Source organism: Paenibacillus lautus, from assembly GCF_050482385.1.
GTDB lineage: Bacteria > Bacillota > Bacilli > Paenibacillales > Paenibacillaceae > Paenibacillus_AQ > Paenibacillus_AQ lautus_B.
Genome location: NZ_JBCNHV010000013.1, coordinates 1 through 57,671, shown reverse-complemented (window position 1 = coordinate 57,671; position 57,671 = coordinate 1). Strand labels below are relative to the sequence as shown.

General features: G+C 47.8%; 48 protein-coding genes and 2 pseudogenes (1 of these 50 running past the window's edge). 15 read left to right on the top strand and 35 right to left on the bottom strand.

Annotated elements, in window-relative coordinates; genetic code table 11:
- The 5 genes in view from ABEW73_RS16885 to ABEW73_RS16865 are tightly spaced (at most 27 nt apart) and all read left to right on the top strand, a layout consistent with a single transcriptional unit that may run on beyond the window.
- A protein-coding gene (locus tag ABEW73_RS16885) for an energy-coupling factor transporter transmembrane component T (RefSeq protein WP_430166402.1) crosses the window boundary here: on the top strand, window positions 1–470 show its 3' portion. The gene continues 280 nt to the left of window position 1, outside the view; 470 of the gene's 750 nt are visible here — the last part of the coding sequence; its start codon lies off the left edge, out of view; it ends in the stop codon at window positions 468–470.
- Window positions 467–1,327 carry an energy-coupling factor ABC transporter ATP-binding protein gene (locus ABEW73_RS16880; RefSeq protein WP_430166401.1) on the top strand — a complete coding sequence of 287 codons (861 nt, stop codon included), beginning with the start codon at window positions 467–469 and terminating at the stop codon, window positions 1,325–1,327. Before ABEW73_RS16885 ends, ABEW73_RS16880 begins: the two co-directional genes overlap by 4 nt.
- Complete coding sequence (locus ABEW73_RS16875; RefSeq protein ID WP_430166399.1) at window positions 1,324–2,130, top strand: energy-coupling factor ABC transporter ATP-binding protein; 807 nt, start codon at window positions 1,324–1,326, stop codon at window positions 2,128–2,130. The genes ABEW73_RS16880 and ABEW73_RS16875 overlap by 4 nt, the downstream gene beginning before the upstream one ends.
- Window positions 2,131–2,153: 23 nt before the next feature.
- Window positions 2,154–3,107 carry a nucleoside hydrolase gene (locus ABEW73_RS16870; RefSeq protein ID WP_430166398.1) on the top strand — a complete coding sequence of 318 codons (954 nt, stop codon included), beginning with the start codon at window positions 2,154–2,156 and terminating at the stop codon, window positions 3,105–3,107.
- Window positions 3,108–3,134: 27 nt separating this feature from the next.
- Entirely contained in the window at window positions 3,135–4,070 is a 936-nt protein-coding gene (locus tag ABEW73_RS16865; protein WP_430166396.1) for a nucleoside hydrolase, read from the top strand.
- A gap of 38 nt (window positions 4,071–4,108) precedes the next feature.
- Here the strand turns inward: ABEW73_RS16865 and ABEW73_RS16860 are convergent, their stop codons facing one another.
- Together ABEW73_RS16860 and ABEW73_RS16855 are read right to left on the bottom strand one after the other, a co-directional pair.
- Window positions 4,109–4,711 carry a uracil-DNA glycosylase gene (locus tag ABEW73_RS16860; protein ID WP_430166394.1) on the bottom strand — a complete coding sequence of 201 codons (603 nt, stop codon included), beginning with the start codon at window positions 4,709–4,711 and terminating at the stop codon, window positions 4,109–4,111.
- A 120-nt stretch (window positions 4,712–4,831) separates the two neighbouring features.
- Window positions 4,832–5,605, bottom strand: a complete 774-nt coding sequence (locus ABEW73_RS16855; protein ID WP_430166392.1) for an AAC(3) family N-acetyltransferase — start codon at window positions 5,603–5,605, stop codon at window positions 4,832–4,834.
- Window positions 5,606–5,804: 199 nt separating this feature from the next.
- Here ABEW73_RS16855 and ABEW73_RS16850 point away from each other — a divergent pair, with 199 nt between their 5' ends.
- Window positions 5,805–6,806, top strand: a complete 1,002-nt coding sequence (locus ABEW73_RS16850; RefSeq protein ID WP_430166390.1) for a phosphotransferase — start codon at window positions 5,805–5,807, stop codon at window positions 6,804–6,806.
- A gap of 7 nt (window positions 6,807–6,813) precedes the next feature.
- Here ABEW73_RS16850 and ABEW73_RS16845 read toward each other — a convergent pair whose 3' ends face one another.
- From ABEW73_RS16845 to ABEW73_RS16815, 7 genes are all read right to left on the bottom strand, one after another.
- Window positions 6,814–8,115, bottom strand: a complete 1,302-nt coding sequence (locus ABEW73_RS16845) for a glycosyltransferase family 2 protein (protein ID WP_430166388.1) — start codon at window positions 8,113–8,115, stop codon at window positions 6,814–6,816.
- Window positions 8,108–8,251, bottom strand: coding sequence for a hypothetical protein (locus ABEW73_RS16840; RefSeq protein WP_430166386.1), 144 nt, complete (start codon window positions 8,249–8,251; stop codon window positions 8,108–8,110). Before ABEW73_RS16840 ends, ABEW73_RS16845 begins: the two co-directional genes overlap by 8 nt.
- 41 nt (window positions 8,252–8,292) lie before the next feature.
- Entirely contained in the window at window positions 8,293–9,168 is an 876-nt protein-coding gene (locus tag ABEW73_RS16835) for a GGDEF domain-containing protein (RefSeq protein WP_430166892.1), read from the bottom strand.
- Window positions 9,158–10,261, bottom strand: coding sequence for a glycosyl hydrolase (locus ABEW73_RS16830; protein WP_430166385.1), 1,104 nt, complete (start codon window positions 10,259–10,261; stop codon window positions 9,158–9,160). Before ABEW73_RS16830 ends, ABEW73_RS16835 begins: the two co-directional genes overlap by 11 nt.
- Window positions 10,262–10,551: 290 nt before the next feature.
- Entirely contained in the window at window positions 10,552–10,893 is a 342-nt protein-coding gene (locus ABEW73_RS16825) for a helix-turn-helix domain-containing protein (RefSeq protein ID WP_430166383.1), read from the bottom strand.
- Window positions 10,894–11,400: 507 nt separating this feature from the next.
- A complete protein-coding gene (locus ABEW73_RS16820; RefSeq protein ID WP_430166381.1) occupies window positions 11,401–11,979 on the bottom strand; it encodes a TMEM175 family protein in 579 nt (192 codons plus the stop codon).
- A 142-nt stretch (window positions 11,980–12,121) separates the two neighbouring features.
- The gene (locus ABEW73_RS16815) at window positions 12,122–12,484 is read right to left on the bottom strand and encodes a winged helix-turn-helix transcriptional regulator (protein ID WP_430166379.1); all 363 of its coding nucleotides are present in this window, start codon (window positions 12,482–12,484) and stop codon (window positions 12,122–12,124) included.
- Between the two features lie 144 nt (window positions 12,485–12,628).
- Between ABEW73_RS16815 and ABEW73_RS16810 the strand changes: the two genes are divergently transcribed.
- The gene (locus ABEW73_RS16810) at window positions 12,629–12,982 is read left to right on the top strand and encodes a DoxX family protein (RefSeq protein ID WP_430166377.1); all 354 of its coding nucleotides are present in this window, start codon (window positions 12,629–12,631) and stop codon (window positions 12,980–12,982) included.
- Here ABEW73_RS16810 and ABEW73_RS16805 read toward each other — a convergent pair.
- The 5 genes from ABEW73_RS16805 to ABEW73_RS16785 all read right to left on the bottom strand — a co-directional run bounded on the left by ABEW73_RS16805 (window position 12,950) and on the right by ABEW73_RS16785 (window position 16,008).
- Window positions 12,950–13,078: a response regulator gene (locus ABEW73_RS16805; RefSeq protein ID WP_430166891.1), complete on the bottom strand. Its 129-nt coding sequence runs from the start codon at window positions 13,076–13,078 to the stop codon at window positions 12,950–12,952. The two genes, ABEW73_RS16810 and ABEW73_RS16805, sit on opposite strands and share 33 nt — an antisense overlap.
- A 140-nt stretch (window positions 13,079–13,218) precedes the next feature.
- Complete coding sequence (locus ABEW73_RS16800; protein WP_430166375.1) at window positions 13,219–13,659, bottom strand: SRPBCC family protein; 441 nt, start codon at window positions 13,657–13,659, stop codon at window positions 13,219–13,221.
- Window positions 13,656–14,105 carry an SRPBCC family protein gene (locus ABEW73_RS16795; protein ID WP_430166373.1) on the bottom strand — a complete coding sequence of 150 codons (450 nt, stop codon included), beginning with the start codon at window positions 14,103–14,105 and terminating at the stop codon, window positions 13,656–13,658. The genes ABEW73_RS16800 and ABEW73_RS16795 overlap by 4 nt, the downstream gene beginning before the upstream one ends.
- On the bottom strand, window positions 14,102–14,608 hold the full coding sequence (locus tag ABEW73_RS16790) for a MerR family transcriptional regulator (RefSeq protein WP_430166371.1): 507 nt from the start codon (window positions 14,606–14,608) through the stop codon (window positions 14,102–14,104). The genes ABEW73_RS16795 and ABEW73_RS16790 overlap by 4 nt, the downstream gene beginning before the upstream one ends.
- Before the next feature lie 479 nt (window positions 14,609–15,087).
- Window positions 15,088–16,008 carry an alpha/beta hydrolase family protein gene (locus ABEW73_RS16785; RefSeq protein ID WP_430166369.1) on the bottom strand — a complete coding sequence of 307 codons (921 nt, stop codon included), beginning with the start codon at window positions 16,006–16,008 and terminating at the stop codon, window positions 15,088–15,090.
- Window positions 16,009–16,297: 289 nt separating this feature from the next.
- Here ABEW73_RS16785 and ABEW73_RS16780 point away from each other — a divergent pair, with 289 nt between their 5' ends.
- The gene (locus ABEW73_RS16780) at window positions 16,298–16,795 is read left to right on the top strand and encodes a MarR family winged helix-turn-helix transcriptional regulator (protein WP_430166889.1); all 498 of its coding nucleotides are present in this window, start codon (window positions 16,298–16,300) and stop codon (window positions 16,793–16,795) included.
- Window positions 16,796–17,089: 294 nt separating this feature from the next.
- On the opposite strand, the gene ABEW73_RS16775 is transcribed toward ABEW73_RS16780, so the two are convergent.
- Window positions 17,090–18,661 (bottom strand): class I adenylate-forming enzyme family protein, encoded by a 1,572-nt coding sequence (locus ABEW73_RS16775; protein ID WP_430166367.1) that lies wholly within the window; start codon window positions 18,659–18,661, stop codon window positions 17,090–17,092.
- Window positions 18,662–19,449: 788 nt separating this feature from the next.
- Here ABEW73_RS16775 and ABEW73_RS16770 point away from each other — a divergent pair.
- Together ABEW73_RS16770 and nspC are read left to right on the top strand one after the other, a co-directional pair.
- Window positions 19,450–20,688, top strand: a complete 1,239-nt coding sequence (locus tag ABEW73_RS16770) for a saccharopine dehydrogenase family protein (protein WP_430166365.1) — start codon at window positions 19,450–19,452, stop codon at window positions 20,686–20,688.
- 1 nt (window position 20,689) lies between these two features.
- Window positions 20,690–21,817, top strand: coding sequence for a carboxynorspermidine decarboxylase (gene nspC / locus ABEW73_RS16765; protein ID WP_430166363.1), 1,128 nt, complete (start codon window positions 20,690–20,692; stop codon window positions 21,815–21,817).
- Between the two features lie 149 nt (window positions 21,818–21,966).
- On the opposite strand, the gene ABEW73_RS16760 is transcribed toward nspC, so the two are convergent.
- From ABEW73_RS16760 to ABEW73_RS16725, 8 genes are all read right to left on the bottom strand, one after another.
- Complete coding sequence (locus ABEW73_RS16760) at window positions 21,967–23,640, bottom strand: DUF6138 family protein (protein ID WP_430166361.1); 1,674 nt, start codon at window positions 23,638–23,640, stop codon at window positions 21,967–21,969.
- Window positions 23,641–23,925: 285 nt separating this feature from the next.
- On the bottom strand, window positions 23,926–30,009 hold the full coding sequence (locus ABEW73_RS16755) for a CehA/McbA family metallohydrolase (RefSeq protein ID WP_430166359.1): 6,084 nt from the start codon (window positions 30,007–30,009) through the stop codon (window positions 23,926–23,928).
- A gap of 116 nt (window positions 30,010–30,125) precedes the next feature.
- Window positions 30,126–31,232: an SGNH/GDSL hydrolase family protein gene (locus ABEW73_RS16750; RefSeq protein WP_430166357.1), complete on the bottom strand. Its 1,107-nt coding sequence runs from the start codon at window positions 31,230–31,232 to the stop codon at window positions 30,126–30,128.
- Between the two features lie 46 nt (window positions 31,233–31,278).
- On the bottom strand, window positions 31,279–32,043 hold the full coding sequence (locus ABEW73_RS16745) for a Cof-type HAD-IIB family hydrolase (RefSeq protein ID WP_430166355.1): 765 nt from the start codon (window positions 32,041–32,043) through the stop codon (window positions 31,279–31,281).
- Window positions 32,040–32,876, bottom strand: a complete 837-nt coding sequence (locus ABEW73_RS16740; protein WP_430166353.1) for a carbohydrate ABC transporter permease — start codon at window positions 32,874–32,876, stop codon at window positions 32,040–32,042. Before ABEW73_RS16740 ends, ABEW73_RS16745 begins: the two co-directional genes overlap by 4 nt.
- A gap of 29 nt (window positions 32,877–32,905) precedes the next feature.
- A complete protein-coding gene (locus ABEW73_RS16735) occupies window positions 32,906–33,856 on the bottom strand; it encodes a carbohydrate ABC transporter permease (protein ID WP_430166351.1) in 951 nt (316 codons plus the stop codon).
- Between the two features lie 115 nt (window positions 33,857–33,971).
- On the bottom strand, window positions 33,972–35,444 hold the full coding sequence (locus tag ABEW73_RS16730; protein WP_430166349.1) for an ABC transporter substrate-binding protein: 1,473 nt from the start codon (window positions 35,442–35,444) through the stop codon (window positions 33,972–33,974).
- A gap of 310 nt (window positions 35,445–35,754) precedes the next feature.
- The gene (locus ABEW73_RS16725; protein WP_430166347.1) at window positions 35,755–36,222 is read right to left on the bottom strand and encodes a YdcF family protein; all 468 of its coding nucleotides are present in this window, start codon (window positions 36,220–36,222) and stop codon (window positions 35,755–35,757) included.
- A gap of 329 nt (window positions 36,223–36,551) precedes the next feature.
- Between ABEW73_RS16725 and ABEW73_RS16720 the strand changes: the two genes are divergently transcribed.
- Complete coding sequence (locus ABEW73_RS16720) at window positions 36,552–37,727, top strand: ROK family transcriptional regulator (RefSeq protein ID WP_430166346.1); 1,176 nt, start codon at window positions 36,552–36,554, stop codon at window positions 37,725–37,727.
- A gap of 202 nt (window positions 37,728–37,929) precedes the next feature.
- Here ABEW73_RS16720 and ABEW73_RS16715 read toward each other — a convergent pair whose 3' ends face one another.
- Window positions 37,930–40,227: an accessory Sec system translocase SecA2 gene (locus ABEW73_RS16715; RefSeq protein WP_430166344.1), complete on the bottom strand. Its 2,298-nt coding sequence runs from the start codon at window positions 40,225–40,227 to the stop codon at window positions 37,930–37,932.
- 492 nt (window positions 40,228–40,719) lie between these two features.
- Between ABEW73_RS16715 and ABEW73_RS16710 the strand changes: the two genes are divergently transcribed.
- Window positions 40,720–41,883 carry an alpha-hydroxy-acid oxidizing protein gene (locus ABEW73_RS16710; RefSeq protein ID WP_430166342.1) on the top strand — a complete coding sequence of 388 codons (1,164 nt, stop codon included), beginning with the start codon at window positions 40,720–40,722 and terminating at the stop codon, window positions 41,881–41,883.
- Between the two features lie 297 nt (window positions 41,884–42,180).
- On the opposite strand, the gene ABEW73_RS16705 is transcribed toward ABEW73_RS16710, so the two are convergent.
- On the bottom strand, window positions 42,181–43,383 hold the full coding sequence (locus ABEW73_RS16705) for a pectin acetylesterase-family hydrolase (protein WP_430166341.1): 1,203 nt from the start codon (window positions 43,381–43,383) through the stop codon (window positions 42,181–42,183).
- A 451-nt stretch (window positions 43,384–43,834) separates the two neighbouring features.
- Between ABEW73_RS16705 and ABEW73_RS16700 the strand changes: the two genes are divergently transcribed.
- Window positions 43,835–44,710, top strand: a complete 876-nt coding sequence (locus ABEW73_RS16700) for a hypothetical protein (protein ID WP_430166339.1) — start codon at window positions 43,835–43,837, stop codon at window positions 44,708–44,710.
- A 991-nt stretch (window positions 44,711–45,701) separates the two neighbouring features.
- Here ABEW73_RS16700 and ABEW73_RS16695 read toward each other — a convergent pair.
- The 3 genes from ABEW73_RS16695 to ABEW73_RS16685 all read right to left on the bottom strand — a co-directional run bounded on the left by ABEW73_RS16695 (window position 45,702) and on the right by ABEW73_RS16685 (window position 48,504).
- Window positions 45,702–46,877 (bottom strand): MFS transporter, encoded by a 1,176-nt coding sequence (locus tag ABEW73_RS16695; RefSeq protein ID WP_430166337.1) that lies wholly within the window; start codon window positions 46,875–46,877, stop codon window positions 45,702–45,704.
- A 142-nt stretch (window positions 46,878–47,019) separates the two neighbouring features.
- A complete protein-coding gene (locus ABEW73_RS16690) occupies window positions 47,020–48,072 on the bottom strand; it encodes an LLM class flavin-dependent oxidoreductase (protein WP_430166336.1) in 1,053 nt (350 codons plus the stop codon).
- 150 nt (window positions 48,073–48,222) lie between these two features.
- A complete protein-coding gene (locus ABEW73_RS16685; RefSeq protein ID WP_113057782.1) occupies window positions 48,223–48,504 on the bottom strand; it encodes an ArsR/SmtB family transcription factor in 282 nt (93 codons plus the stop codon).
- Between the two features lie 132 nt (window positions 48,505–48,636).
- Here ABEW73_RS16685 and ABEW73_RS16680 point away from each other — a divergent pair, with 132 nt between their 5' ends.
- Complete coding sequence (locus ABEW73_RS16680) at window positions 48,637–48,840, top strand: helicase C-terminal domain-containing protein (protein ID WP_430166334.1); 204 nt, start codon at window positions 48,637–48,639, stop codon at window positions 48,838–48,840.
- 227 nt (window positions 48,841–49,067) lie between these two features.
- Entirely contained in the window at window positions 49,068–50,507 is a 1,440-nt protein-coding gene (locus ABEW73_RS16675; RefSeq protein ID WP_430166332.1) for a lytic polysaccharide monooxygenase, read from the top strand.
- 898 nt (window positions 50,508–51,405) lie between these two features.
- Here the strand turns inward: ABEW73_RS16675 and ABEW73_RS16670 are convergent.
- The 7 genes and pseudogenes from ABEW73_RS16670 to ABEW73_RS16640 form a co-directional block, all read right to left on the bottom strand.
- Window positions 51,406–52,578: an MFS transporter gene (locus ABEW73_RS16670; protein ID WP_430166330.1), complete on the bottom strand. Its 1,173-nt coding sequence runs from the start codon at window positions 52,576–52,578 to the stop codon at window positions 51,406–51,408.
- Between the two features lie 53 nt (window positions 52,579–52,631).
- Window positions 52,632–53,426, bottom strand: a complete 795-nt coding sequence (locus ABEW73_RS16665; RefSeq protein ID WP_430166328.1) for a dienelactone hydrolase family protein — start codon at window positions 53,424–53,426, stop codon at window positions 52,632–52,634.
- Between the two features lie 31 nt (window positions 53,427–53,457).
- Window positions 53,458–54,324: an aldo/keto reductase gene (locus tag ABEW73_RS16660; protein ID WP_430166326.1), complete on the bottom strand. Its 867-nt coding sequence runs from the start codon at window positions 54,322–54,324 to the stop codon at window positions 53,458–53,460.
- A 257-nt stretch (window positions 54,325–54,581) separates the two neighbouring features.
- Window positions 54,582–54,890, bottom strand: a complete 309-nt coding sequence (locus ABEW73_RS16655) for a winged helix-turn-helix domain-containing protein (protein ID WP_076176473.1) — start codon at window positions 54,888–54,890, stop codon at window positions 54,582–54,584.
- A gap of 526 nt (window positions 54,891–55,416) precedes the next feature.
- Window positions 55,417–55,944: pseudogene (locus tag ABEW73_RS16650) on the bottom strand (DDE-type integrase/transposase/recombinase); the annotation flags it as partial.
- 575 nt (window positions 55,945–56,519) lie between these two features.
- Window positions 56,520–57,299, bottom strand: coding sequence for a class B sortase (locus ABEW73_RS16645; RefSeq protein ID WP_430166324.1), 780 nt, complete (start codon window positions 57,297–57,299; stop codon window positions 56,520–56,522).
- 18 nt (window positions 57,300–57,317) lie between these two features.
- Window positions 57,318–57,671 (bottom strand): annotated as a pseudogene (locus tag ABEW73_RS16640) (hypothetical protein); the annotation flags it as partial.

Here is a 57,671-nt window from a genome sequence, read left to right as displayed (position 1 = left end):
AGCGGGAAGGACTTGAGTTCGCCCTGTTCCTGACATCCAAAATCGTGGCGGTGGCATCGGCCTTCATTCTGTTCTTCCGCATCACCAAGGTCAAGGATTTGGTCCATTCCCTGGAACAGATCGGCCTGCCATCCAAAGTAACCTATGTCATCTTGTCTACCTTGCAGCTCATTCCGGAGATGAAAAAACTGACTCACGTCATCATGGATGCCCAAAAAACAAGAGGCGTTGAAACCGAAGGCAAGCTGCTTGTCCGCATGAAGGCCTTCCTGCCGACCCTTAGTCCGCTCATTCTCGGATCCGTGGCGAGCACGGAGGAACGGGTACTGACACTGGAGTCGAGGGCCTTCTCGGCCAATGTCAAAAAAAGCAGCATCTACAAACTGGAGAAAACAAAGCATGACCGGCTGGTTCGAATTCTGCTGGTCGTACTGCTTGCTATCTTAATCGTCTGGAGAGTTGCGCTATGAGTATCATTACGATCAAGAATCTATCCTACCAATATCCGATCAGCGAGTCCGATGCACTCAAGAACGTGAACGTCACGATCGAAAGAGGCAAGCTGTATGCGCTGACCGGGGCCAACGGAGGCGGAAAAACGACCCTGTGCAACGTCATTCGCGGCTTTATCCCCCACTTCTATAAGGGAGATCTGCGCGGCGAGGTGCTGATCGAAGGCAAGGATATCCGCGAATGGGAAATGGGCGAGCTCTCCCAAAAAATCGGCTATGTGTTCCAGAATCCTTTTACACAGATCAGCGGCGTGAAGGATAACGTGTTTGAAGAGATTGCATTTGGCCTTGAAAATCTGGGCATGGAGCCCGCACTTATCCGGGAGAAGGTGGATCAGGTCATCAACATGCTGGAGATCGATTATTTGCGGGACAAAAACCCATTCGAGCTCTCCGGCGGCCAGAAGCAGCGGGTTGCACTTGCCTCCATCATCGTCATGGAGCCGGATGTGCTGGTCATTGACGAGCCGACCTCGCAGCTTGATCCGAAGGGAACGGAAGAAGTGTTCAAGATTATCGAGCTGATGAAGAAAAAGGGGAAAACCATCATACTCGTCGAACATAAAATTGAGCTGATTGCCGAATATGCCGACGATGTCATCCTGCTGAGCGAGGGTGAAGTAGTTATGCAAGGCAGCTCGCAGGAGATTCTTACCGATGAGCGTGCCCTGGCGTTCGGAGCCGCGCTCCCCCAATATTCGCTGTTCGGCCTGGACATGCGCAAACGGGGGATGGATCTCGGGAGCATACCCTTAACGGAAAAAGAAGCCCTCGAGGCCGTGCAGACATGGATGAAGAAGGGGGTAAACGCATGAGCTTTCTGACTTTGACGAATGTTTCCTTTGCCTATCCGAACGGCTACAAAGCGGTGGACGGCGTTAACATGTCCTTCCGAAAGGGGGAATCCGTTGCCATTGTCGGCCAGAACGGGGCAGGTAAAACGACCACCGTCAAGATGATGAACGGGCTGCTCAAGCCTTCCGAGGGGGATGTCGTCATCGACGGCTGGAATACGCGGGACTATACCACCGCGCAAATATCGCGGAAGGTAGGCTATGTGTTCCAGAACCCCGACGACCAGATCTTTCATAACGATGTGTACAGCGAGATTGAATTCGGCCCCCGCAAGCTCGGCCTTCCGGAGGAACAGGTCAAAGCGAATGTCATGAAAGCGGCGGAACTGGCAGGCGTCGTTCCGTTTCTTAAGGACAATCCGTACAATTTGCCCTATTCCATGCGTAAATTCGTAACGATTGCCTCCGTCATTGCGATGGATTCCAGCGTCATCATTCTGGATGAGCCGACGGCAGGCCAGGATCTTCCGGCCATGGCGCGGCTCGCCCATCTGATCGAGGCTTTAAACCAGGAAGGAAAAACCATCATCACCATCACACATGATATGGAATTTGTCGTGAACAACTTCGAGCGGGTTATCGTCATGGCGAACCGTCAGGTTATTGCGGATGACGACAAGCGGGCCATCTTCTGGAATCTGGATGTGCTGGAGCAGGCGATGCTGAAGCAGCCGCATATCAGCAGGCTCAGCCACTCCCTGGATATCGGTTGTAACATTCTGGCGATACCGGAGCTTGCGGACGAGCTTGCCAAGCATAAGTGAAGGAATAAGGGAGTGACAACGATATGGAGCAGGAGCAGTTAAAGCACATCCTGTTGGATGTGGATACCGGCGTGGATGATGCCTTGGCGCTCATCTTTGCCGTGAAGTCCAATAAGCTGCATATAGAAGGCATTACAACGGTATTCGGCAATGTGGACGTGAAGCAGGCGACGAAGAATACGCTCCGGGTGCTGGAATTGGCGCAGCCCCGCTACGAAATTCCCGTTGCCATGGGAGCGGATGCCCCTTTATTTCGCCCTCGGCGGGAGAACGTAACCGCCATTCATGGAGCAAACGGCCTGGCCGGATATGAACTGCCGGAGGCGCGCCAATCGCCGGCGAACGAGAGGGCATCCGATTTCATCGTGCGGAAGGTGCGGGAACAGGCGCATGACATTACGCTGGTCTTCACCGGCAGGCTGACCAATTTGGCGGTGGCGCTCGCCAAGGACCCGTCAATCGTGCAGAAAGCCAAGCTGGTGCTGATGGGAGGCGCCATCAACGTGCCGGGCAATATAACGCCAGTAGCCGAAGCCAACATCCACGGCGATCCCGAAGCGGCGCACCGGGTGTTCGAGTCAGGGATTCCGATTACGATGGTGGGCCTGGACGTGACCGGAAAGGCCAAGTTCGGCGAGGCTCATTATCAACAGCTCATGAGCAGCTTCACGGATGAACAGGCAGAGTTAAAAGCTTTCATGCAGCATATATTCACCTTCAGCTTTGAGGCAAGCGACCGTTTGAACGAGGGCAGATACCGGCTGATGCATGATCCGCTGGCGCTGGCTGTCGTCGAGGATGCTTCCCTTGTAGAGTCGGAGGATTATTACGTCTATATCGAAACAAAAGGACAGCTATCTTCCGGCGCAACGCTGGTCGACTTCAGACGCCCGCAGTCACGGACCAATGCCTCTGTCTGCATGCAGGTCCGTGAAGAAGCATTCCTGCAGCATTATATACAAACGGTGCTATCATAACCGTCAGTGAAAGGAGGAGCATGATTGATGCATCGAATCGTATTGGATGTGGATACGGGCGTTGACGACGCGTTGGCGATTGCCTACGCTGTCCGGGCTTCGGCTCTCGATATCCTAGGAATAACGACCTGCTTCGGAAACGTTCCGGTGGAGTACGCCACTCGCAATACGCTCCATGTGCTGGAGCGACTTGGCGCAGCCGGGATTCCTGTCGCCATGGGGGAAGCCGCCCCCTTGTTCCATCCCTCGCTGAAGTCGTATCCCGTCCAGTTTCATGGCGAGAACGGACTCGGCAACTTGACATTCCCCGATCCGGCAGGCAAGCCGGTCTCAACGTCTGCGGCTGCATTTATGGTGGATCAGATCCGGCGATATCCGAAGCAGGTCACGCTGATCTGTGTCGGCCCGTTGACCAATCTGGCTGCAGCCATTCTGCAGGCGCCGGAGATATCATCGTTGGTCCGTCAGATTATCGTAATGGGTGGAGCCGTGGGCGTGGCGGGCAACCGCCGGATGCATGCGGAAGCGAATGTATACTCCGACCCCGAAGCGGCCCAGCTCGTCTTCCAATCCGGAGCTCCGATTACGCTGGTCGGACTGGATGTAACCATGCAGACCGAGCTCAGTCTGGAGGATATTCAGCGCTGGAGAGACCTGGATTCGGACCTGACCCGCTTCTTGGCCGACATGACTTCCTACTATATCGGAGGCTACCGGGAAGCCTACGGCAACCGGACAGGCTGTGCCCTGCATGATCCGCTGGCGGTAGCCGTCGCGATCGACCCGACCTTGATCGAGGTTCAGCCGATGGTGCTCCAGGTAGATCTGGAGGGCATCCACTCCTATGGCAGAACCATTGCCGATCTGCGTCCGCGTTGTACCGACCGGCCAAACGTCAACGTCTGTATCGGCGTCGACGCTAAGCGGTTCCAAGAGCATTTTATGGAGACCTTGATGAAATAAGCCGCAGCATAAAGAGCGAACGCCAGGTGCGTTCGCTCCTATTTATGTGCCCTCGCTGCTCTTTCCTCCCACTTCACCCTTAAACCTTTCAAATCTTCGACAAAGAACCTTAGCAAATGGGGTCTTCTTCTTACCGCCAGCGGATGATAGGCAAAGCCAATCGGGATTCCATCAAATTCATGCCAGTTCCCCCGCAGCTCCTTGACGGTGGCATTCTCCTTCTGCGGGAATAATCCTTCGACTACGACATTGCCAAAGCCAAATAATACGAGCGGCTGCTTCTGAAGGAGCTGCGACTGCAAATGCGGAAGGCATGCCGCTCGGGTTGCAGGCTTATCGTAAGCACGGGTTGGCCGGCGTTTCAGCAAATAGGTGACGTAAACCGAGTGGATATCTATGCCCGCTTCCCTCATGCCGAGTTGGAGGGTTTCTCGGGTCCCGCACAAGAACGGGTTACCCTCCCGGTCCTCCCGGGCTCCCGGATTATCCAGGATCATCATCAGCGAGCCTTGCGGATTGCCTTCCCCCCAGATGATGCGATTCCGCTGTTTGCACAATTCGCAGTGTTCACAATGCTGCATATCTTCGGGCGCTTGCTCTTCCGGCAAGATGATGCAGGGATGATTCGTTTCCGTAGACATGCCATTTCTTCCTTTCTGTCGCATGCAATGGTTCCATTATGCCCACTTCAAGTAAAATCTTGCCCTCGCCTATATACGGGCGACCGTTGGTACTGGTGCCATACTACCATCACATCGAACTTATTCACACATTGCATGGGCCAAGGGATGATTATCCGAGAACAAATCCGGATTGACCTTGAGCATTTCCGTTATGACATCCGCCACCGCGGCCGCATCGCATACCCGGACAACGGCATCGCCAAGATGCCCCTTATGCATCGCGCCCCGACTTTCCAGGACCTCATCGACCTTCCAAAAATGCTCCGACCACGACAACCCGCAATGTCTGCGGGAAGGCACCGGGATTTCCGTTCCATCCGGCAAAACCGTGTACAGCTTCTCATGACCATCCGTTAACCTGCCCGGAATGTCCACCCACTCCTCGACTCCATGAATAAAGGTATTGCGCTTTAAATCGACACCCACTAACAAAATCGTCGCCTTGCGGTCAAACAGCTTGCCCCAAGCGGATCCTCTAGCGCATGGCGTGTCGAAACGATGATCGTCGTTTGTGAACGTGATGGCGTCCCGACCTAATGCCGCTACGGAATGCGTGGGATGCAGTGAACGCACCACATCAGGCCGTTTGCGAAAAAGCTCGGGCAGGATTCCGACACAGGATGGGGATTGGTCCACATAGAATCTCGGATTGTCCGCATTGATGTAAGACCACGTATGAGTGGGTAACACCAGCAGCCCAGCTTTCATATATGCTGTCAACGCATCCAGGACTGTGTCTGCGCCACCCTCGACCGGTCCCATACTCTTCATCGAAGAATGGACCAACAACGTCCCTTTGCTGTCAATACCCAGCTGCTCTAATTGGTTCATTAAGCTTTCCATCGTGTGCATGTTCCTTCCCCTCCTCCGGCCCATTATATCAAAAATTTGCTTTACTTACGGTAAGGTTCACCGCGCTGTCTATATCGGCAAGTTTTTAATTGCTTTCATGGCGTTAGACCATACACACTTCCCCCTCAATGAATAACCTAGCAAATAGATCTACTCTCGATATTCTTCTTTCTCCCATCTTGAATGAATCGAGGTTGCCATGGTACATCCCTATACTAAAACCCAAATCTGCAAAATTACCCGCCGCTTTGGCCTGATCCCGTTGAGTTCGAACTCGATTGGGTCCCTTTACCGAAAAAACGCTGTCATCCAGGTACAAACGGAAAGTGGAACCTATGCTCTAAAGCCCTTTTTTCGAAGTTTGCTCCTCCGTTCGAATACAATTCAGCAAATAAAAACAACTGCAGACTATATGCAACTCTTGATAAATAGCGGCTTTAGCTATATGCCTAAATGGCTGACGAGCAATTCCGGAACGTTATGGACTTTAAACCAAGGAAGGCCCTTTTATATGTCCCCATGGATAAAAGGAAGGAAATTAGAAAAACAAGAAGATTTTGAAGAACTTGGCCGGGCCCTTGCCACCCTGCATCAAATATCCAGTCATTTCCCTCACGCTAAAGGGCCTTTCACTTTTAAACAAATCCAACTATGGCAAAGCCAAGACCGCCTCTTTCGTAGGCGAATGGCAAAAGCAATACAAACGAATGAACCGAACCGCAAATGGTACAAAAAATACGGAAAATCCTGTAACCGACTTTCGGAGCGGGCCTGGACCGACTTAAGGAGTCCGGAGATTGTAGACCTCTTGGAGAAGGAACGGGCCCGTACCGCGTTGATACACAACGATATTACTTCGCCTAATGTCATTATTTCTGATGAGGGCCAGCTTTTCATCATCGATTGGGACCACATGAAGGTTGGCTCCCTCTATGTTGATGTAGCAAAGTCCCTCATGAATACGACTCAATATAATCCCGATTTCAATCTATCGTTGTTAAAAGGGTATGAAGAAATCTATCCTTTAGACAGGATCGAGCGCAAATTGATTTCTTCCTTGTATGGATTGCCTCAGGAAGCTTGGCACGCCACTCGATTCCCTAATCGCCCGAGAAGCCGTAAAATGTTAGACATTATGGAACAAACATGGCTTCTCCGATTGAAAGCAATGGATTTATTAGCTGAATGGACAAATCAATAAAGGGAAGTTATCCAAATCGCTGCGTTTTGTACCACTTGGCTTGTCTCCCCGTCACTTTGTCTATGACGAAAGAATAGACCGCGCGCAGAGAAATCAGCAGAAATAGCTGAGCATACGTGAAATACGATAGGCAGGACAGAATAAAGTTTTGGGTCGTGCTTTGCCCGACATCGGTTGCCAGCGCCAGATTGATCTGCAGCACAAATAGGTAATACATCAATCCCCAGGCAACCATCAGATAGACGTATACATCATCGGCAAACTGGAACGGTGACACCACATCCGGATTGAACAGGGCAATCACCCAGTAGACCAAGTTGACAACGATGATGATATCCGACACGATAATGGATAGTAAAAACCAAAAATAACTCGCCGCGTAGTACAACACTTGCAGCTTAATCCGCCAGCTTGACCGATTAAACAAATGATGGATGTTCTCAATCACGACCGAAAAATTCCCCTTGGCCCATCGTTCTCGCTGCTTCAAGTACACGCTAAGCTGCTCCGGTTCCTGCTGATAAGCTTCTGCCTGCGGAGCCAGGGCAATCAGCTGTCCCCTTGTCATAATCTCGAACGAGATGGCCGTATCTTCTGTAATGGCCTCCGTATCCCAGCCACCGATCTCGCGCATCAGATCCGTTTTTACAATAAAATTCGTTCCCGGAATCGTCCCCAGCTTGAAAAGCTCCCACAACCCGGTATGATAGATTCGCTGCGCGGTAACCAGCTCGAGATTAATGCATTTGGAGAGGAAATTCTGCCCGCGGTTTCTAGCCTTATTCCGTCCAAATACCGCTCCATAGGTTTCAGGATCTTCCATTGCTTTTTCAATCAAAAAGTACAATGCATTCCGCTCCGGTGCCGCATCCGCGTCAAAGATACAAATCCATTCGTTCTTGGCATACTCCAGCGCATCATTAAGCGCACCCGATTTGCCACCCGTTCCTGTACGTTCAAAAATCATAAAATCCCGGTCGCGATACGCTTCCTTGCTCTTCAAAGCCTTCAATTTTCCAGCCGTATCATCACTGCAGTTATCGGCAATGACAATGAGCTGCACCTTATCCTTCGGGTAATTCAGCCGCAAAATATGGTCCGCCGTTGCCGCGATAACCAATTCTTCATTGTGCGCGGGCACCATAACGGTTACCTTGGGGAAATGCTCCATCCCATCCACCCGGGGAACGTTCCATTCCCTGCGGCTCTGCCTGAAAATAAACCGAATCGCTCCCCCCATAATGAGGATCGACTCCAACACGGCGGCCCAAATGCTAATCATACAAAATATTAATAATAAGTCAGCCACGGATCTTCCTCCGGTCGTATTTTCGCTGTACTCGAACTCGAAGGGCCACCGTAGCAATGAACAGCCCCAGCACCGCAAGGGTAAACATCAGGCTGACGATTTTGCATAGCGGAACAAACCATTCCGTATAAGACATCTCTTCCTCCTCCTGCCGCTAACTAATAAAATGGCAATGATTTATATATATTCTCCGATCAAATCCGTCTCCGTATTGCGTTCGAGTGCGGCAATGACGGCATCCGCATCTTCATATTTACTGAACTGCTCCTTAGCAAACACCAGCGCTCCTGCACGGATCACCAGCTTCAGCTCCCCGCCCTTGCAGTCCTGAAACGGCATGTCCATCAGCACGTGCTTAATCCGGTCTGTCAATGCTTTTAAATACTCCTGGTTCGTCATGGGGAGCAGCACGATAAAACGCCCCTCGTCAAGGCCGAACTTGTAATCCTCGTACCGAATGTGATTCCGTATCGCTTCCGATAAGGAAGCGAGCAGCTTGGCGTAGCCTTGGGAACCAAGGGATTCCCGCACCATCGGCAGAAATTCAATTTTAAACATGGCCAGACAAAAGGTATATGCATCCGAATAACGATTGGCCAGATTCGACTGCTTGACCAGCGTTGCCTTAAAAGCTTCCTTATTGCCTAGCGAGGTAACCAAATCCACTTCCGGATTCTTTCGCTGCAGCTCGTCCAGCCGCTCCATCAGCCGCTTATTGCGAATCAGCCCGGATTTGATAAATGTAGCCGCGGCCACATTAGCTGGCAGCAGCCAAAGCCAGGAGATGGACAGCACATCGACCTCGGCATACGTCGTAAGCCATACAAAATAAGCAACAATATAAACAAAAATACAAACGACCGAAACCCCGGGAGGAACTAAGAAACCTAGCAACAGAGCCGCAAGGCATCCAATACTGAATCCCAGCTCAAGCAGCGTAAATGATGAGTCTCTAACGACATTAATATAAACCAACAGCTCCTGCAGGATCGCTAAACCGATCAGCAGTACATATCCCCAGACCATGCGCTGGATCAATTTTTTATTTTCCATGTCCACCTCGATCAAAAGCCTGTTCCCCTAGTAAAGGAAGCAAGTTATCAAAAATATGCGTGTTTTTTCCGAATACATATCCTCCGGGGTAACGGGCATCTTTTCCTTTGAAGGTCTGCATGCGTTTGTACAGCTTTGCTGCAAATGGCCTGTCATCCCTTTGAAGAGCAAACATCATCGCGAGCCCGTACACCGAAGAAGACTCGTAATTCACCACGGCCGTTCGATCAGCGCGTCGATACTGTCCGGCTACCTTCCCCGTCCGCTTAAACTCTTGCTTCAGGAATGTAAGCAGCGGCTCTTGGCCCCTTTCCGTTTCCCCGGCATGTAAAGCGACTAACAGTTGATCAATTAAATTCGCATTTGCGTCATATGTATATTCCCCGGTCACCACATTGAAGGACTTGGGGTAGAACACACCATCATCCGGCATTTCCTGTAGAAGGGCATAATATCGATTGTACGTTTCCATATCCAGTAGTCCTTCTTGCAGGAGCCCTTTTAGTGCCGGGAGATCCACATAGGCAAGACTCAGCGTGTCAGGCAATTCCTGACTGGAGTAATCGTAGAAATCCACCAGGTATCCGTTTTTCTGTGACCGGCTTAACAAGGTTTCCGCAAGATCCCTGGCCGTCGTCTTCCATTCGGAGTGGCCCTTCCATATCCGGGCACCCTCGAGCAGAGCCCCGATAATCCGCAAATCATCGCCAAGCGCGTTCGTGCTGACGTTGGCCCCTCCTTCGGGACTTAGTTTCCACACAATATACTGACCATCTACTATAAAATAGCGAGTTAATATGTCATAACTCTTCTCAAATGCGACCAGGTCACGACTTTCCAGCGCCGCCTGCATCCAAAACCCGAGGGACTCGGAGAGTGCCTCTCGCCCTGCTGCCAATTCGGGATTGACCGACTCTGCTCCCTGTAAATAGGTAGCCAGTGTGCCATTCGGGTTGGTCATATTCATCGTAATAAAACGTTTCGTTGCATTGTCCCCCTTGGCTTGGATCAAACATCCCCCGATCCCCAAAGCAGCACTTAGCAATATACCAAGCACTATCCACAAGACTTTACGTCCGCTTCGCCATTCCAAACCCTCCAACCTCCATTCACTCAGGAGTAAACCTTTATGCCAACAAGCATTTTCACCCGAGGGCCTCTTCCCCCTCGCGAATTGTATCATTCTATTCTGTACAAAAACTGTACAGGTCAGGGCTTGTTAGATGAAACGGTTTGATCGAAAAAAAAGAAAGGAGCATGCCGCGGCAGCTCCTTTCCCACTCATAACGTTTTATTTTCAACTTGATCCTTAGTTTGATTAATAATAAAAACTCATCCCTCAACGCCGTAAGTCAAATATAAAGGCGATCTAATGATCTCCACTCAATTCAACGGATTGTCCAACATTGCGTCGATGACTTTCAATATCCTCTTTTGCTCATTTTCACTTCTACTTCGAAGCCTGTTCACAATTTCTGCGAGTGTTGACTCGCTCGCGTCTTCGCTAACAGGCTGGATATAATTAAAAAATTCCACCATCGAAAGATTGAGCGCATTCGTAATTTTATCCAGTACCACAACGGAACATACTTTTTCGGAACGCTCCAGCTTACCAATATAAGTTTCGTGTACCTCAGCCTTACTTGCAAGTTCCTCTTGGCTTAGTCCACGTAGTTTTCGGAAGTGCCGGATGCCTTCCCCTACCATCTTCATCAAATCACTCACAGCGATCACCCTAAGCAAACCTTAGACCAGACATATCATTACTCCAAGATACTATAGGATTTAATTTAATTAAATATACCCTAAAGGGATTTATGTTTGATATAATAAGATTGCCCTATTTTCCCAAAAATAAAACTCAATGGCTCGACAAGGGGGCCTCATGGAGCTTTAAGAAAGGAATGAGTCCCCTTAGAGTGCTATGCATATTCCCTGACAACTCTACGACAGATATTTACGTATCCGAAGTTGGAGAATTTCTTCGTCTCACAAAATTAGTAAACGGAATAACCATGGAAGGTACCAATTACAGTGTGGCCCATACAGAACTTATTGTTGAAAAAGAAACTTTCTATATTTCAATGTTATTGAAGCATAGGCCTTGGAAATAAACCGTGATTCAGAGAACCTATGCTAAGCAGCAAAAAGGAGAAAGCCATAGTGGCCCGCTCTATATACCAAAAAAAGCTCTTCGAAGCTCGCCTGCATGCGAGAATCGAAGAGCTTTTCTTAGTGGCTTCTCAAGGCGTGCTCGATTCGCTTATCCGGCATGAACCAGATTACGGCAACAAGTACGAAAAAGAGGCCGGATATCCAGACACTCACATAAGCGGTCAAGGCCGCAGTCAAGTAGAGTAAAGGAGACAGTTTTCCCTTCCAATCTTTACCTATCGCTCCGACGAATGAGGAATCGCCGGAATGCTGGTTCATAATCATGCGCTGAAGCAGCCAGTACGAGAACGCCGCTAGCAATAAAATTATCCCGTACAGCGCCGTTGGAGTGGGTGCAAAATGGCTTTCCCCCATCCAAGCTGTCGTGAACGGCACAAGGGATAGCCAAAATAAGAGCAGCAAGTTGAGCCACATCAACCGCCCGTTCATCGTTCGAACCATATGCAGCAGGTGATGATGATTGTTCCAATAGATGCCGACATATACGAAACTGAAAATATAACTAATAATTTTTGGACCAAGTTCAACTAGCGCATGCCAGTCATGGCCTTCCGGCACTTTGAATTCCAGCACCATGATCGTAATAATAATGGCCAGCACGCCATCGCTGAATGCTTCCATCCGGTTTGCTTTCAAAGCGTCTCACCTTTTTCTAAATGATATTCAAATTTCTCAAATCGATTTCTGAGATCTTGGGCGAATGGACGACTCATCTCTTATTTTCATTATAGAGATGGTTTGTCCTGAGTCTACCTACTTTTCACCTGAATTTTGGAATTCACCTGGTTCCCCCTGATTCATTCCCTGAACGATCTACTCCGTATAGCGTATTCATGTGCTCAATATGGGCCGCACCCCAATCGTTCAATGCCTGTAACACCGTACTTAAACCTTTGCCGTAATCCGAAATCGAGTATTCTACTTTCGGAGGAACTTGGTTATAAACCTCGCGATGTACGATATCGTTATACTCAAGTTCTCTTAATTGTTGTGTGAGCATCTTTTTGTTTATATCCGGTATAGCTTTTTGAAGCTCGCTGAATCTCATGGTGCCGTTTGAAATAAGCTGAAGCAGAATGACAGACTTCCATTTCCCCACTAGAATATCCAACGCTGATTCAAATTTGCAATACTCTTTCATTGAACTCCCCCTTTTCCCTTGCCTTGTTAGGTAACTTTTTATTTACTATGTTTAAATAAAGTGCCTACTTCCTTAAATCGAATACCAGAGTCTATTATACCTTTAGAGGATGTCGAAAAAGTAGTCAGGAGGTTGGCACCATTCATGAATATCACAATATGGATCATTCAAGGGCTTGCAGCACTAGGTTTTGTCTACTCGGGGTGGTCGAAGGCATTTCAGTATGAACAAGCCAAAAAGTCTTGGGGTTGGGTAAAAGACGTTTCAAAAGAGTTCGTTGTCTTTATCGGGTTAGCAGAATTGTTCGGGGCACTTGGAATCATTCTGCCCCAAGCGTTGAATATTGCACCTGTATTGACGCCAATTGCCGCAACCGGACTTGCCGCAGTCGTTCTTTTCGGCGCCCTATACCATGTTTCACGTAAAGAATATAAAGAAATCGGCGTGAACATTGTCTTCTTCGCATTAACTGTATTTGTTGCGATCAGTCATTTTTAAGCTGAAATAAAAGTCTCTGATTTTCCTGCATAATTCAAGACCATCTGGCTCAGGCATATTGATATCCAGCAAAACAAGGTCCGGTTGATCTTCAATTCAGATCTCCACCACCGTCCTTCCGTTACTAAAACAAAAATCGCCGTCCGATTCCCGGCTGGGATCGTGAACGGCGACATTTTAGAGATATCACATAAGCAGCAATCTTTTCGGATAAATGCAGATATCACTTGGTAACGCTAGTCGGCCAATTCCGCCAGCACCTTGCCAAGTCGGTCAAGCTGCTGTTCATTAGCTTCGATACAGATGGGCTTGGCTTGTTCAAACTCCTCTTTTTTCTTGAAAAGTTGACGGAAGGTGACCCTGGTGCGGCCATCGAAGCCCTCGAAGGTAGCCGTTACCCGAAATTCATGAACGTTTATATGATCAATCACGACCCGCTCCGTCGGCACAATCTCAACAAAGACGTTATGGTTAGGATAATCCACGCCATCCGGTCCGTGCATGGTGAACTTCCACGTACCTCCCGGCCTCATATCGCATTCGTGAAACGTATTCGTGAAACCTTGCGGTCCCCACCACTTTGCTAATAAACCAGGGGTTGTCCATGCCCGAAACACAAGCTCCTGCGGGACATCGTACTCGCGCGAAGCCATAAGTTCATTTTCGCCTATGGTCATGTTCCTACCTCCCCTTCCACTACCTTGCCCAGTGTGTCCAACATGATGTTTGTCCCGTGTTCCCGTATTTCTGGCGTATCATGACCATCAAAGAATGCACCTTGCTCTGTGAAAATCAACTTCGTACCGCCTTCCACCTTGATAAGCTCGACCGTTGTGATCGAGACGGAGATGCGTACGCCGCCCGAATCCAGTGTGTACGTATAGACAATACGCTGCTCTGGAACAAGCTCCTGGTAGCTGGCATCGAAGGTAAAGACCGGCCCTTCCGGCGGCCCGCCGCTGCTGTACTCCCGCCCCCCAACCTGGAAATCGAAGATCTCTGGCTTCGAAAACCACTTGGCTTTAGCAATCGGGTCGGCCCATGCGTGATAAACCCGCTCCGGTGGAGCGGCATAAGTCCGTTCTACGACGAAGGTTCCATGCTTGACGAATCGTTCATTCATTCATTTTCCTCCTTATGTTTCGAAATTCCGTTCTCTTCAGCAAGAAAATCTCCCAACAGGTCCAAATGTCGCTCCCAACCCGTTTGCCGCTCAATGACCGGTTTCTCAAATCTCATCTTCATCGCCTGCAGAAGGCTCGCGAAATCTTCAACCGTTAATTCCGCCTTGCCCTGCATAAGCTTGGATACATATCTTAGCTGCTCCAATAGTTTCTGCTGCAGTTTAATCTGTTCTTTGATTTGGTCTATCTGCAGTTCCACGATCTCAAGCGGACTGATCTGCCCGCCATTTAAGGCCGATTTAATCTCCTCCAGAGATAATCCCAGCTCCTTAAGCGATAATATCTGGTGCAAACGTGACAAGTCCAATTCATTGTACAGCCTGTGGCCGGATTCCGTTTGTCCCGACGGAGAGAACAACCCGATTTGATCATAGAACCGCAAGGTTCGGACGGTAAGCCCCGTCAGCTTAGCGAGATCTCCGACCTTCCAATGTCTCTTCATGAACCATCTCCACTCTTTGGCGCTAGCTATGTACCGGTAGCTCTATTGTAAAACATTACGTTACGTAAGGTTCAAGTGAAATCGTGACGCTCTGCAAGAATTTTTTTACGCTCTAATTTTGAACACAAGCTGTTGGTCCAAGCTTATGACAGCGACATGAAACGCTACTACCAAGCTCGCAGCGAGAACACCCGCGAGGGGCGGCTGTCGCGCAAGTACATCGACTTGCTAAAGATGAAATCCCCTCTCGGTGGCATGATGCTTAAGTACATGTCCAGCAAGGGCTTGAATGTAACCTGAGGAGACCGAGGCATGGGCATTTCAGGGAACCATTTCGCCCTACTTATGATACGGCTCAGCTTAACGTCTCTATCGGCGAAAAATGCGAAAGGAGCTGCCGCGGCAGCTCCTTCATTATTTTCATTGAAAGGGCGAGTAGGCACTGTCGTGGCTCTCGGGTCGATACGCCTGTCAGTTCCTTACTTAGACTCAATACGACCCAGCGGGATGGCGCTCTCTTCCAGAGCCGCGCGAGCTGCCGGCCAGCTGGAATCGTCGAGGTCTAGCGCGTTGCGAAGGTAGGCCAACGTGAGCCGCTGGATCAGGGCGACTCGTTCGGGGCTCTCGTCCGTCGTCTCCGCGACGCTGTAGCCGGAGATTCCGCCGAGCGAGTGTTCTGCCCCGAAGAGAGTGAGCAGGCTCTTGCTGCCCGGGCTCAGGAAGTACGGGTCCGTGAACCAGTCCGGCCCCCGAGTGGACAGATGAGACTGGTCATGGTCCCCCGCTACCACGAGGGTCGGCGTGCTCATGTCCGCGAAGCTCGGGTTCATGAAGGGGAAGTGTTCGGCTGCGAACGGAGACAAGTCAGCTCCGCCCCTGCCAGTCGTGGCCAGCAACACGCCCGCCTTGATCCGCGAGTCGGACATGTCCTCTCCCGGCTCGCCGTGGTTATCGAGGACTCGCGCGCCGAGCAGCATGCTCACCGTTTGGCCTCCCCAGGAGTGTCCAGCTGCGGCGATGTGGCTTCGATCGAGGCGCCCGTTGAGGCCGGGAACGGAAGCCTCAATAAGATCAAGCTGGTCGAGGATGCGCTTCATGTCTTCGACTCGGAAACGCCAGATCCGTGGTGTACGGGGATCATCAGGAGGAAGGTTCAGTGTCCTCGAGTCGAGATGGGTGGGTTGAATGACGACGAAGCCGTGAGCAGCCCAGAAGTCGGCCAACGGGCCGTAGCCGTCCAACGACCAGCCGTAGCCGTGCGAGAAAACAATAATAGGTAATTCACTCCCAATCGCGGGCGCAGACACTCGAACTTGCAGATCCTCACCACGGTCCGGGGCTGGTAGCACTACTGGCTTCATCGAGACAACTGGAGTAGGCGAACTAACGTTGATTTTCATAATAAATGTTCCTTTCTTGGAAAAAGATTAGCAACCGTTTCCGGGAGGAAGCGGTCAAGCAGGTTCCTGAACTACGGGTACTCCTCGATAACACGTTCGAGATAAATCACCAGGGGAGCAAGCCGTCCTCTTTCGAGAACTTGCCCATCGGACCGTTCGCTTCGAGGAGCTCGAGGCGAACGGGCGGCCCGCATAGTAACACTCTCCCTTTTTACTTCGATGTGCGGTCTTTGCAATATAGCCACAGGTTGATGTGTCAACCTGTATCGACGATAACACATTGTGGTTGATGCGTCAACCATGCTATTATGTTCCTATGGAGAAGAACGAACTAAACAAAGAGGAAATGCGAATATGGCATATGTGGAAAGGCTCCTTTCAGAGCATCTTCGGTCGCGTAATAAAAGAGATGTCGGAGCACACAGGACTATCAGAGGGTGATTATGGGGTATTAGATCGGTTAGACCTTTTGGGGAACGGTAGCCTTCGCCAACAGGAATTGGCCGACTCGATGGACTGGGATAAGAGTCGATTATCACATCATCTGACGCGGATGGAAAAACGCAGACTTGTGATGAGGAAACCATTAGACACGGATCGGGGTGTTCAAGTCGTCATCACTTCCGCTGGTAAATCAGCATTGGATGATGCCCGTCCCGTAGTCTCCAAGGCAATACGCAAACATTTCCTTGATCAATTAACGGATCAAGACATTGAGTCGATTACTAGGCTGGCGGAAAGGACAAAAACAGGGTCTTCAGCGTCTTGTGAAGCCCCGCCAACGTGACTGCGTTTTTGATGTTATTCATGAAGTGGATAAGTGGACCGGTACTCCATGAAAAGAACTCTCCAGATTCGGAGGGTTCTTTCATTTTTATCCATATACTTCGCCCTTATTGACAGTTACTTTTTTAATTATTTTTATGTTTATTTTATTTACATTAAATGTAATCTCATGTTTACTTTTTACCGTCACTTGTGACACGATTCTCTGCACTGTTGTAACGCCATGTCTTAAGGCCATCCTTTGCGGGATGGCCCTTTCTTTTAGTCACGTATACTTATTAACTATTCCTTTAGCTTAGCCCTTCGGAATCAGATTGGATAATTGCTTGCGTAGCTGCTTTTTGTCCACCTTATCCACGACCGTTCGAGGCAACGAATCTAGGATGAACAGATGAGTTGGCCATTTATGCCTTGCGAGACTCGGTTCGCAAAACGCCTGCAGCTGTGCCAGGTCCAAGCTACCGCCGTCCCGCAGAACAACGCAAGCCACGAGCTTCTCACCTTCGCAAGGAAGTGAGAGGCCGATCACCGCCGAATCATTAACCATCTCATGGTTTGAGATGACCTGCTCCACTTCAGCACAGTACACGTTGGAACCACCTACGATCACCATGTCCTTCAGTCGATCCAATACATAAAGGTAGCCATCGGCATCCAGACAGCCGACGTCACCGGTCCGAACCCATCCGTCGAGCATCGCCTCGTTAGACGTCTCCGGTTGGCGCCAATACCCAATCATAGTCTGCGCACCACAAACAACGATTTCGCCCGGCTCGTTTATTTCAGCCTCCCTACCGTCACCATCGATAATCCGAGCCTGAAAGGCCTGTTCCCCCTGGGCGGCGAGATCCGCTGGACGACCTACGGATCGAAGACGAATCGGATCGTTTAGATGATGAATGGGAAATGATCGGCTGATCGACATTCCGCACTCCGCTTGCGAATAGTTGTTGACAATCATCGCTCCAGGGAATTGAGCAACCGCTTCCCGCAGGGTTTCCGGTGCAATGATGGACCCTCCACAACCGATCCCTTTCAGGCTTCGCGTATCTATGCCGGTTGCGGACGCCTCGTGGGTAAGGTCACGCAGCAGTTGGCCGACCGTGCTGAGATGCGTAATCCGGTCGCGTTCCACGGCCTCCAGTATGCGGTGCACGTTTGCCGGATACTCGTCCAGAAACACCAAACAGCCTCCGGCAGCCATGGTCGCCCACAGCTGGAATTGCCCAACAAGATGCGATATGTTGAGTATCAGCACACGACGTCCAATATCATAACCGAAACCGGCGGAAGGAGTAAATTGACTCCAGGCTGCCATGCCACGATGCGAATGCATGACTCCCTTCGGTCTGCCCGTTGTTCCTCCTGTATAGATCAGAACGGCTGTATCATCTGCATTTCGGTTGCAAGCACCTGCTGAAGGTGGTGCAAGATGCTTATCCAGAAGAGAACTGAGTGATGCAGAAGTCGTCAAACCTTCTTCAATTGTGAACAGTTTCGGAGGATTCGAGAGAAGCTGTACCGTGGAGTTAGCGATATCAGCATAACGTTTGTCATGGATCAAGATGTGCGGTTCCGCATCTTCAAGTATGGCTGCGATCTCAGTTACAGTTAGCAAAGGGGACGGAACTAGCGGGATGACTCCGATTTCAACCGCGGCATAGAGCACTAAAACAAGTTGGGGATCAGGATCCCCGAGAAGAGCAAGTCGATCACCGGGCCGGAGACCCTCAGAATACAAGGCATGACTAAGCTGTTTAGCAAGGCGATAAAGTTCCCCATAATTCATAATCTGACCATGACGCAAAAGCGCTGGCGCCTCAGGATACAAACTTGCTGCCAATGGCAATCGTTCAGATAAAAGCATGTACTCGCCCCCAATATATAAATTTATATTATTCAGGTATTAAAACTTGGTTAATAAGAGAATACCACTTTTTATGAATGATTGGGCATTAATCTTTCCAATAAAATACATCAGTCCTACTGATACATTGTGCTTCTACCAGGAGATCAATCGCCACCTATGGTAAGCTACTCCAGCATTCCCGGCAGGCTCTATTTCGTGTTGAATGCCTTGAATACGATGCCTCATTTTGTTTTCAACGCCGCAAAAAATGCATTTGTTTTAAAATTTTTCTTGTTCAATAATCCTTATCCTGCTATTATGAAATAGCGTGATTTTGGAAAGCGAATAGTCAATATATTTAGGATCTTTCCAAGCAGATAATCTTTGACCACTTCCATTTAGGAAGTTAAGGCCATACGGACAGCCGGGTCAATTGCCGATTGGCAACTTTCGTTGCCTTATTGATTGAGTTCAAAGCTCAAATTTTATAAGTTGGTTACTTTACAACCAGTGCTAATGCACACAACTTGTGAAACGGTCAATAAGAGTGGTAAAAGTAATTATTTGCTATATAGACTCTGATCCTAACATGATATATTTGAATATTAAGCGCCTTTCCATAAAACGCTTAAGTTTTATGGCTGACTGACGAGCAAGCAAGAGGTTTGTCCGGTCATGTTTATTGGGACTATCTTATTATTTGACTATATCAAAGCAAGTGTGATGCGCATGGTGCGTGTTTCGCTTGCTTTTTTTGTTGCCGTTTTTACATTAAAAAAATTTTATTTGGGATAGGAGATCGAAAAATGGGAAAAGCACTAATCATTGGCGCCGGCGGCGTAGCATCTGTAGCCGTTCATAAATGCGTTCAAAACAGCGAGGTTTTCGAAGAAATCTGTATCGCCAGCCGTACGAAATCCAAATGCGATGAGCTGAAAGCAAAATTGGAGGGTGGCAAAACCAAAATTACGACCGCACAGGTCGATGCAAACAACGTAGATGAGCTGATCGCTCTGATTAACGAAGTCAAACCGGATATCGTCATGAACCTAGCTCTGCCTTACCAAGATTTGACGATCATGGATGCTTGCTTGGCCACCAAAACGCACTATATGGATACGGCAAACTATGAGCCGGAAGATACGGCGAAATTCGAATACAAATGGCAATGGGATTACCGCCAACGCTTTGAAAAAGCAGGAATCACAGCTCTTTTGGGCAGCGGATTCGATCCAGGCGTAACCGGCGTATTTTCCGCTTATGCGCTGAAACACTATTTTGACGAAATCGAATATATCGACATTCTGGATTGCAACGGCGGGGATCACGGCTATCCTTTCGCAACGAACTTCAACCCGGAAATCAACATCCGCGAAGTGTCCGCTAACGGCCGCTACTGGGAAAACGGGAAATGGATCGAAACGAAGCCGATGGAAATTAAGCGTGAATATAACTTTGCTGAAGTCGGCCAAAAGGATATGTATCTGCTCTACCATGAAGAGCTTGAATCCCTTGCGCAAAACATGCCTGGACTGAAACGCATCCGTTTCTTCATGACTTTCGGTCAAAGCTATCTCATGCACTTAAAGGCGCTTGAGAACGTAGGAATGACTTCCATCGAACCGATCGAATACGAAGGAAAACAAATCATTCCGCTTCAATTCCTGAAGGCGGTACTTCCGGACCCCGCTTCCCTGGGACCTCGCACGGTAGGCAAGACGAACATCGGTTGTATCTTCAAAGGGAAGAAAGACGGCCAAGACAAAACGTACTATGTCTACAATGTTTGCGACCATCAAGAGTGCTATAAAGAAGTCGGCTCCCAAGCTATCTCTTATACAACTGGAGTTCCTGCCATGATCGGCGCGGCGATGGTCATGACCGGCAAATGGAACAAGCCTGGCGTATACAATGTCGAGGAGTTCAATCCGGATCCATTCATGGAAGAGCTGAACAAATGGGGGCTTCCATGGGTAGAGGACTTCAATCCAGTGCTGGTTGACGCCCTGCCTGAAGAAGCGAAAGAGCCGGAGCTCGTTCGTTAAGATGCGTTTCGAGGAATTACCGACACCTTGTTTCGTCGTCGATGAAGCACTCATCGAAAAAAATCTAAAAATCCTGAACGGCGTCATGAAGCGTACGGGAGCCAAGATCGTGCTGGCGCAAAAAGCTTTTTCCATGACCGCCATGTATCCCCTTATCGGGCAATACTTAAGCGGTACGACCGCGAGCGGTTTATTTGAAGCGCGGCTGGGTCACGAAGAAATGGGCAAGGAAAATCACGTCTTTGCCCCTGCCTATCGTGAAGATGAGATTGACGAGATTGTTTCCATTTGCGATCATATCATCTTCAACTCCTTCTCCCAGTTGGAAAAGTATAAAACGAAAGCTCTTGCTGCGGGTAGAAAAGTTGGCCTTCGCATCAATCCGGAATGCTCGACGCAAGAGGGACATGAAATCTATGATCCCTGTTCGCCGGGCTCCAGATTTGGCGTGAAACGGGAGGATTTCCAGCCGGAATTGCTTGAAGGCGTTTCGGGGCTGCACTTCCATACCCTGTGTCAGCAGAACTCGGACGATTTGGAGACCACGCTGAATGCGGTCGAAGACAAGTTCGGGCCATGGCTGCAGCAGATGGAATGGATCAATTTCGGCGGCGGTCACCATATCACGAGAAACGACTATGATATCCCGAGACTCGAAGCCTGCATAAAGCGAATGCAGGATACATATGGCTTGGAGGTTTACCTGGAGCCTGGAGAAGCCATCGCGCTCAATGCGGGCTATATGGTCACCTCCGTACTGGATATCCATAAGAACGGCATCGAGATCGCGATCGTGGACACGTCGGCGACATGCCATATGCCGGATGTTCTGGAGATGCCGTATCGCCCGCCGCTTGTCGGTTCGGGTGAAGCCGGAGTTAAGCCGTACACCTATCGGCTTGGCGGTCCGACCTGCCTGACGGGTGATGTCATCGGAGACTATTCCTTCGATCAGCCCCTTAAAAACGGTGACAGATTAGTGTTTGAAGATATGGCAATCTACTCCATGGTCAAAACCAACACCTTCAACGGCATGCCGCTACCGGCCATCGCCGTGCAGGAGAAAGACGGCAACTGCCGCGTCGTGCGCGAGTTCGGCTATCAGGATTTTAAGATGAGACTCGCTTAATGAATAATTAAAGCCTTAGCCCTGCAGTCAGGGTTAAGGCTTTTTTGTCTAACGTCTAGTTCAGTTTAACGAGGCTATCGGGTCATAGGCCTTAACTACGTGTAATCCCCCAAAAGCACACTTATCAATACCACTTCACCGAGCCACCATCATTCTATGCCCGCTGCCTTTAGCAGGCGAAGCAGCAGCTCCTTGCGCGATTCCTGCGCCTTGCGAGCCAATGCAGCCAGCTTCTCCAACTTGCCCCAGATCGGGTACAGTACCCGCTCGGCCTCATCATCCGACAAAGTCTCTATTTGCTGTACTAATAGCGTCAGCTTGTCTTCGCTTTCCAGCTCCGGCTGAATCTTCAGCTTTAGCGAGTCGTGGGAGCGCAGCAGGCAGACGATCAAGGTAGGAATCGAGCGTTCCGTTATGCCATAGGTTTCGGCAAAAACGGCTGTGAACTTGTCATGCACCAGCTGGTGCTCATCATCCACAAGGTCCATGTAAGCTTCAACTAGCGGAAAATAACGCTCGGACGAAAGCCCCAGCCCGAACACAGCATAACTGCCCGGCATGACGCTTTTTTCGTCCTCCGTATCTTCATACCATTCAAATTCTACCATCGCCTCACGAGCATATTCCTCCAATAACGGATGCAGCTCGGAATAAGCCAGAGCATTCGCAAACAAACGGTGCGTGTCCGATTTGGCTAACCCCTTGATGGGCAAATACTCTCTCACGCTGGATTTCAGCTTGATTTTGTAGCTTTTCGGGAAGCCTTTTCGGAGCAGGGAGAGAATAAACAAAATCGCCCGCTCATACGCCCCGGCTTCTTCCTTGCGAATAACGATGGTGAAGAGGGAAAAAACATCGTTAGCCTTGCATTCAACCAACTCATGGTGCATATTCACTTCGTCGTGCGAGAAGCTGTCGCTGCCCTCCTTCAACATGCGTACGGCTTTGCCGCTGCCAAGCTGCTCCGCCAGCTCCAGAAAAGTCTGCCCCCTAAATTTGCTATAGTTCGGCTCATAACGAATAATCATTACAGCGCCGTATAACAGAAGGTCAATAGGGTGATTCGGCTCATCCTTATTCTCAAGAACAGCATCCGGCTTGATCACATATTCATTGGTCCTGTATTCGGAACGGGTGACGTCATAGTAACGTGGCAGGAACACATCCTCGGCCCAGCCGGTCAAAGCCCTAATAATATCTCTTCGATGCTCCGCGAGAGCCTCAACCCGTTCTTTATTCAACTCCTGAATCCGGTCAAATAAAGCGATCGTCTTTGCGGCTTCCGGTTCGGGGAACAAATACGGATCCAGCAGATGACGCGCCAAAAAGAAAGTTTCCAGCGGCTTTGTCGGGTAAGTGCCATTCTCCAGTTTTTTCTCGATATAGGACTGAATTCGCTCCAGAAGCTGACGCTTTTTCGCTTCATATACAGTTTCCAGCACTGTTAATTCCACAAGCCCGTCTGTCGTCGCGAAGGTTCCATGAAAGGTAAACTGGTAATTGATCAACGGCGACGTTTCCACCTTGTCTAGCCTCTCCCGTACGATTTCCACCAGCAGGGGCTGAACCTCATGCAATATCTGCTCCCGTGTAAAGGGCGAAACTTTCATCGACTTTTTGCCTGCAGCGCTCCCCATAGATTGCGAACTGTCAACCCTAGTCCTCCCCGGCCGATAATCCAGCATGACAAAGTTAAAGATGCCTACTTGCAGCGTGGTGCGTAAGACCACTTCCTCTACGTTCGTTCGATTCTCCTGTTCGTCAAACCATTTATGAATGGCCGTTTTCATCTCTTCCAACGCTTCTTTCTGCAATTCGTTCATTGTCTCTCACCTTTCCACATATTCCATCTTTTCTCAACATAATCATACTATGAAAATGGAAATCCTTGTTGAAACTATATACCTCTTCTGGAGACCAGCTAAGCTTAATAATAAAACGAACAAGCTCTCCAATAGATCGGAAGTATGCACATTGCTATAGAAATCGAAAAGCTTTATTGACCAAAATAAATCACTTGCGGACATAAATAAAAATGAGCCCGGTATAATTACCGGACTCATTTTATTAAACTGCCCAATACTTGAGATTCCTTTAACCGGGATCATTTAATTACCTTTGCCGGCATAATAAATGTCGTGCCGCTCTAGCAGTCTCATGGCTTGCTCCGCCATGAAGGCAGGAGGGTGCGGCATCTGGTTCGCAATCCACCACTCCCCCGTTCCGACAATGGCCGAAGAAGTGAACTGAAGCGTGATTTCAGAATCCATGCCTAGGTTGACTCTCTCCATATCGATTTGCTTCGGAGTCAAGGTTTTTAGCTCATAGGACGAAATCAAGCCATCATACTCTGCCGTGATGAGTACGGTTCCTTCCGAATTGGCCGTTACTACACCGCTAGCGCTGATCTCCGCTATACTTGGATCACTGCTTGTATAGATGACGTTTATCTCTACCTTTTCACGGCTTCCGTCACTGTAAACTGCAGTAGTCACCGTTTGATCACTCTCTCCAACGGCCAGCGTAAACAGCCCCTCGAGCTCAAGCCCAATCAGGCTAACTGGCTCTTCTTCGTTGCCTTCTGATACCGATTGTAAAACGGGCCGTTTACTAATACCGTCCCATCTCCAAATCGCGTTAAAGTCCCACCCTAACCTGTCTGTATAGGTGGATGGAGTCTCTATTTCAGTTTCAGATAGGCCTAATCCTTTAACTGTTGTTAAGGACCCTTCAGCAACACCTTCCCGATCCACCATCATGCCGTCAAATGCATAATTATTTTCAAGCGTTGCAGTGTGCCCCGCAAGAACTCGTCCCATCACCCGGTTTGCCATCGTTGGCGTCGTAACCGAAGGGCCCAGGGCAATGACATTTCTGACGACCGTATCATTGTATCCGTATCCAGTCACTCCTCCTGCATTGCTCGTCATCGCCCGAACGGTTCCAGATGCGTACACGTTTTCTGTTAGGCTGCCCGAGTTCGTAATTCCGATTAGGCCACCGGCCTGACTTACCTGAGCGGTTACATCCGCGGTAGAATAACTGTTTCTTACGATACCATTGGAATAGCCTACTAAACCGCCCACTGTGCTGGAGCCTGTAATGGAGCCTGTTGAAAGACTATTCTCTATCTCGCCATTGTTCGTGTTGACGAGTATGCCTATTCTGCTCCCGCCAGTGACGCTGGCATCTATCATGGCTATATTTTTAATCACTCCGTTATTGAGATGGAATAAGCCGCCGCTCGAAGAATTAAAGTTAACTATGCTCTTCCCGTCGCCATCCAAAACACCGGTGAACGAAACCACTTTAAAAAGTGACTCAGCCGGTTGTCCGGCGTAATCCAAATCATTGTCCAAAATATACTTTTCTGCCGGGAAGTTTTCCATAACGTTCAAATCAGCAATGGATTTGATTTTGTAATAACCTGCTTCATTTCTTTCCAAAGGCACGCCTGGCTCGCTTGCCTCTTCAGGATTACTGTTCAATACCGGACGCTTTAAAGCATCATTCCACATCCAAACCGACTCAAAATTCCATTTCAGTCTATCCATATACGTATTAGGGTCTTCAACCTGTTGCTGGGATAGCCCTAAACCTTTTCTGTTGTCAGCAGCGGCAATACTCTCGCCTTCTTTATCCACAATCATGCCGTCGAACGCATAATTATTCTCAAGCGTTGCGGTATGCCCGGCAAGGACTCGTCCCACCACGCGGTTCGCCATCGCCGGCGTCACGACTGAAGGGTTAAGAGCAATAACGTTTCTAACAACCGTATCATTATAACCGTAGCCAGTCACTCCGCCTGCGTTGCTTCTAAGCGCCTGGACAGCTCCGGATGCATACACGTATTCCGTTAAGCTGCCTGAGTTTGTAATTCCGATTAGACCTCCAGCTTGGTTCAGCTGGGCCGTTACATCTGCCGTAGAATAGCTGTTTCTCACGATGCCATTGGAATAGCCCGCTAGGCCGCCCACTGTGCTGGAGCCTTCGATTGTGCCCGTTACATAACTATTCTCTACCGTTCCGTTGTTCGTGTTAACGAGTATGCCTATATTACTCCCGCCAGTGACGCTTGCATCTACCATAGCTATGTTTTTAATCGTTCCGCCATTAAGATGGAATAAGCCGCCGTTTTCTGATTTAACATTGGTTAACGATTTATTATTTCCATCAAATGTGCCGAGGAACGGCGTCCCCTTAAATAGGGGTTCAAATAGCTGCCCTTCAAAATCAAGATCGTTTTCCAATATATAATTTTCATTTGGAAATTCTGATATGGTCTTTAATTCGCTAATCGAACGAATGATGTAGTACCCATCTTCGTTCTGATCAAGCTTCGGCTTCGGAATATGATCTTCGTTAATTTGCTCCAAATTACTTTGCAGTAATGGACGTTTGGCATCTTCATTCCAGATCCAGATCGAATCAAAATCCCAACCGAGGGTCTCCATGAAAAAAGATGGCTTCGTGAATGCTTCTGCACCCACCCCCTGTCCTTTTTCATTGTTTGGGTCAGCAACCGTAACGTTCTCACTGCTAACAAACATACTTTCATCGGCGTAATTATTGACTAAAGTTGCCGTCTCCCCAGCTAAAACTCTGCCGACAATTCGATTCGATGCAGTACCTGTAACAATAGATGGATTTAATGCCATACTATTTTGAATGACCGTATGGTTATATCCGTATCCGCTGATACCGCCAGCATTTGATTCTTCTGCTATAACGGCCCCCATTGCATAGACCTGTTCTGTTATACTCCCCCGATTCGTAATTCCGATCATGCCGCCGGCTTGCTTGCCTCGTGCATTGACCCGAGCGGTTGAATAACTGTTTCTAACGATACCGTTCGAGTAGCCCACAAGACCGCCAACTGTAGAATTGCCTCGAATAGATCCGGTACTGTAGGCATATTCCACGATCCCATCATTCTGATCAACCAGGATCCCAATATTACTTCGGCGTACATCAATGTCAGCATTGATGATTCCTACATTTCGAATCGTCCCTTCATTAACGGCAAAGAGACCCGCGCCGCCTGAGGAGACAATAACGCCTGTAATCGTATGTCCTTGCCCATCAAACGTACCGGTAAATGGAGTGCTATTCGCGCCAATTGCTTCAAAAAACACGCCATTACCATCAATGTCCCGATCTAAAATAAAATGTTTGTCCGGGAATTCATGCATTTTATAAAGTCCGCTGGCACTTTTGATTTGATATGGGTTGTCTTCCGAACCATCGCCCAGCATTCCTTCTTTAGCTATGAACGGTTCCGTTAACGGCTCTTGATCGATTGGATTATTAACCACTCTTACGACGATCGTATGTTCATCGTCAAATGCAAGAGGGTTGTCAAATAAGATGATTTGTTCACGTCCGAGATGTTCTAGTGTTGCTTCTTGAATCACCGTTTCCAACAGCTGTTCACCTGTATGATCACGCTTTTCCCCCATAACGGTGACACGTTCAAGCGAGCTCGGGTAATTCAGGACCCCAACGCCCTTCAAGACGTTATCTTCTATTATTGCGCTTGTTAAGTTCATATAATTTGCAGGTTGTTTAATCGTAAATGAATCAATTTCAACACCGTCGCTGTTGTAAGCTTTCAACGTGAGAGATTGATCGTTTGATTCTAAAATAACACCCGTCTGCTTATTTTCATCATAAACGATATGATCCCAGTCAAATGATTTATTATCATAGAACGCTGGACCAGATGAACCAACGGTCACAAAAGTTGTGCCTAGATTCATCGCTTCTTCCGATATATCTTTTACACCGTTTCGGATGGTTGTCCGTTTGTAGACATGATCATGACCGCCAATGTACAAACTAACGCCAAGCCGTTCAAATACTTGAGAGAGTTTCACTCTCATCATATCCATACCGGTCTCATCGCCAGATTGGCCGCCATAGTAAGGATAATGCCCCATAACGATTTTCCACTTCTTGTCAGTTGCCCGCAAATCTTTTTCCAGCCATGACAGCTGCTTGTCGAAATCCAGCACAGAATTCAGAACAGCAACGTGCATATCACCATAATCAAACGAGTAATTCGTTTCCCGGTAACTGCCTTCACCGTTCTTCGGCAGGTTGAAAAACCCGGAGAACGGCCCGATTTTCCGCTCCGTCGCACGTTCACGGTCCCCGACAATGTGAGCAGAAACCAGACCCATATCGTTGTTGTAAATGTTGCTAAACACATCATCCCAAGCATACATATTGCCGCCGTTTTCGACCAAGTCCCCGACTTGAATCACAGTCTGTCCGTTTGAATTTTTCTCCTGCAGAACGTCCAGCATATCTTTAAAGAGACGGAAACTTTCCGGCTTTCGATCTGGAACTTCAAGATCCCCCATCACATACATAACGGCTTCCTCTGAAGCTGGCGCGGTCCTAAAGCTATAACTGCTGCTCCAAGGTCCTGTCGTTGAAGCCCCATACCGATAGTCATACTTAGTCCCTAAGTCGAGATCTGTTATATTCGCTTCATGAGCTGCAAGCACGCGATAATTACTCTTCGCAAACGTATCACCATAGGCAACTTGAAAATAAGAGACTTCCGCTTGTACCACTTCAGCATGGTCCCACGTCGCTGCTGATTCAGGTTTATACTGAATATACGACGTTTCTAATGCCTTATCCGTCACCAAATTTATTCCCACTTCATGTTCGTTTGCACCTACATTAACAATGGGTTGAAATTCATTTAAAACTTTATCCGCATCTAGCTTTTGTTGATCAACAAGTAATCGGATAAGTTCAACACGCGTATTTCCTTGAGCGTCGGTTGCTACATACTTAATGAAATACTCTCCATACATGTCGACCTTGAAATGCTGATTTGCAACCGCTACTTCTCCCTTATCATTTAGAACGATGGCTTCCACCGATAAAGATTGACCGCGATCATCTGTCGCCGAAGCGCCCAGCACTTCCACTTGATCCCCAAGCTTAATCGTGTCCGGATATTGTCCATGAACCGTGATTTCAGGCGCATGCACCGTGCCCCTCGTTTCATCACCAATCCAAATTGGAGCACTTATAGCTTCTTCACCATCTGCTTGGAAAGCTCTAACGATGAAATAATCCCCATCTTTACTTGCTAAGGTTACTTCCTTTTTAAATTGATTGCTGGCAATATTGCGGTACTCCTTGACGATTTCACCGCTGTTTTTGTAAACAGCGACTTTATCCAAATCATCGTTAGCATCAGGGTCATTTATCCGTATCTTAAGATCAATTTCTTTTGTTTTGGCTGGAAGGATCGCCCCCATCATTTGACCTTTTGCTGAAACCGCCATTTCTAAGTTTCGATCAAATGATACATAGGTGCGGTGGTTTCGCATCGCCTCGTAAAGACCTTCTCTTGTAAGATTATCTCCCCATATACCGGTCACATGGGGCTGAACCATTCCCCAATTTCCTTTATGCTCGTCTCCGCCAAACACAGGTGAAACATGCCAGCCTCGATCTAATACCTTGGTATAGATTGCAAAATCATTGGAGGATTTGTATTCCATCATATTAAGGTTTCTGTCAACATCTCGGTTATAATGTTTAAATTCATTGAAACTCCAATTTCCTGACGAGCGTGGATGATTAAATTGAGCAATTGCATTAGGATCTTGGGCAAGTCTTGCATAAAAGGTTGGCAAATCATATTTGATGTCGCTCCAGCCCCAAGTGCCATCCGCACCTACTCCATGTGTTCTTGCAAACCATGGGGCATTAAATAGGTTGATATGGCCCGCTTCATCATACCAAGTCACTTCCGTACCAGGCAGGGTAATAAATTCGTGATCACGATTGTGAGCATCCGATTGCTCATGCAGCAACTTGTATTCTCCTGAATAAGAGTCTTGAACATTCGTAATAAAATCACTGCCCGTACTGATGTCATAAGTCACGTCGTGTTCAGTCACTGCAAAAAAATCAAAGTCTGTATTAGCTTTCACAAAATTGTAAGCATCATTAGGCAACAAGATCCCATCACTAAGAGATGTATGGCTATGCATGTGACCTTTGAACAGTGAAGCTCCTAAGTACTTAGCTCTATCTTTTTTAGAAACACCATCTTCTTTCTCTGAAGACGCGAATATCAAATTGTCGTAACAAAGACTAACAACCCCCGCGATCATACAAGCCAGCACAATGAAAGGCAGTCTTCTTCTTTGGGACTCCACTCAAGATCCTCTCCTTTTTCGGCTTAAAGTGTAATACAGGTGTCTGACTGATAAACAAACAGCCCCTAAACTAAAAAATGCGTCTGAAGGCTGTTCATATCAATCTATCTTGTTCATCACAGTCGCAACAATCGCTTTATGATAGGTGCAAGCGACTGTGCCATGCGCAAAAATCCGAGGTCCGTTGGATGTGTTCCGTCAACCGTACAATCATTAACGAAATCATCGCCTAGCAGCTTAAAACCGTCAACGAAATGGAGATTACGGTCTCCTTCTGTCCGCCTCTGTTCCACATTCTCTATCTGAATCAGCCTGCGGCGATCATGAAGCTCCCTTCTCTCCATATAGAACTGGTCTTCCGCAGTGCAAATCCTGGAGACAATTAATATAGGAACTTCGGGATGCCGCTCTCTCAGAATTTGAATGAAGGTAGGCAGCGTTCGAGCGATGTTTCCGGCCTCGCCCGTATTCCCTTCATAATCAAGAATGAATAGCGCCGGATCGTCGATTTCCGACATGATATGCGCGAGCTCCGGCTCACCCTTTCCATTCCCTGAGAAGCCAAGATTTACGAACTCCACCGGAATCATGCGGCTGAGGATATTGGAATAAGCCATACCCGGCCGGGAGGCGCATCCCCCTTGCGTAATCGAGGTTCCATATATAATAACGGGTCTACTGCTTGCATAAGCAGATGCACCGCTTATGACAGCATCCTTATCTACACCGATCCACACCTCTTCTACCCCTTGGTAGAGCGGCAAGTTTAAGGTGACGGCCACATCTTTTTTTGTATCCCACTGATAAAGCTGGGATTCATATTCACTTTCCGTTGGTTTGAATTTAGCCGTGGTGATAAAGCTCTGCTCTCCCGGCTCTCCAAGATAGCAGTCAACCCCGCACTGCCCTGTAGGCGGCATATGATACATATTGGCCGGTCCGGCAAGGCGTACCCTTATGACCAGCCTTGAAGAATTAGTGCGAAAGCGAATTTGCCCGCCTGCCGTACAATAAGCAAGCGTATCAACCGCGGGCGGCAAGACGGCCCCGGAGGCCAAAGGCAGGCGTCTGTAAATCCCATCTTGTGCAAGCCAAGGGAAACCCGCGATGTGAAAGGGCGCTTCAAGCGGAGAATGCCATCTCAACTGTTCGCCATTTGTTGTCTCCGGGTATATAGTTCCGCCCAGTTGATCTAAGTTTATCTCTTTCGATTGAACGGTCATCTATCTCTACTCCCTCATTATATTTACTAGAATACGTATGCTGCGTTTACTCCATTTGGAATACATATTTCCGAATCGCCAGAGCAACGCCGTCCTCGTTGTTGGTGGCCGTCATTACGTCCGCTATGGATTTGATATGCTCTTCACCGTTGGCCATCGCCACACCGAGACCTGCCGCCTTTAAAAGCTTCACGTCATTATCACTGTCTCCCATAGCAATTACATCGGGCATAGAGAAGCCCAGCATCTGGCAAACCTCGCTCACTCCGCTTTCCTTTGTAATACCTTTAACTGAAATCTCCATATTACTAGGGGCCGAACGGGTAACTTCGAGCGTCCCCCAACTGAGCAACTCTTCTTTAATTTCCGCGAGCTTCTGTTGATCATTGCTGCCGATGCCGAATTTCATCCAATCCCGTTCGAACATTTCAGGCGTCCAATCCTTGTCGCCCGTCAGGCTTTCCACGCTGTAGCCCCAATACCACTCGCCCTGTTCAGTAGCAATAGCGTGAATGCGGCGGATCGTGTCCCGAGGAATAAAGACGCGTTTATTAAGCCTGCCCGGTCCCTCCCAAACTTCTGCGCCATTGAGCAGCACCATCGGGGAATCAAGCCCCAGTTCGTCCCAGAAGCCCTTTGTAGTTTGCAAGCCTCTTCCGGTGGAAAATATCACCCTAACACCGTGATCTACTGCATATCGAAGCCACTTTTTGTTCTCTTCCGTAATGTGCTTTTCATCCGTCAGAAGAGTCCCGTCCAGATCCAATGCAATCAGCTTATATTTCGCCTTCACTTGCTGCACCGTATTCATCCCTTCACCGCTCCCATTGTTGCGCCTTCCATCAGAAGTTTTTGGAATAAGATATAAATAATAATGGACGGTACCATCGCAATGGTTACACCGGCAAACAAAGTTACCCAATCCGCAGTAAACTCCATTTGCTTATTCGCGGAATACATTTGCACCGCAATGGGATATTTCTTGGGATCGCTCAAATAGATGAACGGCGCTAAGAAATTGTTATAGAACCCGAGGAACTTGAATACGCCAACGGTTACAATTCCCGGTGTAGACAAAGGAACAATAACACGCCAAAACTTTTGGAATAATGTAGCACCATCCATCGTTGCGCTCTCCTCAAGCTCCATCGGCAGAGAGCTCATAAACCCTCCGAGCAGCATAAGGTAGAACACGCTTTCACCCAAACTAGACAGGAGAATTAAACCGGTCAAGCTATTGGTCAAACTCAGTTCCCGCATAATGACATACTGGGGTACAAGCGCATTGATGCCAGGCAGGAACAGGGACAACATAATCAAACCCCAAATCAATTTTCTTCCTTTGAAGCTCATTCGAGTAAGCGCATAGGCGTTAAGTGTCGTAAAGAAAAGTCCAAGCACCAGACTTCCGCCAACATAATAAAGAGTATTTAAGAGTGATTGCCCAAAACCGTATTGATTCCAAGCCTTCGAATAATTCTGCCATCTTAGTTCCGAAGGCAGCGCCCATATATCTTTAAAAAACTCAGGATTGCTTTTTAACGATTCATAAATAACCCAGACTAAAGGAAATAATATGGTCAGCGACCAGGCATACAGCACCAGACGCCACACAATGTCCATTAACGTTCGTTTTTCCTTCAAACATATCCCTCCGAACCTTCATATGGATATTAATACTCGTAGCCTTTGTTCGGCACAAATTTATCGATTAACAGCTTTGCCGTTACTAATATAACGAATAGAATCATACCGACTGCGGAAGCGTAGCCGTAATTCCGATACTCTACGCCAAAAGCTAAGTTAAACATGTAAAGGCCGATGACGTCCGTCGACCCGAATGGCCCTCCATTCGTCATAATGAGAATGATTTCGAAGCCCTTCATTGTGCCGACGACGAGGAACAAAGCACTGACGCGGATAATTGGCGTAACGAGCGGCATTGTAATTTTAAACAAGCGTGTCATATGTCCGGCTCCTTCAAGAATCGCCGCCTCGTACAATGACTTTGGAATCCCCAGCATCGCATTGGCAAAGATAATGACGTACAAGCCGACACCGCCCCAAACCCATGCCGGGATAATGGATGCAAGCGCCGTGCTTTCATTGCCCAGCCAATAGAAATTCCCGATATCAATTCCGATGAACTTCAGCATCCCATTCAGCAAACCGTACGATCCGTCATAAATGAAAGCCCAGAGGAGAGCGACTACGACCGTAGATAAAACATTCGGGAAGAAAAACAATACCTTCAACAATTTATTTTCTTTATACGATTTATTTGTAATTAAATAGGCAAGCATCAAAGAGATGATAATAACAAAGAAAGGCACTGTTATCATGAGAATCAAGTTGTGGGTAAGCGCGCGCCATACATATTTATCTTGGAATGCGGTGACGAAATTGGACAGCCCGACAAACGTTGCATCCGTAAACCCGTCCCAATTGAGCAGCGAATAATAAACGGATAAAATGTTCGGAAACAACGTAAAGAGCAAGTAGCCGCCAAAGGGAGGCACGATGGCTATGAACAGAAATATCCACTTCTGCGTATTCGCTTTATCTAGACCCAGTTTGCGCAGCACAGAGGGCCTTGGTGTCTTCACAGCGGTTAAATCAGACACGAGAGGTCAACTCCTATCTTACTGTTTATTAGTCACTTTCAGTGTGAAGCCTATAGGGTCTCAGAAGTTAAAACGGAAGAGCGGAGATGAATCCTCCCCGCTCCAACACGTCTTATTATTTCTTTTCAGCCTCTAGAGCTTTCTTCAACAGCTCTTCAGCTTGCTCCAGAATCGGTTTCGGATCCTGCATGCCCATAGCAAATTTCACAATATTCTCATTCATTAATTTTTCGGCTTGAGCAAGATTCGGATCGGAAATGTTGATAGACCGGCTTGCTTTAAAAGTCTGAGCATTATTATCTGCTATGTACTTCAGAACAGATTGAGCAGAGCTGGAAAGGTTAGCCGCTCTGGAAGGATCCTCCATCAAATCCTTGCGCATTGGCAAAGCACCTGCTTTTTCGGCAGCAAATTGTTGATTTTCAAGCGTAACCAGCCATGCGATCAATTCTTTGGCCCACTTTTTGTTCAGTTCCGGCTTAGCTGCCCAGATATAATTGAAGTTTGAAGTTCCGCTTCGAATCCAAAGCGTTTGATTCGTGTTATCCCTAAAAGGAACAGCCATGAAGCCCCAATCGAAATCCGCAGGCGTTGCTTCCTTCATCTCATTCTCAACATGTGTCCCTGTCGATACCATCGCAGCTTGCCCCTGAATAACCTGCATTTGCGATTGCGTATGGTTCAATGCCGGAAGTCCTTCTGCAAAATATCCTAGCTTGCCAAGCTCATAGAAGCGCGTCCAGGTTTCAACCGTCTCTGGATTTGTGTATTGCGGCAGACCATAAGTTCTGTAATTTTCGATAAATTCATCGACATGGCCATTGATATCAGCCAGCTCAAAATTTTTGGCTGTTCCGAACGCCCAGTTATGGTAGCTTGGATGAATGCCCGGGAACGTAATTGGAGCAATGCCGTCCGCTTTAATGTCTGCTAGAAGTGCTTTAAATTCGTCCCATGTGTTCGGGTTCTGGTTCCAGCCGTGCTCTTCGAATAGCTTTTTGTTAAAAAACAACCCGCCAAAGCTGCTCGCCGTAGTAAATTCGTATCTTTTCCCATTGATCATCGGCGTTGACTCGTACATGCCAGGCATCATAAGATCCTTGACCTTTTTGTCCGGTACGTCTGGAAGAGGGAAGTCCCAAATGTCATCCATGGGTTCAAGCTTGCCGGCTTCAGCGAGCCCTATAATACCTCCAGACGGTTCTGTATTGAATAGATCAAACATGTCATTATCATTGCCTGCAGAGATTTTTGTAGAAAGAATCGTCTTCATATCAGCTGAAGCCGTGATGTCTATTTTGACATTGGGATACTTGGCTGTGAAAGCTTCAACTGCATAATCGAACCACTCCCGGCCATACCCTCCTACAAAGAAGCCCACCTTTAGTGTTACTTCCTCATTCTTCGGCAATCCATTCTCGTAAGTCTCTACTTCTGCAGATACACCTGGCTTATCCGAACCAGCAGGAGTTGTACTTGGGCTAGCCTCGTTCTTTCCGCTGTTTCCGCCGCAACCAGCCAGCATAGTTAAAGATAATACCGCTGCAACACCCGTGCTCATGAATCGTTTCATTTTTCCATTAAACATTATTTCGCTCCCCCGTTAATTAATAAATAAAATGGATTAACTATTTAAGCATAACTACGTTTTGTTAATCAGCAATCAAATCAGGGTTAATACTTTGTAAATAAACAATGGCTTAGCTTGTTAAGCCTCACCTCCTATATATTCCTGTAACCGCTTACATTTTAATTGCGAATTGGCCAGTTGTCAACCCTTTTGTCAATCAATTTGATCATTAATTACTCTTCTAATACTCGGGAGAGTTAACCGAAATGCCCGAATTTCTAAAAATGTTAATTTCATCTGGAATCCCACAATGCTTCTAAGACTTCGATTAGCGCAGAAACCGCCTTTTATGCCAAGACGATACATAATATACTTCGTGCGGCGGATATGAAATAAATTGGTTATGATCATAAAAGATTAGCTGGTATTGCTCCATCAATTGTTTGCTAAAGATTAAATTCTGAACGGTATTGTATGACTTGTCTTCTTTTAATACTCTTTTTGCCGGAACGCCCTTCTCAACCAAGTACTTCTTCATCAGCTCCGCTTCTGAGCAACGTGAACCAACCGCTCCCCCCGATACAATGATATATTTGTACCCATACTGCCGAAATCGTTTGTAAGCCTCTTCCAGTCTTTCCTTAAGCAAAGGGTGTATTCGGCCGTCTTTAGATACATAGCCAAGTACAATAAGTGCATCTGCCTTACCTGGTTTTAACATAACTGCATGCAGCCAGCATATGTAAGTCAGTACCGTCATCGCTGCTACTGCAATTATCCATCCAATCCATACCATTACTTGCTCCTCTAAACGTCAATTTGTTATATTTAATCAAATCAGTTTACGAATATAATATCTCTTTTTAGCACATTGTCAATACAATCCGTTTCGTTTTTTTAGTGTTTTTGGATTAAGAGTTTTCGTATTGACTGTATCTTGCTGTATAAAACCGCCATCTATCGCCGTTTTTCGGAAATTTATAATGAATGTTCGTTGAATTAAACGAACTTGCAACTTTTATTCGCCTCGTATTAATGCTACACTTGTAGCAAAGTATGTTCCTAATTTGTCAAATGTTTTGAATCTATATTATATAAAACGTTGTTGGAAAGAGGATGCATATTGTGAGTGATTCAGTTAAACAAACCAGCCATATGTTATTAAAATCAATTAATCAGCAGAAGGTTCTTTTTCTCATTTATTCAGAGGGGCCGATCTCTCGCGTAGAGCTTGCGGAAAAGACTGGACTAAGCAGACAAACGGTAACCAATATCGTTAATCGCCTGTTGAAGGAAAAAATAATCGTGACAGGGGAGCTTATCGACTTGGAGGCAGGCAGCGGAAGGAAAAGAGTCGGCCTTCATATCAACAGCGGCCACTTTTATGCCATCGGGCTTGAGCTCGCCGGCAAATACATTCGCGGAAAAGTGTACAACCTGCGTCAAGAGGCAGTCGCATCAGCAGAACGCACGAGCAACAAATATGGTTCTATAGATGTGCTGATGCAGCTGTTACATGAAGTTATTGATGAGCTGCTCACCCAGGTACCCAACACCTCCAAATTAAAAGGGATCGGAATCAGTATGCAGGGCCTGGTAGATTCTCAGCATGGCATCGTTCTGCGAACACCCGGCATAGGAGTTCATCGCCTGCCACTCAAGCAGCTGCTTGAAGACAAATATAACATCCCCGTGTATATCGAGAACGATGTCAATCTTCTCTCTGTCAACGAGAATATGAACGGCTCCTTGAAGGAATCCAATAACAATATCACCATTAAGTTTGATTATGGTACAGGCGGCGCAATCGTCCATAATAAACAAATTATAGCAGGATCAAGCTTTGTTGCAGGTGAATTCGGGCATTATAAAGGCTTCTATGGAGAAGATGCCTATCCATGCCATTGCGGCAGATCCGGATGCTTAACGACGCTGGCTTCCAGCAGCGGATTGAGTGTTTCCATCAAATGCACGTTAGAGGAGTTCGCAGAAGGCATAAGAACTGGAGATCCTAAGTTCCTTAGTTTATACGAAAAAATTGTTGATGGCATCGCGACCGCCGTTACCAATATCATTACATTTATAAATCCAGACAGTTTGCTTATGACTGGTCGAGTCATTCCTACCATCAGTCCCGAAATGTTCAACGAGATTAAAGCTAGAGTGATGCACCAGTTGCCTGTGACCGTTAATAACGTACAATTGATCCACCTTCATGACAAACCGGATGAAACAAAGCTTGCTGCCGGATTAGTTATTAAACGTGCATTTGAAATACCGCTGGATACTTTATCTCTTTAATACGACGGATTTAAACCATACTAGAACGGTTCATCTCTAAGGAAACAGATTTAACTCAAAGCACTTCAACTTTGATACATCGCCATGAGGCTTGTACGTCCTTGCGATGTATTTTTATTGTCCGAAGTCAACACGGAGCCAACGCTTCGCTTCAACATTTTCAGCGCAGGTTGAATTGAGCGTTCGCTCGTATCAGTCCCGATCAAAATTCTGACCACCCGAATACCGGCCTCAGCACCTTGCGAATCCAATAAGCGATGATCGTCCCTGGATTCCATGAACCGGGATTCTGCAAGTACTCCATGTATTGATCGTTGATAATATAAGTCCAAGTGGAAGTAGGGCTCTTCAGCCCGAACTCTTCCCACTTCGCCGGATCATTCGAACCTCCGAGCTTTGCGAGCATATTGGAATACGCTCTATTTACTTTAGCCGGAATTTGCTCGTAGGCTTGGATGATTTGCGTATGAAATTCGTCGATCGGATTACGGTTAGCAAGTTTTGACAAATGGATGCTTTCGCGAATGTAAGAAACGTATGCCAGATGCTCAGCCCAGAACTTGTCGATATAATAAAGCCGTACCCGCTGCTCCGAAGGGCCCACCTTCGTCTCGCCTTTCAAAATTCTGAGACGCTCCTCGTATAAAATACGCCTCTGTTCCTCCACCATATCCGAATAACAGTTCAGTTCCTGGCGGATATGGAAGTTTTGGCCCATAATAACGCGCTGAATATGCGTAATTTTGCTGTAGAGCACCGACTCTCCGAGTGCTTCTTCCTGCCTAAGATCGCGATACATGGGCGGAATCGCTTTATCGATGCCGAACTGAAGAATCAACTCATCCTCTAAGCTTACGAAAAATACGGAAGCTCCCGGGTCGCCTTGTCGGCCGGAACGCCCGCGCAGTTGGTTGTCGATCCGCACGCTTTCGTGCATATGCGTACCGATCACGTACAATCCGCCTAACTTAGCGACAACTTCTGCCTGAGTGGGGTTGCCGCCGCCGAGCCGAATGTCGACACCGCGTCCCGCCATATTCGTAGACACCGTCACGGCGCCGATTTCTCCCGCTTTGGCGATGATCTCGGCTTCTTTTGCGTCGTTTTTCGCATTCAGAACATGGCAAGGTATGTCGGCAGCCGCTAGCGCCTCCGCCAGCATGTCAGACTCCCCAACACTTGACGTACCAATGAGAATCGGACGTCCCGTCCTATGGACGGACGATATTTCTTGAACAAGTGCCTTAAGTTTGGCTTCTTTATGGGTATAAATCCGGTGCGGATGGTCAATCCGTATGTTTGGCCGGTTCGGCGGAATTTGCACGACCTGCAGCGCATAAATACTTTCGAATTCCATTGCGGAAGCGAGAGCGGTAGCCGTCATTCCGCAAATCTTCGGATATAGGCTAAGGAAGTGTTGAAGGGTGATCGTACCGAGAATTTTCCCGCCGGCTAGGGACTGCAGCCCTTCTTTGGCCGCAAGCGCGGCTTGCAGTCCGTCCGGCAAATGCCTGTTCTCCGCCACGCGGCCGGTATACTCGTCGATCAGCTCGATTTTACCGTCCCTGACGATGTAATCGACGTCTTTTTTCAATAACGATTCCGCATGCAGCGCGCAATTTAACGACGATAACAAATGACTATTATGGCTTTCGTACAAATTGCCGCATCCCAGCAGCGATTCCGCTTTAGCAGAGCCCGCTTCATTCAAATAAACATTCCGCTTGAACTCGTCGAAGTCGTAATGCTCATCTTGCTTAAGCTGCCCGGCCACTTCTGCGAAACGAATGCCGTAGCTTTTGTTGGAAGAGCCCGGCTCGCCGGCGATGACTAGAGGCACCCGAGCTTCGTCGAGGAGCAGTGAATCTGCTTCGTCGACGATGACGTAGTGGAAAGGACGATGTACGGTATCGGCTTCGTCTAGTGCGATCGTGTCGCGCAAATAATCGAATCCCGCCTCTTTGGCCGTAACATAGGTTATATCTGCGGCGTACGCTTCCCGTTTTTCGGATAATCCCATGCCCGCTTGAACCGATTTTACCGTTAATCCGAGGAAACGATAGATCGGACCCATCCACTTCGCATCTCGATGTGCCAAATAATCGTTAAAAGTCAGCACATGAACGCCTTCGCCGGTTAGCGCATTTAGATAAGCAGGCATAACAGCAGAGAGCGTTTTTCCTTCACCGGTATGCTGCTCGATCAAAAATCCCTCGTGCAGAGCGATGGCAGCCATGATCTGGACATCGTAGGGTTGTAATCCGAGCGTTCTCTTCGCTGCCTCACATACTAGCGCATAGGCATCGACAAGCAGCTCGTCCAAAGGCGTACCCGATTCTGCTTCCTTTTTCAGCCGGAGAGATTCCGCTTGCAGCCTCTGGTCGTCCCAAGCTTCCAGATTCCGTTTCCTGATAAGCTCCGCTTTGTGCCGATAGCCTTTCAGCTTAATCCGGGTATCGCGGTCCTTGAATTCTCGCATTAACTTGACGGCTAAATTCATCGGAATTGATCCTCCTCGATAGAAATAACTCCCCATCATAATATATTGGTTAAACCCCTACGCCATCCTCCTAGTTAGTACGTTTCGATTAGTTTTCCGTTACGCCATTTTTCAAACTTTATATAGTCTACTCTGTATTGGTCAAAGAATAAATCAGCTTGTGATTCAAGAAGGCATCCCCATTTGGGATTCACTCGTTTCAAGTTCTATTACTGGAATCTTGCGTTCAAGCTTTTTCTGAAGAAAAATTCACGAATATATAGGAGCCGTAATGAGATTGTGATATTGATATCTGTATCGATTGATTGGTGACTAATTTTCCAACACTTTGTCCAAGCTAGAACTGATGTGAGCCGTCATACTTAGTCTAGAAAGGGCTGACCCTTTTCCAAAATGGCTGGGCATTCAGTCGAGAAGACTTTTGGGATCGTTGCTTAAATCAATCTTAGTGTAGGGGAAATGTCCCCACAAAAATCTGAGGGGGATATTTGGATGGCTATGGATAGCGAAACTACACAAATGGACTTTTATCAATGCGGTGATGAGGCCGCAAAGCTATTGCCAGTATCGTTCGACGAATGGGAAACCCGGGCAAAGAAAATTCTCGCTGCCGCGCCATTTGGCTACGTTTATGGCGCAGCAGGGGCAGGCGATACACATCGTGGCAATGTAGATGCTTTTCAGAAATATCGAATACGACCACGGGTGTGTTGTGACATTACAAAACGGGATCTCTCGGTATCGATTTTCGGAACCCAATTCCCCGTTCCTTTCCTACTAGCACCGATCGGAGTCAATACAATTCTCCATCCCGATGGAGAACTTGCCCCCGCTAAAGCCGCGGCGAAATGTGGAGTTCCTTATATACTCAGCAATGTTTCCAGTGTATCTATGGAGCAAGTGGCAAAAGAAATGGGAGATGGTGTTAGATGGTTCCAACTTTATCCCCCTAAAGATCACGAACTTACAAAGAGTTTCCTCAAACGTGCGGAGGATTCCGGATTCAAGGCCATCGTGGTCACAGTGGATTCGACGCTTCTTGGCTGGCGCGAGACTGACTTACGTAACGCATACCTACCGTTCCTTACAGGACATGGGATGGGTAATTATTTCTCTGATCCAATCTTTTGTTCCAAGCTTAGGGAAGCACCTGATAAAAACGTCAAAGCAGCGGCCTTGAAAGCCTTAGATGAAGGGAATAACACCTGCTTTACTTGGAAGGAACTTGACTTTATTCGGGAACATACCCGGTTGCCCCTACTTATTAAAGGAATTACACATCCGGACGATGCCATTTTGGCTTTGGAACATGGCGTTGACGGTATCATTGTTTCGAACCATGGAGGTAGACAGCTTGATGGAGCCGTGGCTACTTTGGACGTCTTACCTTCCATTAGTGAATCGATACAGGGGAAAATTCCAATCATCATGGATAGCGGTATTCGTAGAGGAGCGGATATCATAAAAGCCATCGCACTTGGCGCTACTGCTGTCCTCATCGGTCGCCCGTATGCTTACGCCTTGGCTGTTGCAGGAGAAACCGGGGTTGAAGAGGTGATTAAACACCTTATTGCGGAAACCGAACTGCAACTCGCTATATCCGGACGAAGCTCCATTCAAGAGGTGGACCAATCCCTTATCATGAAAGTGAAATGACCAAAGCCAGCGGGAAATGGGAGGCTTGTATGAATCTTAATTTTTTCCGGGAAGCCATGGTCGTATCATTCGTCTGATTCTGTTTGCTGCGCATTGTAGGCAAAATATTCGTGATCCAGTACGTTGCCCCTTTTGAGGGGCTCTTTTCATTTAAGGGAGGGCAGAGGGCCTGTTCGATGCCGTCCCAACGTAAGATTCTAAAATCCGCTGATTGATCCCGCTTTAGAGCCCCAATAAACACTCCAATAATGAAAAAGAGTGGAAAAAAGGCCCCCCTAGACCTTATAACCGGCAGCGTCAGCCCTCTTTCTCTACAAAATGCCGCCCCACGGAGTAATATTCATCCTTATTCACGGCATCGTCCAGCCACTTCATCAGCTTCACCCCGTCCTGTTCGGCTGTGTAGAAATGATTTACTGGGGAGAGTGTATGTGGTGTCCTGCCCGTCTTCTCGTTAAGACCGTAATCCGTGATGTAATAATAGTAGCCTGGCAATACTTCAGTTAGCTCTCCGGCAGATTGCAGCATACGTACCGACCAGCGATGCACATATTCGCCATCGTCCGAAACGTCACCATTCAGATCCTTTTCAAAGTCGAACAGCAGCTCATCATAAAGCGTGTTGGACTGCAAAAGTACCGCATTGTCCGGGAGCAGCTTGCGGTTCGCCGCGAATACGGACGAAATCAAATCGCCGTTGACTTCATAACCAAAGGTTGCTGCAAAGTTGGCCTTCCATTCGTTGTCGATAATATCCGGCCAGCGGTCGGCATTTAGGTAGGAGCCGTCCGAATATTGATAAATGCGGGCATCCGGGTAGCGTTTCGCAATCTCAGGCGCCCAGAAAGCAGCTCCGAATCCTCCGGCGCTTTCTCCCGCAATGAGGATCTTTTCCGGCCCAGCGAAATGGTTTTCAATCCATTCCAATGCCGTGAGCGTATTGGCTTGACCGTTGTAACGTATTGTAAACGGCTTGCCTTTGGCGTCCGTATATTCCTTGGATGCATTCCCGATATGCAGATCACCAGTAGAATAAGGAATATATACTATATTCCAATCCTTGAACGGATTGTCGGGGTTATTATTTTTCAACAGGCCGCCAAGCGTACTTACTTTAAAGAATGGAATGTTCGGAAAGTAATATTTGATCTCACCGTTCTTCATTACATTACTTAGACTGATCGGCTGCGCGGCAGTCACCGCATCCCAGGCCACACCGCCCCCAGAGAAATAAATGATCAATTTATCTTCAGCAGTTGCTCCCTTATTGGCAAGTAAATAGTATTCCGAACCGTCGGCAGAAATGACTTGTGCATCCTGGTCAAACTTGATTTTATTCCAGACATAGCGCTCCGCAGCAGCCCAGTTATCCGGTTCAGCAGGCTTTTCAAGTATGAAGAAATAAACATAACCCGCCAAAACACCCAAAGTAATTGCAATTGCGCCTATCGAAGTCAGGAGAATCTTGTTGATTCTTTTCACTGTTTTCTTTTTTGCCACACAAAGACCGTCCTCTCAACCATAAAGTAGTCCACAAGTTTAACAAATAAAAACAGACGGTTTTCACTACCGTCTGTAACGCACTGTCGATCAGATTTTTTTACTTCTTTGAATGAGTAGCAATTCAACTCCACATAATTCCTCATCAATTTTATGATATCACAGAGTGGAAATATATGGGGAAATATTTGTCTTTTTTCAAAGCAAAACCCCTTAAAACTACAATTTAGTCAAGTAATATTTTTACATGGAGTATTACAGTGGACAATATTTGTGTGGTAAAATACAGAAAATTTTCGGGGGTGAAGGTGTGTATGGCTATTTATGAAGTTAATAAGAAGGTGATTTTTAATCCAATCCTCCATTGTATAGTTGATCTACCCAGCCGCACCGAAGGGACTTCCCTTCCGCCGCTCAAGGTACGAGAATCTTCTTCGGGAGGGCTATGTTGATGAGGGATGCTGAAGAGGGGCAACAGGAGCACATCGTGACGCTGCCATTGTTCTCCACCACGGACAGGAACGGACGGATGACTGCGCTCCTGCCGGGACGTCGCACAGGACGAGTGGCTCCACTGCTGCCGTGGTTGCTCGCATCCGCTGTACTGTGGGCACTAACTGGCTCCGTGCCGTTCGGCGCCCTGCTCGGCCTAGCGCCGACACCGGCGATTAGCATATTCCTCGGGCATCCGGTCACGGTGGGCGCCGCTGTGGTGCTGCTCTTCGTCTCGATCGGTGCGACAAGCGGAGTGTACTCCAGAGCGGTCGAGCAGTTCGGACAGACCAGAATAGCTGGTCTATTCGCGAGGCTAGCTTTCACAGGAGGACTCATCGTAATCGCGGGGGTCCTCCTGCTCTGGACCCTGACAAGCGATCCATCGCGACCCTTCGACCTCGAGGCAATAGCGACGTCGCCGACGATCCCGCCAGAACTTGGCGCAGTCGTCGGAGCTGGCTTTGCCCTCTGGACCGCGATCTCTCTCCTGCGGTTACCAGGATCGATCGCCCACGCCCGACGGCGTCAGGCGGACATCGAGCGCCTCCGCGTGGAGGGCTCGTCATTCATCGGAACGCTGACCGCCGTAAACTTTACTAACGCATGGCTCTTCAATCTCCCAATATTCACGGTCGAGGTAAGTTACATCGTCGACGGTAGGACACGTGTCGTGTTAGCACACATGCGCACCAGCGCCGAACGCGTCCCCGTCATCGGCTCGCGCTTGCTCGTACTGACCGACGATCGCGGAAGCACCCACGTGGAGTTGGATCCGTCCAATATAGTGACATTCGATCCGGACGTTTGGAAATATGTAGCATCAGACGGTTGAGTCTGTGGCCCTATCCACTTCGCTTGGGGATCCCGCCCCACTAACCACTTAGGCAGCAATTCGTAACGGTCAAGTATAATGGGTCAGCAAATATTGCGCTTGCTGCCCCGTTCACGTCTAGCGCCTGTGCAGCCTCCACGGTTAGGTTTCTCAACTTCAGATGTAGCGTAAGTCTGGGGGATTTGGGCTTACAATTTATTCAGCCATAATTGATATTACTTCGTCAATAATCTTCACAATTTCCTTATAAGGAGCTTTAAAAAATTCCCGACTTGGATTTATTCTGTATTGAGAAAGCCGTTCATGTATTATTAAAATGAAGTCCCATCTTGTAGATTTTGAAAGTATCAATGACTTTAGCAAGAGAGTTCATCATGATCGAGATCCACTTGACACACTGAGCCAATAAGTGAAACTGAATTAGAATCATTTGTAAAACGAACCTTAGAAATTATTCGAGGTGTTCACAAAGTGCAGCAGTGTAACAACATATGGATACTTAGCGGATACTTCCGAAAGAATGATCCGCTTTTTCATGATCTCCTTTTCGATTACCGATACTGAGTTTTGGGTACTTCTGAATAGTTCATCACATTGAACAATGGGCGACAAATGTAAGATTATTGATATGCATGATAATATGACTACGTTAAATCAAACCAACAAAAGGTGTTTCATACCGACTCTACCCCATCAAATCGAGTCATTCTACGCTACAAACTTCTTCAAGGGTGGCCAGATTCCCTCCTCCTCGTGGGCATGTTTCTTCCGTAAGCCCTCAAGGTAAAAATTTCGCCCCACTTATGATACGGTTCAGCTTAACGGGTATATCGGCGAAAAAACAAAAGGAGCTTGTCAACTCACATAGTTACCCACCTTTTTCCAGGAGCTATTACCAAGCTAACATGCACAGAAGGCCACCGAAGAAATCGGCGGCCTGATCTGTCAGTGATTATATAGAAACTTGGTTTTCAAACTTCAGCCTTGTCGGTTACGCTCCGTTTCGTTCCGCCGTTGCAGATCGGCGACGCATGGATAAAGAAATAATAGCCGGGATGAGTGCCATTGCGACGCCAACTCCGCCAAACCAACCAACTGCTGCAAGAGAGATGCTGTCTACAACGATACCCCCAATTACAGCCCCTACGGCCATTCCCAACTGCACGATAGAATTGTTCAAACTCAGGACGATCCCCGAAGCCTGAGGAGCCATGCCGATTAAATAAACCTGTTGAACCGGCCCCATCGACCAAGCAAAAAAGGACCATAACATAAGCAAAGGCAACACGAACATGGACGAGTGGGAGAACGCAGTCAGTAACAATAATATTCCGGAGTGAAAGAGCAGGCCCCCAATCATCGTACGGGGGATACCCCATTTATCTGCACCGTAACCGCCAACTTGGGAGCCTATGAGACTGGCCAGCCCAAACGCAAACAACCCGACGTTTACCATCCCTTCGCTCATCCCCGTAATGTCCAGAAGAAACGGCGTTATATAGGTGTACAGCATCGTATAGCCCAATATCCAGAAAAAACTGATGGAAAGCGCGACAGCGATTCGGGGGCTTTTTAATAAGGCGAGCTGTTCCCGAATAGGAACGGGAGCCTCTCCTTCCGATTTCGGAATCGTAAGCAAAAGGACCACCATCGCGACCAAGCTTAGGGCCCCGACTCCCGTGAAGATGATTTTCCAATCATGTGAGCCCGCAATGATCCTCCCAAGCGGGACCCCTAGAATAAGTGCGAGGTTAAAGCCCACTAAAACCGTGGCGATAGCGCTGCCCTGTTTTCCAGGATGAGACATTTTGGCGGCAACCGTCATGGCGACGACCATAAATACCCCCGTGCTGATCGCCAAAATAATTCTTGCTCCGAGCAGCATGCCGTAGCCTGTAGTTGTGACAGTGATCAAATTCCCAACGAAAAATAATCCCAAAGCCGATAGCATAAGCTTTCTTCGATCCATTTTTGCCGTGAGTGCAATAAGAATCGGGGTGCCGATGGCATAAGCAAGCGAGTAGACCGTAATCAACTGCCCGGCCGCTACTACCGACACTCCAATATCGCTTGCAAGCATATCCAAAATGCCAGTAATCACAAACTCCGAAGTTCCGACTAAAAAGCTGACAATAGCCAGAATATAAATTTTCCATGAATTCCCCATCTATTTCTCCTCTTTTCATTTCAACAGGTCTAAATCTATAGAAGTCATATTAAAAAAATAATGCTTAATTGCCGACTTCATTTCTCGGCTCAATCAAGCCTCCTTGTTCCAAGCGTTCGTACTCTGTTTAAGCGTGATGGCCTTACGTCTGACGGGCGAGCTCCTTACGGACAATCGGCGCTACTTTCGTGCCGAGAAGCTCAATCGTCCGCAGCAAGTCGCGATGCGGCAACGAACTGAAATCGATGTACATCATGAAGCGAGTCAAGCCAAGGTTCTTATGCAGCAGCACGATCTTCTCTGCGACGTATTCGGGATCTCCGACATAAAGAGCGCCGTTAAGGCTGCGGGCTGAATCGTACGAGTCACGTGTATAGGTAGACCAGCCTCGTTCCCGTCCAATGTGGTTCATTTGTCCAGCCATGATAGGGTAATACCGCTTAGCTGCCTCTTGTTCCGTATCCGAAATAAAGCCATGCGAATGTGTAGCAATTTGCAGCTTATTTGGATCGTGACCGGCTTTCACGGCGGCTTCTTTATAAAGCTCCACCAAGGGTGCGAATCTTTGCGGCTCCCCTCCCAGGATAGAGAAGGCAATCGGAAGTCCCAGCAAACCGGCCCGAACAGCTGATTCCGGGTTGCCCCCTGTGCCGATCCAGACAGGCAAAGGCTCCTGCTGTGCACGAGGATAGATTCCCATGTTGTCAATCGCCGGGCGATGACCGCCGCGCCAGGTCACCTTTTCGGAGGCTCGAATCTTCAACAGCAGCTCCAGTTTCTCTTCATACAATTCCTCGTAATCTCTCAGATCATAGCCGAATAGGGGGAACGATTCGATGAACGAACCCCGTCCGGCCATGATCTCCGCTCGCCCGTTCGACAGACCGTCCAGCGTTGCAAAGTCCTGATATACCCGCACCGGATCGTCCGAAGATAGCACCGTGACTGCGCTCGAGAGCCGAATCCGCTTCGTTGTAGCCGCAGCGGCGGCCAGAATGACAGCTGGCGACGAGCTTGTGTAGTCGATGCGATGATGCTCGCCGACAGCATAGACATCCAGGCCGACTTGATCTGCTAACTGCACCTCTTCGATCGCCTGGCGCAGCCTCTCGGCATGCGAGACACCGCCATTTCCGGGATTTGCATGGAGAAAGGTGCTCATTCCAATCTCCATCGTATTCGTTTGACAACTCATAGTCATTCTCTCCTTCTTAATATGGAATAGGGATGAATAGCAAAAAACGTTGAATGATCATTCCAAATCGACTCGTTCGCTAAAACTACAATCAAGTATGAGCTCCATCATTTCGACTGTTCTAAATATATAGAAATGATGTTTAAAAAATTACGCCAACAAAAAGGGCGCAAATTTTTCCGCTATTTCTCGATTGACGTTATAGTGAATAAACGATCCATTCTTGCGAGAATCAATCAAGCCAGAGTCCGTCAATTGCTTCAAATGATGCGATAGCGTCGAGCCTGCAACCGATTCAAGCCTTTCACCGACAGCGGTGAAGCATAAATTGCTCTCTTTCGCGAGCAGTAAAGCGATCTTCAGCCGGGTTGGTTCCCCCAAAGCTTTATACACTTTAACCGCTTGCCCGATATCTTCTTGATTTTCTCCCACTATTAGCACCTCCCTACATTTCTTCTGCAGTTCTATAACTATCGAAATCAATATTAGCACCAAGCCACTCAAAAGTAAAGGGGGGGGGATTACTTTAATAGCACAGGTAAGAATGGCTATGACTACGCCTACGTGTACCCCGTGAACAAAGTACTGCAAGCAGGCGGCAGGTTAATTCGCTCAGAACAGGAGCGCGGCATTCTGATGCTAGTCGATGATCGTTACTTGCAAGCTCAGTACAGGAGTCTGCTGCCGAAGAGTGGAGAGAGTATGAGGTATTGGAGGCGAGTAGACTGCCTATTATCGAATAAAGAGGGGGTGCACGATTCAATCTAGTTCATTTAACTTAGAGAAAATGTATTCGCACGAAGGAGTAGGACTAGCAGATGCGACATTGGAATTATTTTACCAGCTTTCTATACATAATCTGCCACATTATCCGATAATTATTGGTATCTCATCAGAGACATCAATTAGTTTAAAGGAGCGAGACGATGATTAGCAAAATGTTTAAGCGGTTAAACCGAAATGGAGAGGTAAGGAATAATTCTTGGAGGAAAAAGGTGCTGCAAGTAGCACCGCTGCTCGTATGTGGAGTCATTGGATCAATTATATTTGCGGATCAAGTATCTGCTCATGGTTATATTCAATCTAGTCGTGCGGCTCTGTGCAAGGATCTAACGAACAAAAACTGCGGTCCCGTGCAATACGAGCCGCAAAGCGTGGAAGGATTAGGCACTTTCCCGGCCAAAGGGCCTGCTGACGGCCAAATTGCTGGTGCTGGTGTGTTCCCGCAGCTTGACGAGCAGACAGCTAGTCGCTGGAGTAAAGTAACAATGAATGGCGGCAAGAATACCATTAAGTGGACATTAACCGCACCACACGCTACGAGAGAATGGAAATATTACATTACCAAGAAAGATTGGAACCCGGACAAGCCGTTAGCTCGTGCTGATTTGGAGCTTATCGAGACGTTTAACGATGGTGGAGCCAAGCCGTCAACAACGGTTGTACACCAAATTAACGTGCCGACAGATCGCAGCGGCTATCATGTAATTCTGGGTGTATGGGAAATTGCGGATACGGTGAATGCTTTTTATCAGGTAATGGATGTGAATTTGATTAACGATGATAACGGGAATCCAAACCCAGAGGACACAACGGCACCAACGGCGCCTACTGCTGTGACATCTCCTGTACAAACGACGAACACTGTTGAATTGCGCTGGAATGCGGCTTCCGATAACGTAGGTGTTAGTCATTATGACTTATACCGTAATGGTGTGAAGGTACAGACGGTAACAGGCACATCGGTTGTCGATACAGGTTTGGAAGCAAATACATCCTACACGTATACAGTAAAGGCTGTGGATGCGGCAGGCAATGTTTCCAAGGAAAGTGCTGCGATTATAGTGACAACGAAGCCAATCCCGGTTGATGATACAACTGCTCCAACGGCACCGACATCTTTGCACACTATGGGACAGACGACCTCGACGATCAATCTAATGTGGAACGCATCTACGGATGACGTAGGGGTGAAGCATTATGAAGTCTATCGTAATGGCGTTAAAGAACAGACGGTAACAGGTACAATGGCAACGGACAGCGGCTTGCAGCCAAACACAGAGTACACGTACTATGTAAAGGCGGTTGATGCAGCAGGCAATGTGTCGGATGCGAGCAACTCTATTACAGTGAAAACAAAAGAACAGCCAGCCGGACAATTACCAGAGTGGGAATCAGCCAAGGTGTATACAAGCGGAAACCGCGTTCTGTTCCAAGGCATAGAATATGAAGCGAAGTGGTGGACGCAAGGCGATCAGCCGGATACTTCTGATGCATGGAAGCTATTGAGCAGCAGCATAACGCCAGAATGGAATGCGACCAAAGCTTACAATGGCGGAGATCGCGTCATATATGAAGGAGTTACGTACCAAGCCAAGTGGTGGACGCAAGGCAATGTGCCTAGTAAATTAGATGTTTGGCAGGTTGTACAATAAAGAATGAAGTCCACTTTTGCAGCATAAAGAAAACGGCTTTGCCGTCCTATTGGGACAGTGAAGCCGTTTTTGTTTATTTGGACCATGAAGTCATCGGACTTATTGAGAATTATGAATCAAACATCATATTTCGTAGTTCCATAAGTATCATGCGAAATACAAAGCTCTCCGCTTACCGCAATCATACCACGAACTCAGGAAACATTTCCGTATTTTACCATAAATCCTTGCCGTCACTTGTGATACGGTTCTCCTTATCATTCTAACGGCGAAGTTTCTTCCTTACGGCACAACAACAAAAGAGCTAATTTCCGAAGCCATGGATATGGCAGGTAGATAGCTCCTTTTCTTGGACTCCATTCTGTGCTAACGTTGAGACGTTTTGCTCTTTAGCATGCGGGTTCAAGCAAGGCAATGCCTGCACGGTGGCCCGGTGTGACGTTCCCCACATCAGACCGCGTACAAGCACCTTTTTAATCCAAAGGGTAGTCAGCATTTACCATGAAGAAGCAGACGCCCACTTCGGAAGGCTTGCCACTGTTGCTCGGTCGAGAACCCGATATCAAGTGCATCGACCTAAGAACGCCTAGGATGGAGACCAACATATCCCACATTGATTGGGGACCTCGAAGAATCGAGAATGCACTAGGTTACGTAGAGACGTGCGCAATATGGAGTGATTTGGATGTTGGACATTGCACCTTTGTTCCCGGATACCCCTTTCTACGGTCATCAGCTACCAGCTCCTCCTTGTACTCTTTTCTTTCAAACTACTACAGGGTGAAATCCTGCGAATTCATGAGAATCGATAGCTGGTGTGTAAATCACTTTCTCATTGTGGTTGATCTCGAAGAGAACGCGAAACGTATCGATCCGGAGTCGACAGTATAACCCTTCATCATTTCGATTTAAACCCGTATTTTTTCGCTTTCCATGCGACGAGCAGAGCCAAAATCAACAAAATAAGTCCTACCCCCGGGAATGAAAGCACCCCTGCCGAATTCAATAATATTCCACCTACAGCACCACCGCAAGCAATAGCAAAATTCCATGTCGTTGAGCTTAACGACAACGCGATATCTACGGCCTGATCATCCACGGCTTCGGCAATAGCAGTCTGTAACAGGGATGCTGCACCACCGAATACAAATCCCCACAGAATGATAGCAACATAGATGCCAACCGGTAAGTTGCTGCTGATACCAAATAAAAGAGTAACTAAAATAAAAGCGATTAAACTCCCAAGGACTAAGGGGCGTAGATAACGATCGATTAATCTGCCTACTAAAAAGGTACTCACGATCGAAGCAATACCATATACGAGCAATATGAATTCAATTTTGTTGAAGCCAACGGAAGCTAGCAATGGAGAAATATAGGTATAGAGTATATTGTGAGCCGTCATCCAAGTCAAAACAACAAATAATACGGAACGTACTCCTGGTGTTTTAAAAACAGTCCAAACCGAAACTGAACTTTTATCAGACTGCCCTGGAAAATCAGGCAATTTCCATAAAATCCATCCTATTAGAACAGCCGCGACTAAGGACACCACTCCAAATAAACTGCGCCAACCAATAAAAGAACTAAGAAATGTTCCGAGGGGCAAACCAAAGGTCAAAGCAATGGGGATACCCATCATAGCGATAGACACGGCACGGCCTTTTAGCTTCTCTGGTACCATACGTCTGGCATATCCTGTAAGCATCCCCCATACAACGCCTGCAGCTACGCCTGCAAAAAGGCGGGCAATCAGAGTTAATATAAAGATAGATGATATGGCCGTGATCGTGTTAAAAACCAAGAACGTGCAAACGGTCAGTAAGAGAAGCGACCGACGTCCCCAATTTCGAGTTGCTGTGATGATAGGGACAGCCCCTACGACCGAACCGATCGCATAAAAAGTGGTCAATTGACCAGCCATACTTTGAGAAACACCGAGCCCTTGGCTTAATTGAGGCAGCAAACCGGCCGGCAGGATCTCCGATAGCAACGCAAGAAAACCTGTCATTGCCAAAGCTAGCAGTCCCGCTAATGGGAGGCGATTGGCGGCATTTGCATTTGTGTTCATTTTTTTCCTCCTGAATACTGTTTTTTTTAAAGAGTGTCCGCTTCAACCGCTTATTACTTCTCTGGGCGAATCCAATCGGCTGCATCCAGCTTTTCGGCGAACCAGGTTAATGTTCGCTGCCATGCGTCCTGGGCTGCTAAGGGATGATAGCTTTGCCGTTCATTGCAGAAGAAACCGTGATCGGCTTCGGGATAATAGTAAATGGCATGCTCGATGTTGGCTGCTTCCAACGCTTGATCCACTTGCCCGACGACTTCCTTGGGAATTCCCCGATCCATTCCTCCAAAGAAGCCGAGAACGGGCACCTTGATTCGGTTCGTTCTGTTGACGGGCGCCACCGGAAATGAAGGAGTTTGAGCCGTCAGTCCACCACCGTAATAGACAGCGGACGTTTTGATTCTGTCGGAGAAATGGCTGGCCGTAAGATAGGAAAGCATACCACCCATACAGTAACCGATGACACCGACTCTCGTTTCGTCTGCACCTTCCAAATCGAGGATATAGTCGAGGATAGCCTGGAGGTCCCCCATCGTTCTCTCCTCTGTCAGCGGCTCCCGGGACTTGGCGGTTGCCGGATATTCCGTGTAGCCGAACGTTTGCCACACTCCCGAACGATAATACAAATCGGGTGATACGACGACATAGCCTTGTGCGGCAAAACGACGGCAAACATCCTGAATGTGGCTGTTCACGCCAAAGGCCTCTTGAATTAAAAGAATAACAGGAAGATTCGATTTGGAAACTCCTTTGGGCCTTACGATGAACAAAGGAAGCTCTGCAGGGGAGCCGTCAGCGGTATCCCGCTTGGCGAAGACCTTTTCGGTTTCTACTTCAGTAGGTAATAGCATGAATATCTCACTTCTCTATTCTGTAAATCCTTTACTTTAATTGTGAAAGGGTACTGAAATCTTCGTCGTTGAGCGTAATACCTGCGGCCGCAATATTCTCCTCCAAATGCGAGAGGGTTGAAGTCCCCGGAATGGGCAGCATCACCGGTGAACGTTTTAACAGCCAGGCAAGCGCGAGTTGAGCTGGCTTCGCGTTCAGTCGTACGGCCATATCATCAAGCGGACTTCCTTCACGCGCAAGCGCGCCCGTCGCCAGCGGAAACCAGGGAATGAAGGCGATACCGTTCGCTTCCGCGTATTCGAGCACCGGCTCCGAATCACGTTTCACTAAGTTATACAAGTTTTGCACGGAAGCGATCGGCGTGATTTTCTCCGCTGCTTTCAATTGGTCCAACGTGACTTCGCTGAGACCGATATGCCGTATTTTTCCTTCTTCCTTCAAAAGTGCAAGCTCGCCAAGCTGTTCTTCGAGCGGTACTTTTGGATCGATCCGATGCAGCTGCATGACGTCGATACGCTCGAGACCAAGATGACGCAGACTCAGTTCGACCTGTTGACGTATGTATTCGGGACGTCCAACCGGGAGCCATTCGTCCGGGCCGGGACGCGTGAGACCCGTTTTTGTGGCGATCACAAGATCTTCCTTATATGGGTGAAGAGCCTGTTTGATCAATGGTTCGGAGACGTAGGGGCCATAGGAATCGGCGGTATCGATGAATGTGACGCCAAGCTCTACCGCTCGCCGCAGAACGCGCAGGGCTCCCTCCGGGTCGGTGGGATCTCCCCATACTCCAGGGCCTGTCAATTGCATGGTCCCGTAGCCTAACCGATTGACCTGAAGATCCCTTCCTATTTTTAGGTTGCCGGAAGCGGCTGCCGTAATTTGTTGCTCTGACATTTCAATTCCTCCCTTTTTGAGATCATTTCAGAGCAGCTTAAACTTACTCCTACGATCTCATAACAGTTAGATACTTGTCAAAGTATCTCATTGAGATCTATTTTTGTCAAGTTGTTCTATAATATTTAATTTGATGAACAATGTATTGCTACACTCTAATGTTGCAGACGTCCTCAAACGAACGCAAAACCCCCCTCATGAAAACATGAGGGGGGCCAGATGAATATTCAAATCGAAATTCAATCGGCGTGCTTCATTCAATTCGCATCGATTTCCGAGAGCCTATCCAGATAGGCACGAAGAGTATCGGATTGCAGAACGAGATTTTTAAACTTGCCTTCGCGTATGACATGGATTAATCCTGCCGTCTCCAACTCTTTAATATGGTGAGACATGGTCGGGGCGCTTACATTATGGTTATTTTGAAGGGTGCTGCAGGCAAGGGGGTCTTTGGAAGCGCCTATTTCTTTAAGCATCTGGTATCGTCTCGGCTCGGCAAGAGCACGTGAAATTAATGTGAACTGATGATCTGATAATTTAATCAACTGATCTGATAATTCAGTCATGGAAATTTCGCTCCTTTCTTTGTGATTTTGTCTGGTGAAAGGTTAGTACAATTATAACACATTTCAAACTCTCAAAAACATCGACGGCGGTTCTTTACGCTCGAGACAAGGCTTTTATCCACGAAACGCCTCTCCTTTAAATCCCCACCCCTTTGACACAATCAACGAAGGCTGCGAACGCCTGAACCGGATGCGCTCTTAATCCTACGCCTTTCTCAGCAATTACTGATTCGGTCAAAAGGGTATAACCGATACCTGCTGGAAAAGCGGAATACCTCTTAGCAGTCGGTACGAGCGCACTGGTCAATCCACACTGGGTGAACAAAGTACGAGTAGGCAGTGCGTTGCATCCATTCGACCATCATTTTCGCAGCAATCGCAACGCTTAAGGAGGAAGAGGTTGGAGTGTAGGAACCGTCCCTGGCTTCGCCTACTTATGATACGATTCCACATATCATCTTGAGGGCGAAATCGAAGGGCACCCCATTGTGACATGGGGTGCCCTTCTGATAAATACCTTCTTCTTAACATAATCATATAATTCTAGTTTTAGATGATGAAGACTCTGGAAATTCATCTGGTTGACGAATTCTGTTTTCATCACTTTGTAAGTAGCTTCAGCAACGGCGTTGTCATAGGGGCAGCCTTTCATACTCAGAGAGCGACCAATCTTGAACGTCTCTAATAGATCGTCCATGGTCTGATTCTTAAACTCGCTTCCACGATCCGTATGAAACCACTGAATGTCGCTCAAATCGCCTTCTACTGTGGCAAAGGCACGGGAAATCAGAGCAGCGTCCTTGTGTGGAACTGCACTGTGACCAATGATTTCTCGGTTAAATAAATCGATCAGCACGCAAATGTAATGCCACTTGTGCTGAACTTGGACATAAGTGAGATCGCTGACTACGAAGCGTTTAGCTTCAGTTTGATCGAACTCACGTTTTAATTCATTCGCCGTTGTAGCTTCGTTACAAGCAGTCTTGTGCGGCTTATACTGCGCTATTGTGTACGTGGACACCAGACTCTGCTCTTTCATAATCCGTCCGATTCGACTTAGTAATGACTATCCAATTGATAACAAGGTTTACAGATGCCTTTTAAAGACATTTATTTCAACTTGGGAAGCTCAGATGTTAAGAAATACACGTTAACCATCCCGCAATTAGCCATGGAAATTTGAAATAGCAGCAGATAAATTTAAGAGCAAACAGATCGTCGAACATGAATAGTCACAGGGTTTCGGGTCTGAATGATCGTGGCAACTACATGTACAAAATGGAAGTTTGAATTCCCGTCGTTATGAAGCTTAATGCTTAGAAAAGAGAGCAACACGAGTGACTGCCACTGCGTGTTGCTCTATCTGTTTTGTTTGTACGAAAAGCTTCCTTACATGACAGCTTGAAAAGTACCCCCTATTTCAGAACCTTTCTTGGCAAATAAGCTGAGGTCTAAGGATTAACAAACTTCGTTTCATCTACGAAAATTCGCGCCGTTCGGCTCTATCGGTGAAAAATAAAGACACCTAAACGGGGGTGCCCCCTAAACTAGATCAAAAGAAGCCAAAAAAATCGCGTCCTCCAAGGGAGAACGCGATATAAAATAGCTTGACTCCGTGTAGAAACACCGTTATGAACGCTTTCGGGCCACCACTGCTAACCGGCCGTTATCGGTCGAGTACTCGCATGTGGATAGTACAATAAGCTTGTCGCCATACCGGGCTGTTACGCCGGTATCATAAAGAGCGAGTTTTTTGATGTTCTGAACATACGAATCGAACTCGGCGGGCGTACTTACATTCTCAATCTGGTAGTATTTAAAAACGTCGTCCGATTTGCGATAAACTTTTGACAGAATAACGGCAACAATTTCATACTCTTCCTTTTCGTAAAGCGTGCTGAACTGGAACGTTGCATGCTCTTTATAAAAGCTTTCGTTCTTGTACTTCATTAAATCTTTAAACATCCAGCCGCTTTTCATGTGATGCCCATGAATCAGCACAATGTCCGAACCGTTGGTCCGGCTATGCGCGTCCAAAAAAGGGAGGCCGCCTTTGTTTTCCTTTTTATCGAAATCATGATTGAGATAGTACTCCGCATCCTGTGGATTCTGCATGACCGGATACTCAATTCGGGTGCCGTCCATCTTCAGCCAGCCGACGATGTCCGAGTTCCTCTCGTAAAGCTCTCGAAATTCGGGAAGCATGACCGGCCCATCCGCCTTATTGAACAAAACGGAGGGGGATGCAGCCCCTCCGCCTTTGTCCGACCCTTCCCCCCAAGCTGTTGCCAGCTCTTCGATTTTCTGCTGCTCCGCATAATCCTGCAAGAGAGTTCTCGAAAAATTGACGAGCGAAAATACCAACACAAGGAAAGAAACAGCGATAAGAATTTTTTTAGTTTTGCTCATTTCTTACCGCCTTTCCGGTCACTGGATGTGCGTTTTCTTCTTGTTACCGAGTAAACAGAATCCGATCGTCATCAAGGACATCAGCATCAAAGCCAGATAGAAGATTGGCGATGCACTGTTGTCTCCGGTTCTCGGAGCATCGTCCAGCTCGTTATTTCCATTGCCCGCACCCTTATCGGCTAAGTCGCTGTCATCAGGCACGTTTTCGATGTTGTTAGTCCCATTGTTGACGTTGCCAGGCTCGGAGCCAGGTTGGTCAGGAACAGGGCTGACAGGGCCTGGGTTCTCCGGCTCTGGCGCTGGGCTGACAGGGCCTGGGTTCTCCGGCTCTGGTGCCGGGTTGACAGGACCTGGGTTCTCCGGCTCTGGTGC

Coding starts and splice junctions, on each gene's coding strand:
- ABEW73_RS16665 (WP_430166328.1), bottom strand. CDS start 53,426: ATGCTATTACCTACTGAAGTAGAAACCGAAAAGGTCTTCGCCAAGCGG.
- ABEW73_RS16750 (WP_430166357.1), bottom strand. CDS start 31,232: ATGACCGTTCAATCGAAAGAGATAAACTTAGATCAACTGGGCGGAACT.
- ABEW73_RS16835 (WP_430166892.1), bottom strand. CDS start 9,168: ATGGAAAATAAAAAATTGATCCAGCGCATGGTCTGGGGATATGTACTG.
- ABEW73_RS16655 (WP_076176473.1), bottom strand. CDS start 54,890: ATGACTGAATTATCAGATCAGTTGATTAAATTATCAGATCATCAGTTC.
- ABEW73_RS16860 (WP_430166394.1), bottom strand. CDS start 4,711: ATGTCTACGGAAACGAATCATCCCTGCATCATCTTGCCGGAAGAGCAA.
- ABEW73_RS16690 (WP_430166336.1), bottom strand. CDS start 48,072: ATGAGTTGTCAAACGAATACGATGGAGATTGGAATGAGCACCTTTCTC.
- ABEW73_RS16790 (WP_430166371.1), bottom strand. CDS start 14,608: ATGAAGAGACATTGGAAGGTCGGAGATCTCGCTAAGCTGACGGGGCTT.
- nspC (WP_430166363.1), top strand. CDS start 20,690: ATGCGTTTCGAGGAATTACCGACACCTTGTTTCGTCGTCGATGAAGCA.
- ABEW73_RS16850 (WP_430166390.1), top strand. CDS start 5,805: ATGGTACATCCCTATACTAAAACCCAAATCTGCAAAATTACCCGCCGC.
- ABEW73_RS16880 (WP_430166401.1), top strand. CDS start 467: ATGAGTATCATTACGATCAAGAATCTATCCTACCAATATCCGATCAGC.
- ABEW73_RS16730 (WP_430166349.1), bottom strand. CDS start 35,444: ATGTTTAATGGAAAAATGAAACGATTCATGAGCACGGGTGTTGCAGCG.
- ABEW73_RS16815 (WP_430166379.1), bottom strand. CDS start 12,484: ATGAAAGAGTATTGCAAATTTGAATCAGCGTTGGATATTCTAGTGGGG.
- ABEW73_RS16795 (WP_430166373.1), bottom strand. CDS start 14,105: ATGAATGAACGATTCGTCAAGCATGGAACCTTCGTCGTAGAACGGACT.
- ABEW73_RS16700 (WP_430166339.1), top strand. CDS start 43,835: ATGAGGGATGCTGAAGAGGGGCAACAGGAGCACATCGTGACGCTGCCA.
- ABEW73_RS16670 (WP_430166330.1), bottom strand. CDS start 52,578: ATGAACACAAATGCAAATGCCGCCAATCGCCTCCCATTAGCGGGACTG.
- ABEW73_RS16770 (WP_430166365.1), top strand. CDS start 19,450: ATGGGAAAAGCACTAATCATTGGCGCCGGCGGCGTAGCATCTGTAGCC.
- ABEW73_RS16870 (WP_430166398.1), top strand. CDS start 2,154: ATGGAGCAGGAGCAGTTAAAGCACATCCTGTTGGATGTGGATACCGGC.
- ABEW73_RS16855 (WP_430166392.1), bottom strand. CDS start 5,605: ATGCACACGATGGAAAGCTTAATGAACCAATTAGAGCAGCTGGGTATT.
- ABEW73_RS16775 (WP_430166367.1), bottom strand. CDS start 18,661: ATGCTTTTATCTGAACGATTGCCATTGGCAGCAAGTTTGTATCCTGAG.
- ABEW73_RS16645 (WP_430166324.1), bottom strand. CDS start 57,299: ATGAGCAAAACTAAAAAAATTCTTATCGCTGTTTCTTTCCTTGTGTTG.
- ABEW73_RS16710 (WP_430166342.1), top strand. CDS start 40,720: ATGGCTATGGATAGCGAAACTACACAAATGGACTTTTATCAATGCGGT.
- ABEW73_RS16865 (WP_430166396.1), top strand. CDS start 3,135: ATGCATCGAATCGTATTGGATGTGGATACGGGCGTTGACGACGCGTTG.
- ABEW73_RS16780 (WP_430166889.1), top strand. CDS start 16,298: ATGCGTCAACCATGCTATTATGTTCCTATGGAGAAGAACGAACTAAAC.
- ABEW73_RS16715 (WP_430166344.1), bottom strand. CDS start 40,227: ATGAATTTAGCCGTCAAGTTAATGCGAGAATTCAAGGACCGCGATACC.
- ABEW73_RS16800 (WP_430166375.1), bottom strand. CDS start 13,659: ATGACCATAGGCGAAAATGAACTTATGGCTTCGCGCGAGTACGATGTC.
- ABEW73_RS16695 (WP_430166337.1), bottom strand. CDS start 46,877: ATGGGGAATTCATGGAAAATTTATATTCTGGCTATTGTCAGCTTTTTA.
- ABEW73_RS16660 (WP_430166326.1), bottom strand. CDS start 54,324: ATGTCAGAGCAACAAATTACGGCAGCCGCTTCCGGCAACCTAAAAATA.
- ABEW73_RS16810 (WP_430166377.1), top strand. CDS start 12,629: ATGAATATCACAATATGGATCATTCAAGGGCTTGCAGCACTAGGTTTT.
- ABEW73_RS16760 (WP_430166361.1), bottom strand. CDS start 23,640: ATGAACGAATTGCAGAAAGAAGCGTTGGAAGAGATGAAAACGGCCATT.
- ABEW73_RS16745 (WP_430166355.1), bottom strand. CDS start 32,043: ATGAATACGGTGCAGCAAGTGAAGGCGAAATATAAGCTGATTGCATTG.
- ABEW73_RS16725 (WP_430166347.1), bottom strand. CDS start 36,222: ATGGTATGGATTGGATGGATAATTGCAGTAGCAGCGATGACGGTACTG.
- ABEW73_RS16785 (WP_430166369.1), bottom strand. CDS start 16,008: ATGAAAATCAACGTTAGTTCGCCTACTCCAGTTGTCTCGATGAAGCCA.
- ABEW73_RS16840 (WP_430166386.1), bottom strand. CDS start 8,251: ATGTCTTATACGGAATGGTTTGTTCCGCTATGCAAAATCGTCAGCCTG.
- ABEW73_RS16875 (WP_430166399.1), top strand. CDS start 1,324: ATGAGCTTTCTGACTTTGACGAATGTTTCCTTTGCCTATCCGAACGGC.